We start from the raw sequence: 41,063 nt of genomic DNA, 5'->3' as shown, positions 1-41,063 counted from the left end.
CGGGACTCCGCCGCCCGTACCGCCACCGCGGCGATCGCCGCGCTGGTGCAGACGGCGCCGAACATGCCGAGCAAGATGCAGATCCTCAAGGCCGAGGTGAAGGACGGCTTGATGGCCGTGCCGGTGATGAACGAGCACTTCACCGGCGGTCTGATCAAGAGCGGTACCGACCTGCTCAAGCTCGGCCGCTCGCTCAATCCCTACGACCCGTACAACCTCACCCACCCCGCCCAGTACCTCGAAGGCCTGTCGACGACCACCGCCGGCCTGATCCAGGCCGGTGACCACCCCGTCGACCTGCTCAAGGGCCTGGTCGGCAGCGGCTGGGGCAACGACCCGTCCGAGGCGGGCGGCAAGCTCGTCGGCAACTTCCTGATCGGCGCCGGCACCGGAGGTGGTGGCACCGCCGCCACCGTCGCCGAACGCGAAGCCGTCGCCGTCGCCGAAAACGCCGCCAAGAAGGCCGCCCAGGAAGCCGCCGAGAAGACCGCCAAGGAGGCGGCGGAGAGATCGGCCAAGGAGGCCGCGGCGAAGGCGGCCAAGGAAGCGGCCGAGAAGGCTGCCAAGGAGGCCGCGCCGACCGAGCCAGCGGGACTCCCGGATGCCTGGAGCTTCAAGCCGTCCGAGAGCACGGTCGGCGCCGACGGCGCTGTCGTTCACCAACCCACCCCGCACCCGGTGGAGGCACCAGCACCACAGCCGCACTCTCCCGAGCCAGCCGCGCAGCCACCTCAACCTCCGGTCGTGAAAGCGCTGGAAGGCTTTCTTCCGAAGGGCTACGATCCTGCGGCCGCGGCCCTACGCGACAGCCAGTTGGTGGAGGTTCGGGCCGCCGAACGCGACCTTGCGGGGAGAGCCAGGGACTTCTTCGACGACATCGATGCCAAGGAGTTCGGGGCGAAGACCTGGAACGACGTCGCGGAGAGGCTCCCGGCCGAGCAGAAAGAGGCGGTGTCGAAGTACACGTGGGGCTCCGACGGGGATATCAACGGAGCCCTGCGCGGCACCGCTCCCGCGACGCCCGAGGCCAATCGGTTGATTCCTCAGCTCGACAAAGCCCTTGAAGCCCAGAAAGTCCCCGAAGACATCGTTGTCGGCCGCGGGACCGACCTGGGACATCTGGGCTTTGAAAACCCGATGGACATGGCAGGCCACCAGTTCGTCGAGGACGGCTACATGTCCACCGCGATCGGTGAGCTGCCCAGCAGTTACGGCGGCAAGCAAGGTGTCCTGCACCTTGTGGTACCGGAAGGCACGCCCGGCCTGTGGGTGGAGAAAATCGGCCAGGCGGGCAACTCCGAGCGCGAGGTGCTTCTCGGCAGGGGCCTGGTGTGGCAGGTGGACCGCGTCATCCAGGTCGGCACTCAATATCATGTCTTCGGCAGGGTCCTGGGATGACCAACGACGGAAACGAGCAGTCGGTGAGCGCACCACACATCAACCCACGTCTCAACACGGACCTGCAGTTCAAACTGGTCAGCTCACTGCCCCGGTACAACCGGACCACGGACAAGCCCGTCGAGTTCTTCGTCACCTTCTACGAGGATGAGTATCCGACGGGTCTGATCTGGTTCTGTGACGAGGACGACGCGGCTGGCTTCGAATGGTGGCAGCAGCTACCCAATGAGAACGCCGCCATCTTCTGGAACGACAAGCTACGACGTGCCAGGGCCCGTGGCCTCACGCCGTCCCAGGCCGTGCATGAGCTGATGTCCGAGCCCGGTACCCGGCTATCGGGCCGCATCCTGCCCGATTCACGGGCGACGGCACCCAGTCTCACCTGGCTCGCCGAACTCGCGACCCACGGCATGCCAGTCGGAGAGCCGGCCAAGCCGGGCGGCTGGCGTTCCGATCCGCCGCTGAGTGCCGAACGGTCCGAGGCTGCCCGCGCGGGCGGTGGATGGCTCTATCAGGTCGACGAGGGGTACGACCCGGCCGGTCGGGTCCCCGTGCATGCGGTCGCCGGTGCCTGGCAGACCGACACCCAGGGCCGTGTCCTGCGGTTCTGGCACAATCCCGCCTACGGGCAGCCGGTCGAACCGGCCGCGGAGCCCGCCGCCATGAGCGCGGTGTCGGCGCTCGAAGCAGGCCGCCGCGCGGCCGGCCGGGCGCTGCTCGACTGGCTGGCGGACGCCCGTGCGCCGCGGCTGTGCCGGGTCGCCGGCTCCTCCGGCAGCGGCCGCACCCACCTGCTCACCTGGCTCGCGGCCGTCTGCCCGTCCGCAAGCCCTCACCCGGACCGCCGGGTGCACGCCACCGTGCCCGCCGACGGCCTCACCCTGCGCAGCGCGACCTGGTTGCTGGCCGCACGGCTCGGCCTGGTCGCAGGGAGCCCGGAGGAGCTGCTGGAGGCGCTGCAGGACGGACATCCGCGCACCATCGTCGTCACCGACCTGGACCGGGCCGGCGGCGACTTGGTGCCGGACGCGCCCGAGCGGATCGCCACTGGCTTGCTCGCCCCGTTGGCGCGCATCCCGTGGATCCGGTTGGTGGTGGAATGCGCCTCCGGCAGTCCGGCCGCGGCTGCCCTGCACGCCGCTGACCCTCGGGCCGCCGTCCTCGACCTGGACGATCCCCGATGGACCGATCGCGTCCGATTCGCCGCTTGGTGCGCCGGCCTGGGCGGAACACCGGTAGATGCCGACCTGGTCTACCCGAACCCGGGTCTGGCCCACCTCGCGGTTCGCATCCCGGCCCCCAGTGCGTCGGACCAGACGATCACACTCGCCGAAGCGTGGTGGCTCGCGCTACCCGAGAACGAACGGTCGGCCGTCATCGCCCTGGCCGACGCAGGACGTCCTGTCACCCTCGCCACCTGGGCCGCCCTACCCGGGGCCGGCGGCATCGACACGGTTCACCGTGCGGTTGCGCGCCTTGTTCCGCCGGCTGACGGCGTCCACGCCCTGTGGCGGCTGGCACCTCAGCCGGTCGCGGATCTCGTCACCGCTGTTCGCCCGCCGGCCGACCACGCCGCACTGGCGCGGGCCGTCGCCGAGACCGTCCCGCTCCTGGGCAACGGCCGGCCCGACCTCGCCCAGGCGGACCCGGTGGTCGTGGGTATCCTCCTGCGGCACAGCGTACTGGCCGGATTCGCCGACCAGCTCCTGGGCAACCCCGTCGTTTTGGTCCATGCCGACCCGGCCGCCGTGACGGCCGCCTTCGAGCGCACCCGTGCGAGGGAGGGCTCCACCGCGAGCGACGGAAGCGCGCTGCTCGCTGAAGCGTGGGACCTTGCGGGTCCGGCCTGCACGACCGCTGTCACACCGGCCGATCGCGCGGCGGCACTCCACACCTATGCGGCAGGCCGCCACCAGCCGGCCGCCGACGCACTCGCGGCGATCTCGGGCCAGCGATGGCGGGCCCGCTGGTCGCACCGGCCCGGCACCGGCCGCGTCCGGCACCTCGTGCGCGGACGCGGTCCTTACCGCGGGCACGTCGCGTACAGTGAGCACCTCTCCTCCGGCACGACCGGTATTCTGCGCTTCCGGGATCCGCGCACCGGCGCGCCCAGCCCGCAGGTGGACCCGCTCCGCCTCCCCGATGGCCACCACGCCTCCCTCCTCATAGGCGACGACGGCGCCCTGGTTCTGCTCGGCCGGAACGGCTCGGTAACCACGGTGCCGCCGACCGGAGAAGCACCCGGCGACCGCCTGGGCACGATCCTCGACGGCATCACCCGTCGCACACGAGACGCTCTCACCGCGGCTGCCGTGGCCCAGGGCGCCAGCGGCCAGGTCGTTGCCCTCGGTGACGACAGCGGCGATGTCTCCTACATTCGCACCGAAGGCGGCCTCCGTTCCCATAAGAGCCTCCACCGCGGCCCGGTCACCGCGGTCGACCTCACCTCCGAGAACGGCGAGCTCCTCCAGATCAGCGGCGGCACCGACGGCACCGTCTGGCACTGGCCGCACTCCGGCCCCGACCCCTTCTGCGTGGACGCCCGCCCCCACCACGTGGCAGCGGTGTCCGCCGCCGGCACACCGAGGGGCCTGCTCACCGCCGCTGCGTGGTCCGACGGCCTGGTCCGGCTCCGCCTTCACGGTCCCGCCGGCGCCGACCCCGTCGACCTGCGCCTCGGCCGTCCCGTGTGCGACCTCACCGTCACGTCGGACGGCCAGGTGTGCATCGCACTCGCCGATAGCGTCCTCGCGGTGGAGCTCACCTGATCACCGCCATGGGTGAGTCCAGTACCGACAATCTGCTCGCCGCCCTGGAGACCGCCCGCTCGCACCCGTTGGGCCGACACCGGGCGCCGTCGGGATTCCAGCCACCAATCAACAGCCGGCAGGCCTTCGTGGTCCGTGGGTGGCACCGGCGATGGCCGCCATGAGCCGCACGGGCGGCGCGTCGTCCGCGTCACGGCCTTCAACGCCCGCTCCCCGTCCCGGTCTTCGCCGCGCTACGCGAGGGCCCGGGCCGGGTCCGGAGCGCGTTGCGAGTGGCGCACGTCCGGCAGGGCCGGGCGCTATGGGGCGGTCTCGTCCCGTCCGTCCGGGATGACGTGCACTGCGGCCTCTTCCGCGCCGGCGGCGCCGCCGTCGATGCCGACGTCGGATGCGACCAGGCCCTTGTGCGTGTGGGCCCGGGCGCCCTCGTCGGGGGCCACCAGCCGCCCGGCGCGGCGGGTGCCCGTGCTCTGCGGATCCACCGGCTCGCCCTCTCCCTCGGCCAGGTCGCCGATTCCGTCACCCTCCTCGGGCAGGACGTCGGGCTCCTCCTGGGCGAGCCGCTGGTCCAGCGTCTCGCCGTCCCGCTGCTCGGCGGCCGTCACCCCCACCTTGCCGACGCCCAGAGGCCTTTCCGGCGGCGAGTAGCCCTCGTCGAGCAGGGCGTCGTAGTCGCGCTCGTCCACCGCGTCCTCCAGGTCCAGGGGTGCCGCGTCCGCCTGCTCCTCCATGTTCCCGGTCGGCTGGTACACGTCGTCACCCATGGCTCGGTCACCCATGGCTTGGTCGCTCATGTCCCCACGCCTCTCCGTCGACCTCGCGCCGCTCCGTGCGGGTCCGCCGTCCTCAGCTCTCGGTCGGCTGTTCGTCCTCCCCCTCGGTGGCCTCCTGCGGGTCGAGGCGCCGGCTCCTGCCGGGCTCGGCGGTGGTTGCGCCGCCCTCCTCAGCGGCGTTCGGTTCACCGTCGCCCGCGGGCGGGTGGATCGGGTGCTTCTGGTCCGTGTCGTCGAGCGGAACGCCACCGGCTCCGCCCTGCGGGACGTCCTCCACGGCTCCTCCTCGTCCGCCTGGGTCCGGGCGATGCCCCGGACCGCGTCCCAGCGCGTACCCGCCCAGCCGCGGCGAAACCACTCGGACCTGGCCACACCGCTTTCACCGCCGCCATGAAGGCCTGGGCATAGCGGCCGAACCCGGATGAGCGGGTGGGCAGGTCCTGCACGAGACACGGACCGCTCCCGCAGGACGCTTTCCTGGAGCGCGTCGCGGGGGCGCCGGGTGGACTCCGGTGGCCGTACGGGGTAGGGCCAGGGACGCCGGTGGCCCGGCGACCACGAGAGGGCGCCGCCGTGACAGGAGCGCCGACGGCGCTGCCGAACGCGACGGCCCGGTCCTGGTCTCCCGCCGGTGACGAGGCCGACACCGGGGGCCCGCGACCCCACGCCGAGGGGGGCCCGCGGCGTACTCGGCGCGCGGCGCCCCCCGGGACGGTGTCATGGCTGGCGGATGTCCTGGATCGCCTCCTGCCCGGTGTTCTTCAGGTCGTGGGCGGTCTGCTGGCCCGCGTCCTGGGTGACCTCCTTGCCGGCTTGGACGGCGTCCTGGGCGGTGGACTTCACGGCCTCCAGGGCTTGCGCCGCGGGTTCCCGCAGCTCGTCCTGTAGGTCGTGGGCGGCGCTCATGGCGGCCTGCTTGGCGGGTTCGAGGACCTGGTCGGCGTGCTCGCGCAGGGTGGCGCCGGCCCGGGCTTCGGCCTTGCTGGAGGGCAGGAGCGCTGCGGCGAGCAGTCCTGCGCCGAAGGCCATGATGCCGGCGGCCAGGGGGCTGCCCTGGGTCTGCCGGCGGATCTGGGCAGGCGCCTGCTGGACGGTGTCGCCGATGCCGGTGGCGGTGTCCTTCGCGGTGGACCCGACGCGGGCGGCGGTGTCCATGGCGGCGTCGCGCAGTTGCGCGGCCTTGTCCGTGCCGCTGCCGGCGACGCCGCGGGTGGTGTCGGCGGTGTCGTGTGCGGTGCCCATCACTCGCTCCTTCATTCCGGTCAGCCTCCGCTGGGCGGCGTCGACCTTGCGGTGTGCCACCTTGCTGGGGGTGATCCTGTCGGCCAGCCGGTCGACGTTGTGCGCCAGGTGCGCGCGCCGGGTTTCGATCTGTTCTCTCAGCTGATCGGGTGTCGGGCCCATGCGGCGTCCTCCTTGAGGGTTTCCAGCGTCTGTTCGGGAGTGAGCCGGAGTTCCTTGAAACGCCTGCGGCCCGCGGTGTAGAGCACGGTCCCGACGGTGGCCCACACCGCGGTGACCAGGAGCGCGGCCCAGGCGAGGTTCATGACGTTGCCGAGCGCGAAGACCACTGTCAGGCTGCCCAGCAGGAGCACCAGGTGGCCGGCGTAGCCCGCGCCGCCGAGCATGCCGGACGCCTTGGCGGCCTTGGTGGCCTCCTGTTTGACTTCCGCTTTGGCGAGCTCGATCTCGTTGCGGACGAGTTGGCCGAGGTCGTCGGTGATGTCGCTGATCAGGTCCCCGAGTGACGGGGAGACGGCCGGTGTCCCGGGCGCGGGGGCCGCGGGGAAGGGTGGGTAGGACGGGGGCGGGCCCGCCGGCTCCGCGCCGGCCGGGGTGCCCGGTGTGGCGGGGGTGCCCGGTGTGGCCGGGGTGCCCGGTGTGGCGGGGGTGCGGTCGGAGTACGAGAGTGCCATGGCTCAGCTCTCCGTGATCGGCGGCCGCGGTCGCCGGCTGCCGGCGTCTTCGCCGTAGGCGGGGGTCAGGTGCGGGGGCTGGGACTCCCCGTAGGCCTGGTACGGTCCGGCAGCCGAACCCATCGGCGAGGAACCGGCACCACCGTGCGGCGGCGTCATCGGCGCCGGCGTCCGCTGTCCGTCGCCGGTGCCACGCGGTGGTGACGTGGGGGACCCGGCGCGGGACGCGGGGGAGCCGGCGGCGACGCCTCTGCCCGTGCGGCCGAGGGCGAAGCCGGCGAGTGCTGCTCCGGCCAGGAACAGCCCGGGGCGGCGGCGCGCGAGATCCTGCACGTCCTCCAGCAGGCCGTCGGGCCCGCGATCGTCCAGGTGATCGGCGACGCGGCGGCCGCCGTCCGCGATCTGTTCCACCGCGGCCGTCGCGGTGGAGCCCGGCGTGCCGTGTCCGGCCATGTCCTGGAGCTCCTGTGCCAGGCGCCGCACGTTCTGCGCCAGCCTGCGGGTCTGTGTGTTCGCCTGCTCCCGTGCCCGGTCGCGGGTTTCAGCGAGGAGGTCCCGAGCCTGCGCGGCGGCTTCGCCGACCACCTGCCCGGCCTGCTCCTTGACGGCCGCCGCCACCTCAGCCGCGTTGTCCGCCACGATTTCCGCGCCCTCGCCGGCCTTCGACTTCACGGTCTGGGTCGCCGTGCTCAGTACGCCCGTGTCGCTTTCCCGGCCCGGTACGGCCGGGCCTGTGTCGACGTTCAAGACTCCTCCTCGCGATGATGATCGGATCGTCGTTCACGGCTGCGCCTGCCCCGCCCGACCGTTCCGACACCGAACGCGGGTTCCTCGTGTCCTGCCGCGCCGGCCGCCGCACCGGCCGCACCGGCCGTACCGGCTTGCCGCGCTCGACAGGGCCGACGGACGGCCCGCCTGATGCGCCCGTTGCTGGCGCCGGCTCACACCCGTCACCCGGCGGGCCGTGTCACTCCCAGGCGCACGCGCCGCACGCCCTCCGAGAAGTGGACGAGCGGCGGGCTCGCCGGGTCGGGCAGGCCCGCGGCGGCGGTCATGTTCTGGACGACCGTCACGTCGGTGGTGCTCCGCAGCGGCCATGGCTCGTGCTCCACCGGTGTCTCCCACAGCAAGCCGAAGTGGCGGGTGTAGGCGCGCCAGCGGGAGGTCAGCCAGAGCTCCAGGTCGGCGGCCACCAGCGCCGGTCCGGGGCGCAGGGCGATCCGGTAGGCGGCCCTTCCGCCCGTTCGTCGGCCGAGGTAGACGATCCGCCCGTCGGCCGTGTCGGTCCTGCCGGTGCCGGTCTCGTCGGCCTTCAGCCGGGCGGGCCGGTAGGGCGCGCCCAGCAGGGCGTTGGCGGCGAGGGTGAGGAGGAGGTGGGTGGTGTCGAGGGAGAAGAACCAGAGTCCGTCGCGTCCGCGCGGGCCGCGGACGTACGTGCGCAGGTTCGTCTCGGGGAAGGTCTCCCCTGGGAGCGGTAGACGACCGCCCGCCCGGACCTTCGCCATGGTGAACGGCGTGAGACCGACCCAGGCCAGATCCGCGTACCGGTCGACCGCCAGGCCGAGGGGAAGCATCCGCTGGATGGCGTCGGGCGGGTAGGCCCAGTGGACGAACGCCATGTCCAGCCACTGCATGCTGAGGGCGGGGAAGGCGATCCGCTGGTCAGGAGAGCGCGTCGTCATGTCGTCGCGTCTGCCCGGGGCCGGGTGTCCTCACGCCGGCGGTGCGCGGCGCGTCACGAAGGGAGGCGGGTGCGCGGGACGTGAGGGATCCACCACGGGGTCAGGGAGCCGGGAGCCTTGACGATGGAGCCCGTCGGTCGGCGCGGTGACCCCGGAGGCGCAAGGTCGCCCCAGGTCCTCGGGCACGGAGAGCGGCAAGGGCAGCGGGTGGCGGCTGAGGGTCTCGTGGTTCGATGCGCTCACGGCACGGCGCGGGCGATGAGGAGGGCGACGTCGTCCTGGTTCTCGGGGCGGCGCAGGGCGGTGAGCAGGAGGTCGCAGGTGTCCTCCAGGGGCCGGCGTGGGCCGGCGAGGACGTCGGTGAGGGTTTGCAGCCGTTGGTCGATGTCCTGGTCGCGGACTTCGATGAGGCCGTCGGTGTAGAGGACGAGCTCGTCGCCGGTGCGCAGGGTGAGCTCGCGGGTGGGGAAGGGCAGGCCCCCGACGCCGAGGGGCGGGCCGGGATCGAGGCGGACGGGGCGGGGGGTGTGGCCGGGGCGGGCGAGAACGGGTGGTGGGTGCCCGGCGCAGGCGAGGCGGCAGCGGCCGGTGGCGGGGTCGTAGAGGGCGATCAGGCAGGTGGCCATGGCGTCGCCGAGATCGCGGGTGGTGGCGTCGAGGTGGGTGAGGAGGTCGGCCGGGTCCGAGGTGAGGCGGGCCAGGGCGCGGGTGGTGGTGCGCAGCTGTCCCATGGTGGCGGCCGCGTTGATGCCCGATCCCATGACGTCGCCGACGACCAGCAGGGTGCGCGAGCCGTCGACGGGGATGGAGTCGAACCAGTCCCCGCCGGTCTCGTCGGTGGCGCTGGCGGGCTGGTAGCGGTGGGCGATGGCCAGGCCCGGCGGGTGGGGTGCGTGCTGCGGCGGCAGGAGGTGACGCTGAAGGGCCAGGGTGGCCTGGCGCTGGTGCTGGTACCAGCGGGCGTTGTCGATGGCGACGGCGGCGCGAGCGGCGAGTTCGGTGGCGAGCAGCACGTCGTCCTGGTCGAACGGGGCGGGCGTCCTGGTGCGTTTGAGGTCGAGGGCGCCGAGGACCTGGCCACGGGCGATGAGGGGGACGGCCAGGTAGGAGTGGACGCCGGCTTCGGCGAGGAGGTGGGCGGCGGTCTCGTCGCGGGCGATCCGGGTCAGGTCCGCGGCGGTGACACGGGGGACGAGAACAGGGTGCCCGCCGACGGCGGCCTGGGTGACCAGCCGGTGGGGGTGGTAGCGGGTGACCTCGCCGATCGGATCGGCGGCCTCGGTCGCCGGAGTGGGGTGCGCGGCCTTGATCGCCATCGCGCGGAACCGGGCGGGCCCGTCGTCCGCGCGGGTCGTCGCGCCCGGCAGGGCGGCGTCCAGCAGGTCGACCGCGGCGATGTCAGCCACTTCCGGCACGGTCACCTCCGCGAGCTCGCGGGCGGTGGTGGGCAGGTCGAGGGTGGTGCCGACCCGGATCGAGGCGTCGGCGATCAGCGACAGGCGCCGCCTCGCCCGGGCGGCGGCGAGGGACTGCTCGTAGGACTCGGTGACGTCGATGACGGAGATGGCCAGCCCCGTCACCCGCTGCCGCTGGTCCTCCAGGCGGTAGAACGACGAGGTCCAGGCGTGGGTGCGGTTGTCGTGCGGCATGTGGCCGACGGTGAACTCCTCCAGCACCGGCCGGCCGGTGGCCAGCACCTGGCGCATCCGGTCCTCGATCGCCGCGACGTCGAGGTGCGGCAGGACCTCGTGCGGGGTGCGGCCCAGGTGCTCGTCGGCGGACACGCCGTTGATCTTCTCCAGGGCGGGGTTCACCAGGACGTAGCGCAGGTCCTCGTCCAGCACCGCCAGTCCGATGGGCGCCTGGTGGACGATGCGCGCCGCCAGGGCCAGGTCGCGTTCCAGGCGCCGCACGGTCTCGCGCGGGGCGGCGATGCCCAGGGCGTACCAGGTGCCGGAGGCGGCTTGGAGGCGGGTGTTGCGGAACTCGACCAGCATGGTGTGGCCGTCCTTGTGCCGGACGGGGAACGCGCCGGCCCAGGTGCCTTCGCCGGCCATCACCCGGGCGAACGCCTCCTGCGCCTGCGCGCGGCGTCCGTCCTCCACCGCCAGCAGCCGTGCGGCCTCGCGGCCGAGGGCCTCCTCGCAGGAGTAGCCGAAGAGGTCCTCGGCGGGCGGGCTCCACAGGGCGATGCGGCCCTGCTCGTCGAGGACGACGGCCGCCACCCCGAGGACGTCCAGCAGTGCGCCCGCCGCCATCGCGGCGTCCGCCGGGCCGAGCCGGTGTGCCATCGCCACCACCTCCATCGCCCGTCAGTCGGCTTCGGGGCGCCTTCCGGTCCTTCCATCGTCCGCCACCGGGCGCCGGCGGCCCAGGGGGCCGGCGCCCGGCACGGAGCCGACGGGCGGGACGCCGCCTCGCCCGTCGGAGCCCGGTGGTCAGGTGGCGCTTCGGCCGCTCCGGTCGTCGACGTCGACGATCTCGGCGTCGACCACCTCGTCGTGCTCTCCGACGGCGTCATGCACGTCACCCGGGGCGGACGGCACCTCCCGGACGGAGATCACCGGCCGGCGGGCCTGGGCTGGTCCGCGGAGGCCAGGGCTGGGTGGCGAGGCTGTGGCGCAGGGCTTCGAGGCGGGCGAGGTGGGTGTCGAGGGCGCCGAGTGCGGCGCTGCTCCGCCACCGGATCCGGTGCTCAAGGGCGGCGAGCCGGTCTTCGATGTGCTGCCAGCGGTGTTCGGCGGCGGTGAGGGGGTCAGGCGCGTCGTTGGTCGCTGTCATGGCGGAGGCGGTCGGTGCGGTCGCTGAGGTCGTCGAGGCGGGCGGCGAGGTCGGGATGGCCGGCACCCAGATGCGGCCGCATGCCGGTCAGGGGCGTTATGAGATCGGCCGGGTCGGTGGCGCCGAGGGCGGCGGTGAGCGCGGCGAGCGCGGGGCGGGCCCGGGGCGCGAGGCCGGGGGCGGCGGTGATCTGGGCGGCGAGGACGCGCAGGTCGGCGGCGTGGTCGCGGGCCCAGGCGGTGACGGCGCGCTCGGCGGCGCGCCGGTCGCGCACCGCCTTGACCCGCTCGGCACCGGTCTCGGGGTCGGCGGAGGTGCTGCCGGCCGGGCGCAGGCGCAGGTAGCGGTTCTCGGCGGCCTGGCGGCTGGCGACCCCCATGGGGCGGGCGAGGTCGGCCCAGGTGGCGCCGGCGGCGCGGGCGGTCTCCACCAGCGGGGCCTCCCAGTCGGCGAGCTGGGCGCGCAGTTCCCGCAGCAGTACCAGGGCGGCCAGGGCCTGCTCGGCGCCGTCTTCCCGGGGAGCCGGTGACGCGGCGGCGGGGGTGTGGGCGGTGCGGACGGCGTCGTCGATGGCGGTGAGCGCCGCGACGGCGGCGAGGAACGACACCGGTTCGGGGCCGTTGTCGGGCTTCGGGCGCTTGGGTGGCTTCGGGGTCATGCCGTCATTCTACGGACGACGTCCGGTATTTGTCATCGGATGGATGACGTGTTACAACGGTTCTCAGGTGAAGCGCACTGGCACCCATCGATCAGTGGAGGTGTTTCGCGATGCTGATGCGCACCGACCCGTTCCGCGAGCTGGACCGTCTGACCCAGGGGTTCCTCAACACGACCGGCACGTGGTCGCGGCCGACCCCGATGCCGCTGGACGCCTACCGCACCGACGACGAGTACGTGATCTCCTTCGACCTGCCCGGCGTGGACCCTGAGGCGATCGACATCGACGTCGAGCGGAACACGGTGACCGTCAAGGCCGAACGCCGCCCGCACCGTCAGGGCGAGGGCGTGAAGTGGGAGCTGTCCGAGCGTCCGCTCGGCGTCTTCTCCCGGCAGGTCATGCTCTCCGACACGCTCGACCCCGCGGGGATCACCGCCGACTACGACGCCGGTGTGCTGACCCTGAAGATCCCGGTCGCGGAGAAGGCCAAGCCCCGCAAGATCGCGATCAGCCACAAGGGCGACCGCAAGCAGATCCAGGCCTGACCCTTCCCCCTGACGTTCCGCGCCGCCCCTGATCTCTCCCCCCGCGGGGGCGGCCGGAACACCCCCCCGACCCGCCGACCTTCTCCGACGCCCCGGCCGTGATCGGAGGGCACCCCGCGGTGACTCCGCGCTGGTGGGCGTCCTGCACCCGCGGCCGTCGCGGGAGGCCACCGCCATGACCGGCAACGCCATCCGGTCCGGCAGGTCCGCACCCCCGGCCGCCACCCGGCGACGACGAGGCCGAGCGCACGTTCGATGCCGTCCTCGCCCTGCTCGGGTTCCCGGTCACCGGCGAGGAGCGCTCCGCCGGATGTCCTGCCGCCCGGGCTGAGGAACCCGGTCGCCGAGGAACCGGTCAGGGCAGCGGCACGGCGTGAAGGCAGGTGTGCCGGCCTGGCCCCGACGCCACGGCGAGCGGCCGGGCGACCTCGCCGCTGATCTCCACCCGGAAGGTGCCCTCCGCATCCGCGTAGACCGGTACGCCGTCGGCGCTGGTCTCTCCGGTGGCGTGGACGACGACGACCTCCGGTGGGGCGTGGCCGCCGGGGGCGCCGGGCAGGGTGACCGCGTACCGCCGTGGGGTGTCCATGGCCCGTCTCACCCGGTTCCGGCGGGGGTGTCGCCGAGGGCGGCGAGCACGCTGTCGCGGATGGTGAACAGCTCCTCGGGGCCGGTGCTCTCCAGCAGCCGGCGTGCCTGGGCGGTGGGGGAGGCCAGCAGCAGCTCGACGTCGGCGGCCTGGGCGGCGGCCCGGGCGCCGAGCAGGGCGTCCAGGGAGGTGGTGTCGCAGTAGGCCAGTCCGGCGAGGTCGACGACCAGACGGGCCGGGCGCAGGGCCACCATGCGGCTGAGGGCCGCATCCAGGCGGCGGCGCCGGTCGGGGGCCGCCTCGCCGTCGAGACGTACGACCACTGCCTGGCCGGGGGCGGTGAAGGCGGTGATCCGCAGCAGCGGCGCGAGCGCGCCGGGGGTGCGGGAACGGGAGCTGTTTCCGGTGGACACGAGCGGCCCCTCCTCGCCTGAGGGAAGCTGTCCGCCTCCGAGCCTGCCCGGTCCGGCCCGTCCCACGCCCCGCCTCCGCAGGGCGGCCCGGCGGGGGCCGATCGCTCAAACCGGTCCCCGCCGGACACCCGACCGTGTGACCGACCCACGGCCCGGGTAAACCTCTTCGGCGCGGGGTACCCGGCCCGACCGCACCATGCGCTCGCACCGGGCGGACGCATCCGGTCAACCGCGTCCACGGCGGCCCGGCCGGTGGACGTCGCCGTGCGCATCACCCGGCGGGCGCGGGCCGACGCGCTGTGGTCCCGCGGCGCGCGACACGCCCCGCGGGTCCGGGCTGCGGTCAGCCTCCGGGGGCGCCGGGTCGGTCGGTGTCGTCGGGCCAGGTACGGGTGTCGCGGGGCTCTACGTAGGGTTCGGCGGCGGGCGGCATGCCGGAGCGGACCGCCTGTTCGCGGGCGAGTTCGGCGTCGAGTTCCAGGCCGAGCAGGATGGCGAGGTTGGTGAGCCACAGCCACACCAGGAACACGATGACGCCGGCGAGGGTTCCGTAGGTCTTGTTGTAGGAGCCGAAGTTGGCGACGTACGCGGCGAACCCGGCGGACAGGGCGATCCACAGCAGCACCGCGAGGACGCTGCCCGGGGTGAGCCACCGCAGTCCGCGGCCGCGGACGTTCGGGGCGGCCCAGTACAGCAGGGCGATCATCAGGATGACCAGCGCGACGAGGACCGGCCACTTCGCGATGCCCCACACGGTGAGGGCGGTGTGGCCGATGCCGAGCACGTCGCCGGCCTTCTGCGCGACCTGTCCGGTGAAGACGACGATCACCGCGCAGGCCACCAGCAGCAGCATGGTCACCAGGGTCAGGGCGATCCGCAGCGGCGTCGTCTTCCACATCGGCCGGCCCTCGCGGATGTCGTAGACGGCGTTGCCGGCGCGGATGAACGCGCCGATGTAGCCGGAGGCCGACCAGAGCGCACCGGCCAGACCGAGGATGGCGATGATCCCGCCGGTGGCGCGGCTGGCCTGGAGCTGGGTGATCGCACTGTGCAGGATGTCCCGCACCGCTCCGGGCGCCAGCGCCTGCACGTTGTTCAGCACGGTGTCGGTGGCGTCGGTTCCGATCAGGCCGAGGAGGGAGACCAGGACCAGCAGCGCGGGGAAGATCGCGAGCACGCCGTAGTAGGTCAGCGCGGCGGCCCGGTCGGGCAGCTCGTCGGCGAGGAACTCGCGGCCGGTGCGTTTGAGGACCTCGATCCAGCCGCGTTTGGGGATGGCGGTCGGCCCTGCGGGACCGCTGACGGCGGCTCGGTCCGCTCGGTCCGCATGGTCCGCGCCGTCCTGCTCGGGCCGTGGTCGGGACTTGGGGTCGGATGTCATGCCCCGCGTGTGCCCGGGCTTCGCACGGCGATACCCATTCGTCGGCCCGGACCCGTCGACCTCCGCAGCCCGAGCCCCCGTGTAGCACGTGCGCGGCGCTCGGGCCCGTGGGGTCGGTCGGCCCCTCCGTCGCCTTCCCGCCGGCTCCGCTCCCGCCGCCTGGCGGGTGACATGACCGGAGCGGCGGCCGCCCGCGCCCGCGCGCTCGGTCGGAGCACGCCCACTGGAGGACAGGCGTGGCCTGCCCGAGGCTGGGAAAGACCGGCCGGGGGTGACGGGCCGGGTCGTCGAGGGCGCGCCCCAAGCGGGGCAACGGTCGACACGCCGGACGGGGGCGTCACGGCGCACACCGTGGTACGACAGCACGACCCGCGACCGCCGTGAGAGCACAAGCGGCGCGGCGCATCGAATGCGAGGTGAGAGGCGTTGCCCGACGTCCGGCACGCGGAGGAGTTCATCGGGGTGCGGCCACGCGACGCGGTGGCGGCCGGGGCGGCCGTACTGGCCGCGCAGTGCGAGCGGCGTGCGGACCGTGACACGCAAGGGGCGCTGGCCGCCTACGCGTGGGCGCTGGATCCGGTCGGGCCGGCACCGGTGACCGGCCGACGGCTGACCGGGCCCCTGGCGGAGATCGACCTGGCGGTCGAGGAGCGTCGCGCCATCCAACGGGCTCGCGACGAACGGCGGCCGGGGACCGAGCGCGCCTTCGCTCGCGGCGCCGCCGGCGCCCTCCAGTGGCTCCTGGGCTTCCAGCCGATCGGGGCCTGAGCCATGCCAGCCCCGACGACGAAGGCGCCCGCCGACGGTTACCTGGTGTCGGTGCGGACCGCCCACAGCGAGACACCACTGCGCATCCTCGTGACGCCCACCAGTGCGAAGGGCCCCGCCGGACACCCGGTCTTCCACGACACCGACGGCCGGCTGCTGGTGGAAATCGCCCCCGACGGGACCTGCCGTCATCTCCTCCGCCGCGGTCTCTACCCGGCCGCCCTCCACGCGCTCGCCCCGGATCATGAGATGTCCTGCCCCTAGCGGCACTGGCGACGGGGGCCGCCTGGCAGGGCGGAGGACCCCAACCCGTCCCCGCCCCGGCCGGACGCGACCGTGAGGGCGCTGTGATCCGTCCGGTGGACCTGTCGCCGGGCCTCGTGGATCACCTGCGGGCGGCGTGGTGGACTGGCCCGATGACGTGGGAAGGCCGAAGGATCCCGGGCTGGGCGGCCGGCGCGGCCGCCGCCGTCACCTTGGTGACCGGCTGCTCGTCGCTGACCAGCCGAGAGGACGCGGCGGCCGCCGCCGCGCAGCGTTTCGAGGCCGCCGTCCAGCAGCAGGACAACAGCGCCCTGTGCCGAGCGCTCGCCCCCGGCACCCGCCAGGAGCTGGAGGACAACGTCAAGAGCAGCTGCGAACAGGCGATCGGCGACAGCGACCTCCCCCCGGCCTCGGGCATCTCCCGCGTCGACGTCTACGGCCAGCAGGCCCGCGTGGTGTTGGACCAGGACACCCTCTTCCTGTCGGCGTTCCCGGAAGGCTGGAAGATCACCGCCGCGGGCTGCCGGCCCGAACCCCGTAAGCCCTACCGCTGCGAACTCAAGGGAAGCTGACGTGCGTACCCTCTTCACGCTGCTCATCACCGTCGTCGTCGGAGGGCTCGCCTACTTCAGCACCATCGGAGCGCTGCACCGATGAGCACGGCGGCCCGGTTCCTGCGTGACAACAGCCTGACCCTGGTCTTCGGCACCGCGTTCCTGCTGACCCTCGTCGGGCAGGCCGCCGCCGGGATCGCCGAGGCCAACAACCAGCTGGTCGCCGCCGACCTCCAGCCCGTCAGCGTCGCCGACTACCTGACCGGCTCCGACTTCGCTGTCGACGTCACCGAGAACTGGCAGTCCGAGTACCTGCAGTTCTTCCTGTACATCTTCGGCACCGTGTGGCTGCTGCAGCGCGGCTCCCCGGAATCCAAGAGCCTGGACCGCGCCGGCACCGAGTCCGACCGCGAGCAGAAGGTCGGCTCGCACGCCACCGCCGAATCCCCCGCCTGGGCCCGCGCGAGCGGGGTGCGCCGGGCCGTGTACTCGCGCTCCCTCGGCATCGTGATGGCGCTGTTCTTCGTCGGCTCGTGGTTCGCCCAGTCGATCAGCGGTGTCGCCGCGTTCAACGCCGAGCGGCTGCGCGATCGGCAGGCGCCGTTCACCTGGTCCGACTACGTGCTGTCCGCGGACTTCTGGAACCGCACCCTGCAGAACTGGCAGTCCGAACTCCTGGCCGTCGCCTCGATGGCGATCCTGGCCGTCTACCTGCGCCAGCGCGGATCCCCGGAGTCCAAGCCGGTCGGCGCCGCCCACACCTCCACCGGCGTCGAAGGCTGACCACCGGACGGCTCAACGGACGTGGAAGGCCGGTGAACCGCGGCGGGCGCGTGGCGCTCTTCACATGAATGACAACATTTCCATATTTTCCATTTTGGAACATCTCCATCCTGTGACTCGCCACGCAATTCGCCTACGGATGGCCGGAAATCAGTCCCAGCTCTGCTCTAATGGGGACCGCACCTGAACGTCCATTACGGAACACCAGGGAACGGCGGGAAGTATCGCGACCATGGGTACATTCTCCGATACCGCGTTGCTCGCACTCGGCGACCCCGACCGGCTCAGGGCCGCCTTGGCCCCGGCGGGCGACAGCAGCGGGGTTCTCACCCTGATCAACGCGACCCATGAACTCGCTTCCGCCCGCATCGACCGGGTCGCGGACGTCCGGGTCGGCGACATCGTGCTGCAACAGCCGTTCTACCCCGTTCGGCGTGTCACCGGCGACCTCAGCCGGACGACGCCGAGCTACCTCAGGGACGACCTGCGGCTGAGCGTGACGCACGAGCCGGTCTGGGCCGATCTGCTCGCCCGCGTCCAGGTCGACCTGGTCGCCGAGGTCGACCTGGGCGGTGTGGAATCGGTGGTGACGCGAATGGTCGGCGACATCGCCACGCTGGACGACTTCCGCGCACAGGTCCCCTTCCTCGACCTCGACGAATTCATGCACCGGCACCACCTGGTGACGGTCGAGGACCTCCGGGACGCAGGCGAGTACCTGGTCGCCGAAATCCGGCTGCGCGCACCTCCGCCATTCGATCCGGCGGATCCGGCCAATACCTACGGGATCGAGATCTCCGTCGCCGTTCTGGCGATGGACTCCCTCGACCTCACGGCGGGGCTCCGAGCGGCCAAACGGCTCCGGGCCGCGGCGGCCGATCTGCTGACGCCCACGCGGCCCTCCGTCCTGGGCGAGCCGAAGGCGCCCTACGGCGTGGCCGTCGTGTTCCCCGCGGCCACCCCGGCCTCGCCCGACGCCCAGGCCCGGGCCACGGCCACGACGAAGCTCTTCGCCCGCGAGGGCGTCCTGAGCCTGTTCCTCGGCAACACCTAGACCGGACCGGAGGAGGTACCGTGCCCGCCCACAGTGAGGCGTCCGAACCCAAGGACACCGCCGACCCGCCGCCGACACCCTCATCGGGGGAGGCCGAGGACCGGGAGGCGGAACCGGGAACCGACGCCGGCGGGCGGGCCACGACCGCCCTGCCGCCGCTGTCCCCGGACGAATTGAATGCCCTGCAAAGGAAGTTGCGGGCGAAGTACCACTGAGGATGGCCCGACAGAACGGAGACGGCGGATGACCGTCAGATACATCAGAGTCAGCCCCACGGTCGACCTGTTCGCGCCGGTCACGCGGGCATTCGGCACCATCGCGGTGATCGGCAAGGTCTCCGACGCGGGCTCTCCCCCCGACGACATCGCGCAAGTGGGGGTGCCGCTCCTGTTCACCGATCCTGCGGAGGCGCGCCGGCGGGCCCCCGGCGACCTCGGCGCCTCGATCGGCCTCGCGTTCCGGCAGTCCCCGGGCCCGTCCACGGTGTGGGGGGTGCGCGTCGACGCCACCACTCCCGACTACGACGCCGCCCTCGACGCCGTGGCCGCCCTGGACGTCCAGCTGGTACTGCTCGCCAATCTCCCCCTCGACTCGACGTCAGGCGCCACCGGCAGCGCTCCGGGGGCGGTCACGAAGCTGGTCCGGCACGTGGACGAGGTCTCGGGGACCGGCGGCGACGGCAAGGAGCGCATGGGCGTCGCCATGCTGACGAAGGGAACGGCTGATCCGTCGATCGTCAGCGGGTCGCTGGCCAGCGACCGGATGGTCTACATCGCGCACCAGAGCGACGAGGACGCCGCCGCCGCGGTGGCCGGAACCATCGCCGGGTACCAGCCGCACGTCTCGATGCTGCTGAAGCAGGTCCAGATCACCAGCCCGCCCTTCACCCCGAGCCAGATCCAGACCCTCAACGGAACGGAGGGCGAGACCTCGGGCCCTGCCGGGCAGGGCGTGAACTGGCTCGCCTCACCCTCACTGGTCGGCCAGGGGGTCTACCTCGGCGAGGGGTACACCGGCAACGGCGGCCTCGGCAAGAAGAAGTTCATCGACATCGTGCGGACCGTCGACGACGTCTCCTTCCGGCTGAAGGCGCAGCTCATCAAGACGATCGGCAACCTGCGGATCAGCCGGTCCGGGCTGCGGGCGCTGATCGGGCAGATGGAGTCGGTGCTCGACCCGCTGCAACGGGCCGAGGTGCTCGACTCCTACCGGATCGACATCCCTCTGCTGCGACTGCTCGACAAGGACCCGGCGACCCTGACGCCCTCGGAGGGCGCGCAGATCAACAATGCCCACGCGCAGCGGGTGGTCGACACCCTCGTCACGGTCGAGTACGCCGCGGCCCTGCACCGGCTCAACATCGCGCTGAAGTTCCAGTAACGCACAGGTCCGCAGGGTCCGCGGCGTCCAGGAGCCTGCAGCGTTCGAAGCGTTCGAAGCGTTCGAAGATTTCGCAGAGTCGCAGAGGAGGAGAGCACGCAATGGCCGATTGGAACACCCGGCTGGAGGTCAAGCTCGGCGATGCCACCATCACGCCGATCTCGACGTTCACACCGACCTTCAACGTGCCCCACACGGTGATCCACAGCATCGAGGCGGACAACGTCGGCTACGTCCGGCAGCCATTCACCTTCACGTTCACCATGGCGGTGCCCGCGGTGGCGTCGGCGGTCGCCGATCTCACCGAACTGGCCACCAACGGCAAGGAGTTCTCGATCGCCGTCGCCGAGAAGAAGGGCACCGACTGGGCGTTCAAGTCGCTGAAGTTCGCCCGCTGTGTCGTCACCTCGGCGAGTCCCAGCAACGTCGTCATCGACGGCGTCCCCCAGGCCAGCTTCAACTGCCTGGCGCTCACCGTCGGACTGGAGGCGTGAGCCGTGACCGACGACGACCCGACCGTGGCGCTTCCGTCGTACGACGGTGGCGGGCGGGTGGAACGCACCGGGATCGCGCTGGTGCACGAGGGCGAGTACATCGTCCCGGCGGCGGGCGGAGAGGCGCTCGTGGCACCCCACGACGACAGCGGAACGGTCATCAACTTCCACTTCCCGGTGGAGGTGCAGGTGGTCGGGGCGCTGAGCGACAGCCACGTCCAGCAGGTCGCGGCGCACGTCTTCGGCGAGTTCGAACGTGAGCTGACGAGCCGCCTGTGAGCGGGGCGAACATCCCGGTGCTGGTCGGCGCGGTGCCGCTGCTGTACGTGCAGTCGATGACGATCAACGAGGGCTACCGGATCGAGCGGATCGCCGGCGGCCGGTTCTCCCAGGCCACCCAGCCGACCACGAAGACCATCGCCATCGAGGCGATGCTGATCGGGCCGGAGCGTCTGCTGCTGAAGAAGGCGCTGGAGGTCATGGCGCTGACGTCGCGGCTGCTCGTCTCGACGGCGGCGCCGCTCCTGGCCGTCGCCGGCATTCCGGTGGTGTCGGGGTTCACGATCAGCCTCGACATGCAGATCACCGACCTGCGGTTCACCCAGAACGTGCAGAAGCGCGAGGCCCTGGACGTCAGCATCACCCTGCAGCAGGTGCCGAGGTCGGCGGTCACGTCGGCGATCGGCGAGGCCGCCGACCTCGCGCTGGCCGTCGCGACGGCAGCGCTCCCGAGCGGCCCGCCGCCGAATCCGATTCCCCGTACGCCGCGAGGCCCGATGTAGCCGGAGGGATTGTGGCCACACTGGACGCACCGAGCTATCTCCGTTTGCCGATCGAGCCCGCCGAGGGCTTCCCGCAGGCGTTCCGGCTCCAACTGGGCGCCAGGATCTACCAGTTCCACCTCTACGTGAACGTCGCCGAGGACGTGCTGCGCGCCGCACCCGCCGATCCGGTCCTGGACCTGCCGACGGCCGGCGCCTTCCTCGTGCTGCGGGTCGCCCGGGAGGAGCCGTCCGGGCTGGTCCCGCTGCTGCGCCGCAAGCTGGTCCCGGGGGTCGGCTACCGGGCCGGCGAGCTGTCGCTGACCTTTCCCACCATGCGGGTCGCGCGGCAGAACCTGAACGGGGTGGGGGAGTTCGGCTCCGAGGTGGTCGGCGGGGTGGCGCTGCGATGAGCCTCGTCATCTGGTACAAGGTCGAGATCGCCGAGCTCCGCCCGGCGGGCGGTCCGCTCGCCGCGGTCGCGTCACTGGTCGGCGCCGCACTTCCGGTCACCGTCTCCAACGACGTGCTGAGCGGTTCGCTCGTCCTGGACGCCGACATCACCGTCACCATGACCGAGGGCGCCGCCGCGGACACGTTCGAACTCACCCTGGTGAACCTGCCCGATCCGACGGTGGAGCTCATCCGGGCGAAGATGGCGACCACGCCGCTGAAGGTCCTCATCCACCTCGGGTACTTCGACGAGCCCGCCACCACCACCGGCCTCAACCCGGTCCTGCAGGGCCGGCTCACCTCCCTCTCCAGCAGCGTGGACCAGGACGGGGCGTCCCGTACCGTGCTCACCGGCCAGGAGGAGGGCGGGTACCTGCTGCGGAACACTCCCACCGCCAAGAGCGCGCTCGCGCCGACCGACGTCACCGAGTTCGCCCGGACGGTGGCCGCCCAGGCCGGCGTACAACTGGCCACCGGGTCCGCCCTGACCGGGACGCTGGAGAACTTCACCGCCGGGAACGGGTCCGCGCTGGACACCTTGCGCGACCTGGCCCGCCGGGCGGACGTGCCGTTCGTCGTCCGGGACATGAAGGTCTACCTCGGGCCGGCCGTCGGAGCCCCGGGCGACCGCGCGCCGGTCGACTTCGACCCGGACCGCAACCTGGTCTCGCTCGACCAGAGCCGGTCCGAGGACACCGTGACCCGGTTCACCCAGAGCGCGCAGGCGCCGGGCTCAGCCCCCGGACCGGCGCCGGCCACCGCCCCCACGGTGCCGATGCGGGCGGCGCTCGGTCTGACCGCCCTGGGGCACCCCGGGCTGCGGGTCGGCCAAGTCGCCGCCATCACCGGGGTCAACCGCATCCCCGACCAGACGATGCGGATCAGCGCCGTCGTCCACCGGTTCAGCTCCCGCTCCGGCTACACCGTCGACGTCAGGCTGGTGGTCGCCGAGGCGGGCAAGCGGGCGCAGGTCGGCGGCGGGGTCCAGGGCGTGGTCGACCGCTGGCGGGACGTCGTGGAACGCCAGCAGCAGGAACGGCCGGCCATCGACGTGGGCGAGGTCACCGCCTACGCTCCCGGCGCCGAGGGCAAGCACCTGGCGTCGCTCCACTACGGGCAGAGCCCGTCGGGCGCGGTGGTCGCGCCCAGTGTCGCGGCCCCGGTCGACACCGCGGTGGACCTCCACAACAAGCCGATCGCCTCCCCCTTCGCGTTCCACAACTGCGGCCTGATCACGCCGGTGTACCCGAAGATGCGGGCCGTCCTGGCGCACAACCGCGGCCTGGTGAACGACGCCGTGGTGACCGGCTTCCTCTGGCCGGAGAACCCCGCCCAAGCGCACCCCGGCAACCGGCCCGGCGACTACTGGCTCGCGCTTCCCACCCAGCTCGGCCCGGACGGGCTTCCCGTCGGCAAGGGCGCCAACGACCTCACCGACGCCACCGGCCACCGGGTGGTGCAGGCCGCCGGGCTCCACGTGCTGGTCGGCGCCGACAAGCTGCCGGACGTCGGCACCCGGCCGACGCCCCCCACCGGCAGCACGATCACGATCGAGCACCAGAGCGGCACGAAGATCGCCGTGGACCAGGACGGCAACGTGACCATCACCACCGCCGCGACAAAGAAGCTCACCCTCGGGAACGGCCAGGTCAGCCTCGTGCTCGACGGCTCCTCGGTGAAGGTGTCCTGATGCCGAGCGCCCTCACCACCGCGTCGGTGCTCCAGTGCATCCACGGCGGACGGCTCACCGTGCCGGCCGCCGGCACCGCGCTCACCGTCGACGGGCAGCCCGTCCTGGTCCAGAGCGACCTCGCGGCCGCGACGATCGCCGGCTGCGCCAACACCAACGCGTCCGCCGGCCAGACCCCGTGCCTCAAGGTGACCTCCGTCATCGCCGGGCTCAGCACCGTCCTCACCGTCCGGGGCCAGCCCGTGCTGTTGGACACCGCTCGAGGACTCACCAACGCGACGCCGCCCGCGCCCGTCATGTGGCAGGTCGTCTCGGCCGGCCAGACCAAGCTGACGGCCCGGTAGCCGGGGCCAACCCAGGAGGATTGACGTGAACGACGGACCGTTCGGCCGCAGCCTGCTGATGCAGGACGGCGATCTGGTGGTGCGCGACGGGCAGGTGGCCGAGGTCAGCGGCACGGCCAACCTGCTCCAGGCCCTCACCCTGCGGGTGTTCACCCCGTTCGGGTCGGACGAGTTCAACGTCGGCTACGGGCTCGACGTGACGCGGGCCTTCACCGAGGCGCACCCTCCCCAGCTGGTCCGCAAGCTGCTGGAGCTGAACCTGGTCCGCACGCTGGTGACGGACCCGCGGGTGAGCGACATCCGGCAGATCACCTTCGACGACGATCCGCAGACCCGTCACTCGCGCTCCTGGAGGGTCCGCGTCGACGTCGAGACCGTGGCGGACCAGCCGGCCACGCTGCTGGTCGAAGTGGGGGTGTGAGCGTCCGATGACCGAGTACGGAGTCACCGACGAGGGGTTCGTCCTCAAGCCCTTCGACATCCTGCTGCAGGAGGGCGTCGACCGGGTCAGGGCCGTCCTCGGCGTCGACCTGACCAGCACCAGCCCGGTCCGCAAGCTCCTGGAGGTGGCGGCGCACGAGGACGCCGAGGTCTGGAAGCTCATGGAGGACCTCTACTACGCCAACTTCGTTTCCACCGCGTACGGCGACGCCCTCGACCTGCTCGGCGAGGACGTCGGCCTGGCACGCCGGGACCTCTTCAGCGAGGGCACCGTCCGGTTCACCCTGGCCGGGGCGGCCCCGGGGCGGGACTACGTCGTGCCGGAGGGCACGGTCGTCACGACGGCGGCCGCCCCGCTGCGGGCTTTCGCCACCACGGCGGCGGCCCGGCTGAACGCCACCGCCCCGACCGCGGACGTCGCCATCGCCGCGGTCGACCGCGGCGAGGAGTACGACCGGGGCAGGGACACGATCACCGTCGTCGACCCGGTCTGGCAGCAGGTGTACCTCGGCGACTTCGCCCCGGCCACCCTGGCGGTGACCAACCCCGTCCCCACCACCGGCGGCGGACGGCGCGAACCCGACGAGGTGTACCGCGCCCGGCTCACCGGTCTCGCCCGCGACCTGTGGACCCTGGACAGCGTGCGCCAGGAGGTGCTGGACGTGAACGGCGTCGTGGACGTCGTGCTGTCCGACCCGCTCGGCGGCGTGGACGTGTCACAGAGCTACTTCGACGTGTTCGCGTTCGACCAACGACTGTTCAGCACCGAACGCCACGTCGGCGAGCCGTACTTCTTCGACGTGCTGGTCGCCCACGACTACCGGTGGCCGTGGCGGACGACCGGGCCGGTGCCCGGGGTGTACGAGCGCGTGTCGGCCGCAGTGGACCGGGTTCGTCCGGTGGGCGTGCACGCCAACATCGTCGAGGCCAACCACATCGACACCGGTGTCCGCGCGACGGTCATCGTCGAGGCCGGGTCCGACAGCGCGGCCCTGCAGTCCGCGATCCTGCGACGGCTGGCCGCCGACATCGGCGGGCTGCGGCTCGGCGGCGACGTCAGGTACTCGCACGTGATGGCCGCCTTCGTCGAGCAGCCCGGCGTCGTCGACGTGCAGCAGCTGCACCTGCGGCGGTGCCCGCCGGCGTTCGGACGGATCACCTTCGGCGCGGTACCGCACCAGAGCGCGGTCGTCGAGGCCGCAGTCGGCGAGAACCTGGTGATGGGGCCGACCGAACTGGCCGTCTTCCGGCCGGACAGCGTCCTGATCGACCTCACGGTGGTGGTCCGGTGAGCACGCTGGCCGCGGTCCGGATGGCACGCCACCTGACGGCGCCGTTCGGCCGGGGCGCGGACTCGCTCGCGCTGACGCTTCTTCCGGGCTCTGGACCGGCCACCGCAGCGATCGCCCCGTACGACTTCGGGGACCACCGGGCGACCTTCGGGCACCCGGCCGAACCGGCCTACGTGCTGGCGCTGTTGCGGGACTGCGAGCACGCCACCGTGATCGGCCTGGAGCTCGCCGGGCCCGGTAGCGCCGAGGGCCCGGCTTCCGTCACCGTTCCGGCCGGCACGCGGGCCGGGACGTCCTACGTCGTGCGGCTCCCGGCCGGGGCCACCGAGGCGACCCGGCTGACCCGCCTGGTGACGACGCCGGCGCCGGCCGTCGGGAGCGCCGCGGAGCGCTGGTCGCTCACCGCGTTGCTCGGCACGACCGGCAAGCTGCTGTGGGCCCTCGGCGCCGAGCGGGACCAGCTGCGCCACCAGCTCGGCCGGACTCTCGCGCAGCGCCACCTCTCCAGGGCCACCGGCGCCAGCCTGGACCTCATCGGGGCCGACCTCGGAGTGCCACGCTTCCCGCCGCTGCCGTACGGCTTCGACCAGCACGTCATCGCGCTGTACCACCTGGACGACGAGGCGGGCGCGACCCCGCAGGTGAAGGACCTCATCGGACGCTACCCGGGGCGCACCGGCCACGACGGCACGATCAGCGGTCCGGTCCTGCCAGGCAGCCCCGGCCGGTACGGGCGGGCCTTCCGCTTCACCGGCCCCGGGGCCGTGGTCACCGTGCCGAGCAGCCCCGACTTCGACATCGGGCCGACGGCGGACGCCACCGTCGAGTGCTTCGTCCGCCCGGACCCTGGCCCGTCGGACGGTCTGCTGCTGACCCGGCACCCCGACCCGGCGAGCGCCCTGGCCGGCTGGGTGCTCGGCACCGGCGACTTCGGCCGCGGGCTGCCCCGGAACCTTCGGTTCGCCGTGGGTGACGGCAGCACCACCGTGGAGTTGTTCGCCGATCTGTCCTTGCCCACCGACCGGTTCAGCCACGTCGCGGCGGTGCTCGACCGCGGCGCGGGCCAGGTCACCCTGTTCGTCGACGGGAAGCCCCGGGACCGGAAGCCCGTCGGCGGCTCCTTCGGCGCGGTCGGGAACACCGCCCCGCTGCTGATCGGCGCCGGAGGCAGCGGATTCCTCGGCACGATCGACGAGGTGCGGCTGTCCGCGGTGGCCCGCGCGGACTTCTTCCCCGCCCTCGGCGAGAGCGACGCGCACTACTTCCGGCGGCTGCGGATCTTCCGCCGGTGGACCCTCCCGACGCCCGCCGGCCTGACCGAGGCCCTCAACGCCACTGTCGGCCCGATCGGGTCGGTGAAGGACCCGCTGGTGGTCGACGACACCAACCGGCGGGTGGTGCGGGGCACCCACGTCGTCACCGTCGTGCCGGTGAGCCTGCTGCCCGGCGAGGCCATCGACCGGGACGGCCGGCGGCGGGTGGCGGAGGCCGACGCCGTCGGGACCGCGGCCGACGAGCAGCTCTTCGATCCCGCGTACCTGCTGCGGCACGCGCGGGCCGACGTCGACTACACGCCTCCGCCGCCGCGTGAGCTCCGGCCGTACGAGCCGCCGCCGGACCCGCACCGCATCCAGCTCGTCGTCGAGGAGCCGCTCGACCGGCTGGCCGGCTTGGTGGCGGCCGAGGCTCCGGCCGGGCGACTGCGGGTGGACTCGGCCTTCGACCCCCGGGCCGAGGACCTCCGCGCCACCGGGCGCGCCCTGACGCTCCGCCACAGCACCCTGCCCACGGGTCGACTGGCGGCGCTCGCCCACCGGGCGGGCTTCGACTTCGTCCGGTACCTCGGTGAGGCCGACCTGGTGTACGCCGCGTGCGAGGTGGGCGACCGCCTCGGCATCGACCTGACCCCGCCCGGCGCCGGGGCGGCCGAGCTGACGGTGGATTCGGCCGTGCAGCTGGCCGTCCGGCCGGCGCTTCCGGCGGACGCGTTCGTGCGATGGCTTACCGTCCCGTGCGGTCCGGGCCGGGCCACGGTCACCGAGGGACCGGCCGGGACGGCCACCCTGAAGGCCACCGCTCCGGGCGGCGTGGTGGTCAAGGTCGACGTCAGCCGGGGCGGCCACACGCTCAGCGCCACCCGGACCCTCCGGGCCGGCCCGGCCGAGCTCGCCGATGGTGCGCAGATCGCCGCGGACGGCACGCTCGGCGCGCCGCCGAGCGTCGTCGGCGGGCCCGATCCGGACTTCGATCCGGTGTTCCTGACCCGGCACGACGATCCCCGCGTGATCTACGGGACCGATCCGAACCACCACCTCGTGCAGTACGGGACGGCGCGGCGGCTCGACGCACTGCTGGCCGAGCTGGACCGGCAGCGGATCACCGGACAGCTGACGGTGGCCGGCGCCTTCGATCCCGGCGGCGACGCCCCCGCCGCCCAGGGGCGGGGGCTCACCGTCCGGCACGGCGGCCTTACCCCGGGCCGGCTGGCCGCGGCGGCCCACGCGGTCGGCTTCGGCCACGTCCGTCGGGCCGGGGCGGACGTGGTGCTGCGGCACGCGGCGGAGCCGCTGGTCGCCGTGGAAGGCCCGGACACCGTTGCCGAGGGTGGGTCGGTGGACCTGCGGGTCGTGCCGCCGCCCGGCGCGTTCGGTGCGGACGCCCGCCTCGACTGGGCGTCCGGGGCGCCGGCGGACGGCCTGGCCGACTGGAGCACCACCACCCAGCCGACGCCGCGGCTGACCGGGGTGCGGGCGGGCAAGGTCTGGGTCCAGGCCGCCTACCTGCTGGGCGCCGGGCGCGCGCCCTACACCTTCGAGGTGCGGCTGCGGCCGGAACTCCCGGCGGACACGGTCATCTCCAAGGACCAGTACGACCTGATCATGAACATCCTCAACACCCTGCACCCGATCGGGGTCGAGGTGAGCACGCGGGCGATCGGCGAGCACGTCATCGAGGTCCGCGGCGACGCCCTGGCGGCCAACCCCGACCACACCTTCCCGAAGTTCCGTGTCCGCAGCGGGTCGCCGCGGCGGGCCAAGGAGACGAGCCCATGAGCGGAGTCAGCTTCACCCCGACCTTCCACCACACGGACTGGGTCGACAACGTCGACCGGGTGCAGGCCGGCGGGCCGACCGGCTTCAACGTCCGGTTCCGGACCCTCGAGAAGGACCTCGGGGCGGTGTCCACGGCCGTCGGCCAGCTCGATACGGCCATCGCCGCCCTCTCGGTCCGTCCGCCGGCCAAGCCCACCTCGATCACGCTGAGCCCGGCACTCGTCCCCGTCACGCCGACGCCCGGCTGGAGCCACGACCAGACCGGGATCGCGGTCCGGCCGCAGGGGGCGGCGAGCGTCTTCGGGCTCATGAACGTCCCGCTGCCCGACCAGGTCCGGCTGCTGTCGCTGCGGGCGCTGGGCACCAACACCGGGGCGACGGCGATCGTCCGGGTCTCGCTGCTGCGGGCTCCGCTGGTCCCCGCGGCCAACACGCCGCCCGACCGGCTGGTCCGGGTCTCCCCGGACACCAATCCGTTCGACCGTACCGACACCGTCACGGACCAGAACCTGGCCCGGGTCAACATCAGCCAGTTCCGCTACTTCCTCCTGGCGACCGTGGACAGCGCCGTCGCCGCCGACGTGATCACCCTCGCCGGCTTCCAGATCTCCTACATCGCCGACTGAACGACCCGACCGCACGCCGAAGGAGAGCACCATGGCCGGCAACCTCTACATCCGGGTGGCCGCGGGCGACACGGGCTCCCGCCCGTTCAACGACTGCCACGACGCCTGGAAGAACGAGAGCATCTGGCTGGATCCGCCGCGCCCCGACGACACCACGGCCGAAGTGGGCCAGCCGAGCGTCATCAAGGTCCGGGTGCGCAACCTCGGGAGCACCGACCTCCCGTTCGTCCGGGTCCACGCGTACGTGTCGTCCCCGCAGATCGGGCTGACCAGCCCGGCCCAGTCGATCGCCGACTTCATCAGCGCCCCCCAGACCGTCCCCCCGGCCCAGACGGCGCCGAACGGCGTCGTGTTCGACTGCGGCCCGTGGACGCCCACCGCCGCCCAGCTCGCCGCCTCCTCCAACGGGGGGCACCTGTGCCTGTTCGCCAATGCCTTCCAGGACAGCAACCTCGCCGACCCGCCGTTCGACGGCAAGGACCTGACACCGGGTACGGACACCTTCCACGTCTGCGACGACGCCCATCAGGGCCAGCGCAACATCACCCTCTGGGCGGTGGCGAAGGGGATGCGGCAGCTGCCCGCGATGGGCTTCCGCGTCAGCCCGCTGCCGAAGGGGATCAAGGAGGCGGTCCTGGTGCTCGAAACGCTCAAGGAGGGCGAGTTGGCCGAACCCGGCCTGCACAACGTCCTGCTCTCCCGGCGCGACATCACCCGCGACGAGAAGGGCCGCCTGGTCATCGACACGGGCGAGGGCAAGCCGGTCCCGCTGCGGCTGTCCACCGAGCCGCTCAAGTACGACCTGACGACGGACGGCGGGTACCGCGGCCCGCGGCTGCCGCTCGACCGGGACAACCACCGCCACCACTCGCACGCGAAGCTGCACGTGGAACTCGACCCGAACGACCCGATCGGCACCGTGCACGCCTTCGACGTCGTCCAGCGCACCAAGCAGGGCCGTCACCTCGGTGGAGTCCGCGTGGTCAGCGTGGTGACCGCGACGGGCCGCTGACGGTGCGGGTCGACTGCCACATCCCGATCACGGTGCGCGTGGTCGGCACACCCACGGACGCGCAACTCGACGAACTGACCCGGACGCTGACCCGGGCGGTGCGGGCCCGGATGGCCGAGGCCGAGCGGGAGCTGGCCGCCCGCCTCGGCCGTCGCGCTCCGGGCCCACCGGCCGGGATCCGCGAACGGTACGATCCGGCCCGCCACGGCGACCGCGGCTACGCCGTGGCGTCCTACCAGGACGGCGGACGCCCGCACGGCGTGCCGGTGCGGGCGTCGGACCGGCCGTGGACCGTCCTCAGGACGGTGCACGTCCGCGCGCGCGTCGGCCGGTTCCTCGACTTCGTCGGGAGCGTCAACGAGGGCGGGCAGCTGCCCGAGCGGGTCCTGTACGCCGAACTCCGGGAGGAGACCCGCTGGGCGGGGATCTGGTGGGTGCGGACCGGAAGGGACCGCACCCTCGCCGAGCTGTCCGCCGAACTCTACGAGCGCGCCGCCCAATTGGCACGGATCGGCCCCGACCGGGTACTGGCGGCGGCGATCTGGGCCACCGACCGGTACCGGGCCGCGCTGCTCGCCCTCGACGAGGGCGGCACCCTCGCGGACCGGATCGGCTGGATCGGTCCGCACAACGCCCGCCGGATCGACGGCGAGGGCGCCACCGCCCTCCTCCGGCACGGCGGCTGGGCCCTGTTCGCGTTCATGGCGCTGCCCCGCGTCGAGCTCACCGACCTCGCCACGCCCGCCCCCGACGTGCTGCTGCGACTCCCGCTGTCCGAGGCGGCGTTCTGCATCGACACCGCCGACTTCGAGAACCGCCACGGTCTCACCGCGGCCCAGTACGTGGCCGAGTCCGGCAGCACGCCGGTGCCGGTGTGGCTCCAGCCGCTGACCGTACGCCGACGCACCCCACCGGCCGCGCTCGCCCTGCTCCTGGCCCGCCGGGCCGACCAGCGCCTCCCGGCCGGCGACGGCCAGGAGCCCGCCGACCGGCTCCTCCTGCTGACCGACGCGGCCCTGAGCCGCCTCCCTGCGGCGCTGCGGGAGCGGGCCACCGGCTGGTCCGACCCGGCGACCCGCCGCCTGGACGACCGCGCGGCCGTGTTCCACCTGGAGGCCGGCCAGCGGTGCCTGTACGCCAGGGCGGTGCTGACCGTCGACGAGGAGCGGCTCGGCGCCGCCCGCCACCGGCCGCGCGCCCGCCACCTGGCGGCCCGACTGCGCCGCCTGCTGCCCGGCGACCCGGCCGAGCGCTCCTGGCGCCAGGAGATGGACGACTTCCTGCGCCGCGAGTTCGAGAGCGACCCGCCGGTGGACCGGCCCGCCGGCGGCACCCTGTTCGAGCACGTGCTCACCGCACTGGGCGGGGACTTCGACCGGTTGTACGACGCGGTGGAGGCCTCCCGGCACTTCGGGCTGCGGCACCGCCTGCTCCGGCTCAGCCTGGCCACCTCGTGGGCCACCCACGCCAAGGTGCTGAAGCTGCACGAGTCGCTCACCACCGAACGGCTCACCGGCACCCCCAACGAGTACCGGACCGACCCCGCCCGGATCCTGCTGGACCGCGACCCCCGCAAGACGGTCGCGGTGAACGGCGTCCTCGGCGAGGTCGACTCCCTCTACACCACCCGCCGCGAGCTCAAACGGCTGCGCCCCGCCCGCGCCGCCGCGCTGCGCGAGGCGCTGGACGCGGAACGGGTCGAGCTGGTCGGCCGGATCGCCCGCGGTGAGGACCACGCGAGCTACGACCAGGAGCGGTTCGCCCGCGAGGTGCTGAGCCGCGCCGTCCAGCGGGTGCGGCTGACCGCCGACGACTTCCAGGACGTCACCGTCGAACGCAGCATCCGCCTGCTGGACGTCCGGCAGCAGGAGGAGGGCGGCCTGCCGGCGTTCCAGGTGCGGTTCGAGTTCGTCGAGCGGGTGGTCGGCGAGAAGACCTGGACCCGGGCCGGCGAGCCGGTGTGGGAACCGGCGGGCGGCTTCGACGAGCGCCTCGTCTACTGGCGGCTCGGCCGCGCCGGCGAGGTCTACCAGGCCGCCGGCACCGTCATCGCCGTCATCGGCGCAGCCGCCGTGGCCTGGGAGGCGGGCCTGGTCGCCGCCCTGGTGAGCCTCGGCGGCGGGACGGGGGCGGTCGTCACCGCGATCGCCTTCTCGGAGCTCGTCTACTTCTACCGGGTGATCTTCGGAGACGCCCGGCTGAGCCTGGGCGGCGTCCTCATGGCCGCCCTGGACGGCTACCTGCTCGCGACGGGGTTCCGGCTCGCGGGCTTCCCGGCCCGCTGGATCGCCGAGGCCGTGGGCACCGCGACCCTGCGGCAGGCCGTCGCCGGGTGGGCGTTGCAGGCCCTCGTCAAGGGCACCGTGGGCGGGGCGGCGTCGGCGGGGCTGACCACCTTCGCCCACGACGTGGTCAACATCGCGACCGGCGAGGGCTCCTGGTCCGGCATCGACACGTACGTGCACAACATGAAGTGGGGCGCACTGATCGGGATCCTCGCCGAGTTCGCGCTGGCACCGACGCTGCAGGCGGTCCTCACCGGTGCGCGGGGCGCGCTGACCACGGCCGCCGAGACCGCCGCGCGGCTGCGCGCCGCGGGCTGGGCCGCGCGGGAGTGGGTGCGGGTTTCGACCGAGGCGCTGGCCAACCTGCGGGCGACGCTCGCGACCTTCATGGGCGACGCCGCGGCCCGGGGCTTCGCCAACGCGATCGCCGGCCGGCTGGTCAACGTCGCCACCGAACTCGGCGGCCGCGAAATCGCCCGGCACGTCCTCGAACTCAGCGGCGCCCGGTTCACGGGCGCGGCGAGCGCCGGGCTGGCGCGGCTGCTCCCGGCGCTGGAGGCCGTCGCCCCCGCACGGGCGTACGCCGTCGCCCGGTCGCTCGCGGCGAGCCCGGAGGGGACCGTCCGGCTGTTGGAGGTGCTGGCCACGCTCGACCAGGCGGCGGCCCGCCGGCTGGCCGCCGGGACGTTCGCCACCACCGGGGAGCTCGCCGCCTTCCTGGGGCGGCTGTCCCGGTACTCCCTCGCCGAGCAGCGGGCCGTGCTGCGGCTGCTCGCCGAGCTGGACATCGTGGCCGCCGAACCCGTCGCGGCCGACGCCCCCGCCCAGGTGCTGCGCCGGCAGTTCGCCGCGTCGCTGCGGATCGGTGCGGCCGGGCAGGAGCTGCGGGCCGCCGAGCTGGAGCGGCAGCTGGCCGGCAAGCTGGCGGACGTCCGGACCGCCGAGGCGGCCGGCAACGCCAGGCGCGCGGCCGTGCTCCGCGGCGAGGCCGACGCGCTGCGGGCCGAGATCGGGACCGCCCGGTCCGGGGCCGCCGAGGCGCGGGCGGAGGCCGCCCGGGAGACGGCCCGCCTACCGCAGCTGCCGACACCGGCCGACGTCGAAAGGGCCCTGGAGCAGCTGGAGGCCGGCGCGGGCGCGCGGGGTGCCGGCGCGCAGACCTGGATCCGCCTGCCCGCCGGAGCGCGCTTCCGGGACCACCCCGAGCTGCTGGAGCGGGTGGTGCGCCCGGTCTTCCGCAGCCGGACCGGCAACCGCGTGGTGTTCCGGGTGGAGGGCGGCACCCCGCCATCGGCGAGCTGGGAGCGCACCGTGATCGAAGGAGGCAACGCCCGGGTGGTCGGCGGCGGCGCGCTCAACCTCAACTTCGGGGTGTTCGAGCGGGCCGTGGAGTTCCTGCTCCGGGCGCGGCCCGGGGCACGGCTGAAGGTGTTCGAGGTGGAGGAGGGCTGGTTCCGCGCCCTGCGCAGCCACGCCGTACCCGAGCGGGGCGTGCCGGCCACGCTGACGGCCCGTCCGCCCGGGGCGCCGGTGACCGAGGGCACTCCGCTGCCCCGCCCACCTGGTCTGAGGGAGGTCACCGGCCGGCCGCGCACCGTGGACGTCCGGTTCGGGCAGGACCAGCTCCAGCTCCCGGAGGGGCTGATCCCGGAACTGAACGAGTTCATCGTGCCGGGCAGCGGCAGGGTCGTGGAGTTCAGGCCGTGAGCCGCCGCTACCACCTGCCCGGTGCCGCAGCCGGGGACGGCCCCCCGGGCGAGCGGGAGCGCCTGGCCTCGGCCGTTCGCGAGGCCGTGCGGCGCGCCGTGGAGGCCGCCGGGCCGGGCGAGGTGGTCCCGCCCCGGCCGCGCGAGCGGGCCCGGGAGCGGTTCGACCGCGGCAGGCGGGAGACCGCCGACACGTACACCGTGCCCGGCTACGACGACCGGGGCCGACCGGTGGCGATCCCGCTGGCCGGCCCCGGTGCCCCCGATCGCACCGAGGCGCCGGCCGTGCCGCCCGCGCCCGCCGGGGTGCCGGCACCCGGGGCGGCCCCGGCGTCCGGCCAGGGCGTCCACCTCGACACCGATCGGACCGCCGGCGCCGTACCGGGGCCGGGCCTCGCGGCGATCAGCGGGCTGATCCGGTCCCGGTGGCCGCTCGCCGGCTGGGCGGATCCGGCAGGGGTCCGCTACGGCGCGTACCTGACGGCGGCCGGTACGGCCACCCCGCGCCTGTACTACCTGGCCCCGAGCAGCGAGGGGCCGACGCTGCGCACACTGCGGATCACCAGCCGGGCGCCGGACGGTCCGCACGTCGCGGACCTGCCCAGCGGCGAGTACACCGTCATCGCCCGACCGCACAGCCCGGCGCAGCTCTACCGGGGCACCCGCCGGCTCGACGACCTCGGCAACCCGCAGGACCTCGACCTCACCGTGAACTTCACCGTCCCGGCCATGGACGTGGCGGAGGTGACCGTGCACGCGGCCAGGCGCCACCACCTGTGGCCGCGGCTGCGCATCCTGCGGCCGGACCAGGGCAGCGCCACCGTCGGCGCGGACACCACGTACCTCGCCGAGGTCGAGATCTGGCGGGTGGACGAGGCCGACCGCTGGACGCCGGTGTTCCAACTGGCGCTGGTCTACGCCTTCGTCCGGTTCCACTGGCGGGTTCACCGGATCGAGCACGACCGGCACGGCGAGCGGCGCCGGGTGCCGGTGGACCACCCCCAACCGTTCCGCTCCACCTTCACCCACCGCTTCGACCGCGCCGGCGAGTACGAGGTGGAGTGCGAGGTCCGGCTGAGCTACGAGGACGCCTCCCCGCAGCCGGTGACCGAGCGCCGGACCGACCGGGTCCAACGGCTGGAGGAGAAGATGGCGCTGGAGCTGGCCGCTCTGGAACGGGCCGCCGCCGCCCCCGGTGCCGAACCGGTCTGGTTCACCAGCGCGCAGGCCCTCCTGGACGCGGCCCGCGATCGGCTGCGCCAGGCCGAACGCGCCCCCGTCCGCAACGAGGCGCTGATCCGCGAACTGCGGGACGCGGTGGCGGGCCTGGAGAAGCGGTTGGCCGGCGCGACCGGTGCCGGGCCGTTCCCGGTCCGGGCGCTCTTCACCGACCGCCGCACCGCCCAGACCCGGCCGGTCTCGCTGTTCGTCGGGCCGGCCGCCGAGCAGGAAGGCCCGGGGCACACCTGGCTGCTGATCGACCTGACCTACCCCGCGTTCTACCGGACCTACCGGGGCACCGGCCCCAGCCCCGAGGCGGCGCTGCGGGCCGCGTTCGAGGACGCCCGGACATCCTTCCGCGGCAACTACCCGCCCGGCCGCATCCTGGCCCGGATCGAGTGGCCAGGCATGGACCGGCTGCGCCTGAAGCCCTTCGACTTCGCCACCGACACCGAGAGCTGGCAGCGCACGGCCTGGGAGTGGCTGTCGGCGGTCGCCGCCGGGCTGGCCGTGGCCGGGGCCGCGGCCGCACTGGCGTTCCCGCCGACCTCGGTCGTCGTCGGCGCGATCGTGCTCGCCGGGGCCGTCGCCGGGGGAGTGCTCAGCGCCGTCAGCCTCGCCGAACGGGTGCACCACGACGCCTTCGAATGGGACCGGGAGACCGCCGTCGACCTGGTCTCCCTGGCCACCGCGTTCGCCTCCGTGGGAGGCGCCGTCGCCCGCGGGGCCGCGATGGGCATGACCCGGTCCATCGCCTCCGGGGCGCCGCTGACCGTCGAGACGGCCGGGCGGCTGCACGGGCTGCTGAGGTTCCAGCACGCCGTCCTCTACGCCGACCTGGGGACGCACCTGTCCGACTCCCTCCTGCTCTCCTACGACACGTACGTCCGGCTGCGGGACGTGGACGCGGCGATGGCCGAGGGGACCCTGGCGCAGCTGCAGCAGCAGTTCGGACCGGAGGAGGGCCGGCGGCGGTTCGAGACCGAGCGTTTCACCCGGATCCTCGGCGTGCTGGCCCGGGCGGCCGTCAACGGGCTGCTGACCGTCGTCTCGATGCGCGGTACCACCAAGGCGATCGCCGCCGGGGCGGCGCGGACCGCCGCGGGGCGGATCCCCGGCCTGGACCGCCGGCCCTCGGTGCGGCTGGCCGTGGCGCCGGGCCCGGCACTGCCGGCGTTCCCGGACACCGAGTTCGCCGCGGACCGGACGGGCTTCCGCCGCGGGCAGATCGACGGCGTGGTGGCGCGGCTCGGGCTCGCCGGCAACCCGGCCGCCGCGGAAGACCTCTCGCCGCAGGCCGCGTGGCGGATCAACACCGCCTACGACGCCCTCACCGAGGAGCAGCGGGCGCTGGTCCTCGCCGCGCTGCGCCCGGGCGGAGCCGACCTCAAGCCGTTGCGGACCTTCCTCGGCGACGGCGGAAGCCTCCAGGAGCTGGCCGCGTTCCTGGAGACGCAGCCCGCCCGGCTGCGCAAGCACATCACCACGTTCAACACCCTGCAGGCACGCGCCGCGGACTTCCGCCGGCTCGGAGCGGCCGTCCCGGAGCTCACGGCGTTCCGCTGGGACCCGCAGAACCTGCACGAGCACTTCTACCGCCACGTCCTGGGCCGGGCGAACTACCCCGACGAGGCGTGGAAGTGGGCGCAGCGGCTCGGTATCGCGGAGACGTACGGCCTGGACCGGGCGCGGTACCTGACGATGCTCGGGTCGACCGCGCCCGCCGACGCCGCGCTGCGCGCGGAGATCACCGCGAAGTTCCGCTCGGTGTACGGCGACTACGTTCACGCCGTGCTGGTCCGGTCGGCGGTCTTCGGCCGGTCGGGGCCGGGTGCCGAGCTCATCGGATCGGACGGGGAGCTGCTCTGGGCCGCGAGCCCGGACGGCCTGATCTCCACCGGCTACTTCCCCGACAACCCGGCCCGGTGGCCCGAGCCGGTCGGCACGCTGCAGGGCAAGTTGGAGGCGGCGCTGGCCGAGGGGCAGTCGGTGGTGCTCCTCTTCCGCGGAGCGCCCTGAGCGGTGCCCGCACGGGGTGCGGGTGCCGATTGCGGGTGCCGCGTGCAGCGGCCATGCTGGGGATGAGGGGGCGGTGTCGTCCACGCGTCGGCGCTGCGGGGAAAGGGCGCTCGTATGCCCGTCAATCCTGCTGGAAGCTCGCGAATCCGCTGCGGGGGAAGCGCACGAATCGGAGACGGCCATGGGCACATGGGGCACCGGATCGGCGACGTCGTCAGCCAGGCCGGCCACCGACACGGTCGGTGTCACGGGCCAACCGCGTGGGGTGGCCGTGTCCCGGGACGGCCGCCGCGTCTACGTGGCGGGTGCCAGTGCGGACCTCGTCTCGGTGATCGAGGTCTCCGACGGCCAGGGGGCGGGCGCCGCGATCGCGGTGGGCACCGGCCCGCGCGGGGTGGCCCTGGCCCCGGACGGCAGCCGCGCGTACGTCGCGAACGCGGGCGCTGACACGGTCTCGGTGATCGACACCGCCGCCGGCCTGGTGACGGCCACCATCCCGGTCGGCGGTAGCCCGCGCGGAGTGGCCCTCACCAGCGACGGCCGCCGCGCGTACGTTCCGAATTCCGGCGCGAACACCGTCTCGGTGATCGACACCGCCGCCGGCCTGGTGACGGCCACCATCGCCGTCGGCACCAACCCCACGGGGATCGCGGTGGCACCGGACGGGCTGCGCGTCTACGTCGCCGACGTGGGTTCGCACAGCGTGTCGGTGATCGACACCGTCACCGCCCGGGTGACCGCGACCGTCCCGCTGGACGCGGGCCCGCGAGGCCTGGCGGTGAGCCCGGACGGCCGGCGGGTCTTCGTCACCACCCCGGAGGCGGACTCCGTTTCGCTGATCGACACCGGGACCGACCAGGTCGTCGGGACCGTCCCCGTCGGCACCAACCCGGCGGGCGTCGCACCGGCCCCGGACGGCCGCCATGCCTACGTGGCCAACGCGGGCTCGAACACCGTGTCCGTCATCGACACCGGGACCAGCCAGGTCGTCGGGACCGTCCCCGTCGGCAGCAACCCGGCGAACGTCGCACCGGCCCCGGACGGCCGCCGCGTCTACGTCACCAACGCGGGTTCCGACACCGTGTCCGTCATCGACACCGGCACCAACAGGGTGACCGCCACCATCGCCGTCGGCGTCGGCCCGCTCGGAGCGGCGGTGGCCCCGGACAGCCGCCGCGTGTACGTCACCAACGTCGGCGCGAACACGGTGTCGGTGATCGCCGCCACCGCCACCTACCGGGTCGTGGAGACCGTCGCCGCCGGCGCCAACTGCTGGGCGCTGGCGACCGCTCCGGACGGCAGCCGGATCTACGTCGCCAACGCGGGCAATGTCGCGCCCACCCCCAACAGCTCGGTGTCGGCGATCGACACGGCCACCGACCACGTCGCCCTCACCGTCCCGGTCGACACCCCGGTCACCGTCGCGGTGGCTCCGGACGGGCGGCACGCCTACGCCGCCGGTACACGCAGCGTGACCGTGATCGACACCACGACGGGTCAGGTCACCGCCACCGTCCCGGTCGGCGTCACCCCCACCGGCCTGGCGATCACCCCGGACGGTCGCCGCCTCTTCGTCACGGTCATCGTCGCCGGCTCGGTCTCCGTCATCGACACCACCACCAACCAGGTGGTCCGTACCGTCACCGTCGGCAAGAACCCCACGGCCGTGGCGGCCGCCCCGGACGGCGGGCGCGTCTACGTCACCAACGGGGGCTCGGACAACGTGTCCGTCATCGACGCCAACGGCGGCCAGGTGCTCTCCACGATCCGGGTCGACAACAACCCCATCGGCGTGGCGGTGGCCCCGGACGGCCGGCGCGCCTACGTCACCAACCTCCACTCCCAGTCGGTGTCGGTGATCGACACCGGCACCGGCACGGTCACCGCGACGGTCACCGTCGGCACCAGCCCCTGGGGAGTGGCAGTCAGCCCGGACAGCCGCCACGTCTACGTGACCAACATGGCCGCGCGGACCGTCTCGGTGATCGACGCCGAGACGCTCTGACGACCCGGCTCGATGGGCCTGCCCCTCAGCGTGCGAGCGGGGGTGCGGCTGGCGCGGAACTCACCGGGGAGCGCGCCGGCCACGCGGTGGCACGGTACGTCAGGCCAGAAGACGCTCGATGACCTCGCGGGCACGGGCGTTCGAGGCCGCACCGTTGGGCGGGGACCGGGCAGGGCATCGATCCACCCGCCCGGGTCCACCCGGCGCAGACGGCGCGATGCCCTGCACGCACCTCGTGGCAGATCTCCCCGGCCACCCGGGCCCGTTCCCTCCGCAGCGAGAGCTGCCGGTCGCTGCCGACGCTCGCCAGCTCACCCACGGCCAGCGTCCGGACGCGGCAGTCGGTCCGGATGAGCGACAGCTCCACGGCCACCACCGCCCAGCAGCCGATGCACACCGTCGGCGGGCGCTACCCCGTCACCAGCTCGCCGCCGCACTGCGGCCAGCGTCGTCTGCCCCTGTCCCACGAACCCTGTCGAGGCGGGGAGGCACCCTCCTCCGACGCCGCCATAGGGGTGTGCTTCCCCGTCGGACTCCCAGACCGGTGAACATCGAGCTCGCCGCTCCTCGTATACCGGATGTAGCGGTGAGATTGATCATGGTCTTATGGTTGGCGGCATGGCGCTGCAGCTCTTTGAAGTGAATTTGAAAGCCCGGGACGACTCGGCGTTGGGCCGGTTCTGGGCGGAGGCGCTCGGCTGGAGCGTCTCCAGCGGGGAACCCGGTGCGACCAGCGTGAAGCCTGTGGGTCCCGTCTGGCCGGACCCTGCCGCCGTACGCGTCGACATCATCGCCGTCCCGAACCCCGAAGCAGTGGAGTACCGCGCACACATCGAGCTCGCGACCACCTCCGCGGCCCATCGCGCGGAGTTGGTCGCGCGCCTGAAGGAACTCGGCGCGACGCCCGCCGAGGGGGGACAGAACGACTTGCTGCGGACAGTTCTGGCCGACCCGGAAGGCAACGTGTTCTGCGTCCTGGAGCCTCGGGAGAACTACCGGGACACCGGGCCGATCGCCGCGGTGGTCGTCGACTGCGCGGACCCGCGCGCCATGGCCCGGTTCTGGGGCGAGGCGATGGGCTGGATCCTGCACGAGGTGACCGACGACCATGCGCTGCTGCGCTCCACGAAGGGTGTCGGCCCGTATCTGGAGTTCCTCCGCACGCCCCACCTGGTGGACATGCGGCACCGTGCCCATCTCGACCTGGCGCCCTACCCCTTTGGGCGGGACGGTCAATCGGCGGAGGTGGCCCGGCTCGAGGCAATCGGCGCGACGCTCGCCGGCGCAGACCGGGGCGACTTCCCGTGGAAGGTGCTGACCGACCCGGAAGGCAACGAGTTCTGCGTCCTCGGCCCGGCCTGACGCGAAGCCTCGATGCACGCGCGACCAAGGGGGAACGGAGAGCGGGCCTGGGGATTTTCGCGAATCCTCATCAGTGGTCAGCGGATGCTGTTGAGAAGGATGGTGAGGAGCTCTTCCGGGGCGTCGCGCATGACGTTGTGACCGGAGCGCACGGCGTGGACCCGCCACGAGGAGTCGGTCAGCAAGCGCCGGTAGAGGGGCTCGAACGGGGAGGGCGTGACCCAGCCGGTGGCGTAGATGTAGTCCTTGCGGAGGACGGCGGATAGGTCGTTGCGCAGTCGGACGGCCTTTGAGTAGGGAGGCCAGGGAGTCGTCGCGGGGTGCCGAGCGGCCAATCCTTGTAAACCAACTCACCGATGAGCAGTGGATGTTGATCGAGCCGTTTCTGCCGGTCGGCGGGTTCGGCCCGTACCCCGAGCGGCTGCGGGAGCAGTTCGAGGGGGTGATCTGGAGAAGGGCGCCAGGGGCGGCCGGCCGGTCGGCCATGACTTCGAGCTCTAGTGCTGTGACCGCATAGGTTCGCCGGGTTGGCGCCGGAGGGCCGTATGCCGGTTGGATGTCGTGAGACGTTCAGCTCGGAAGGGGGCCCAGT

The 41,063-nt window shown here is 73.3% G+C and carries 36 protein-coding genes; 24 read left to right on the top strand and 12 right to left on the bottom strand.

The window, feature by feature from the left end:
- Together ACFVHB_RS34325 and ACFVHB_RS34320 are read left to right on the top strand one after the other, a co-directional pair.
- Positions 1-1,398 (top strand): ADP-ribosyltransferase (locus ACFVHB_RS34325; protein WP_380330037.1); only part of this gene is annotated, 1,398 nt, incomplete at its 5' end.
- A complete protein-coding gene (locus tag ACFVHB_RS34320; RefSeq protein WP_380330035.1) occupies positions 1,395-4,166 on the top strand; it encodes a hypothetical protein in 2,772 nt (923 codons plus the stop codon). The genes ACFVHB_RS34325 and ACFVHB_RS34320, both read left to right, overlap by 4 nt.
- A gap of 299 nt (positions 4,167-4,465) precedes the next feature.
- Here the strand turns inward: ACFVHB_RS34320 and ACFVHB_RS34315 are convergent, their stop codons facing one another.
- From ACFVHB_RS34315 to ACFVHB_RS34275, 9 genes are all read right to left on the bottom strand, one after another.
- The gene (locus ACFVHB_RS34315) at positions 4,466-4,945 is read right to left on the bottom strand and encodes a DUF5709 domain-containing protein (protein WP_380330039.1); all 480 of its coding nucleotides are present in this window, start codon (positions 4,943-4,945) and stop codon (positions 4,466-4,468) included.
- Between the two features lie 67 nt (positions 4,946-5,012).
- Positions 5,013-5,216 (bottom strand): hypothetical protein, encoded by a 204-nt coding sequence (locus tag ACFVHB_RS34310; protein WP_380330033.1) that lies wholly within the window; start codon positions 5,214-5,216, stop codon positions 5,013-5,015.
- A 440-nt stretch (positions 5,217-5,656) separates the two neighbouring features.
- The gene (locus ACFVHB_RS34305) at positions 5,657-6,343 is read right to left on the bottom strand and encodes a DUF3618 domain-containing protein (protein WP_380330031.1); all 687 of its coding nucleotides are present in this window, start codon (positions 6,341-6,343) and stop codon (positions 5,657-5,659) included.
- Positions 6,319-6,855 carry a phage holin family protein gene (locus ACFVHB_RS34300; protein WP_380330029.1) on the bottom strand — a complete coding sequence of 179 codons (537 nt, stop codon included), beginning with the start codon at positions 6,853-6,855 and terminating at the stop codon, positions 6,319-6,321. The genes ACFVHB_RS34305 and ACFVHB_RS34300 overlap by 25 nt, the downstream gene beginning before the upstream one ends.
- 3 nt (positions 6,856-6,858) lie before the next feature.
- Positions 6,859-7,602, bottom strand: a complete 744-nt coding sequence (locus ACFVHB_RS34295) for a hypothetical protein (RefSeq protein WP_380330028.1) — start codon at positions 7,600-7,602, stop codon at positions 6,859-6,861.
- 203 nt (positions 7,603-7,805) lie between these two features.
- Positions 7,806-8,537 (bottom strand): YqjF family protein, encoded by a 732-nt coding sequence (locus ACFVHB_RS34290; protein WP_380330026.1) that lies wholly within the window; start codon positions 8,535-8,537, stop codon positions 7,806-7,808.
- A gap of 239 nt (positions 8,538-8,776) precedes the next feature.
- Complete coding sequence (locus ACFVHB_RS34285) at positions 8,777-10,828, bottom strand: SpoIIE family protein phosphatase (protein WP_380330024.1); 2,052 nt, start codon at positions 10,826-10,828, stop codon at positions 8,777-8,779.
- Positions 10,829-11,063: 235 nt separating this feature from the next.
- Entirely contained in the window at positions 11,064-11,318 is a 255-nt protein-coding gene (locus ACFVHB_RS34280; RefSeq protein ID WP_380330023.1) for a hypothetical protein, read from the bottom strand.
- The gene (locus ACFVHB_RS34275) at positions 11,293-11,976 is read right to left on the bottom strand and encodes a type III effector protein (RefSeq protein WP_380330021.1); all 684 of its coding nucleotides are present in this window, start codon (positions 11,974-11,976) and stop codon (positions 11,293-11,295) included. The genes ACFVHB_RS34280 and ACFVHB_RS34275 overlap by 26 nt, the downstream gene beginning before the upstream one ends.
- A gap of 110 nt (positions 11,977-12,086) precedes the next feature.
- Between ACFVHB_RS34275 and ACFVHB_RS34270 the strand changes: the two genes are divergently transcribed.
- Entirely contained in the window at positions 12,087-12,521 is a 435-nt protein-coding gene (locus ACFVHB_RS34270) for an Hsp20/alpha crystallin family protein (protein WP_380330019.1), read from the top strand.
- Positions 12,522-12,876: 355 nt separating this feature from the next.
- Here ACFVHB_RS34270 and ACFVHB_RS34265 read toward each other — a convergent pair whose 3' ends face one another.
- The 3 genes from ACFVHB_RS34265 to ACFVHB_RS34255 all read right to left on the bottom strand — a co-directional run bounded on the left by ACFVHB_RS34265 (position 12,877) and on the right by ACFVHB_RS34255 (position 14,904).
- Positions 12,877-13,110, bottom strand: coding sequence for a DUF6296 family protein (locus ACFVHB_RS34265; RefSeq protein WP_380330017.1), 234 nt, complete (start codon positions 13,108-13,110; stop codon positions 12,877-12,879).
- Between the two features lie 8 nt (positions 13,111-13,118).
- Complete coding sequence (locus ACFVHB_RS34260) at positions 13,119-13,523, bottom strand: STAS domain-containing protein (RefSeq protein ID WP_380330015.1); 405 nt, start codon at positions 13,521-13,523, stop codon at positions 13,119-13,121.
- 343 nt (positions 13,524-13,866) lie between these two features.
- Positions 13,867-14,904: a YihY/virulence factor BrkB family protein gene (locus ACFVHB_RS34255; RefSeq protein WP_380330013.1), complete on the bottom strand. Its 1,038-nt coding sequence runs from the start codon at positions 14,902-14,904 to the stop codon at positions 13,867-13,869.
- 426 nt (positions 14,905-15,330) lie between these two features.
- Here ACFVHB_RS34255 and ACFVHB_RS34250 point away from each other — a divergent pair, with 426 nt between their 5' ends.
- From ACFVHB_RS34250 to ACFVHB_RS34150, 21 genes are all read left to right on the top strand, one after another.
- The gene (locus ACFVHB_RS34250) at positions 15,331-15,672 is read left to right on the top strand and encodes a hypothetical protein (protein WP_380330011.1); all 342 of its coding nucleotides are present in this window, start codon (positions 15,331-15,333) and stop codon (positions 15,670-15,672) included.
- 3 nt (positions 15,673-15,675) lie between these two features.
- Positions 15,676-15,936 carry a DUF6296 family protein gene (locus tag ACFVHB_RS34245; protein ID WP_380330009.1) on the top strand — a complete coding sequence of 87 codons (261 nt, stop codon included), beginning with the start codon at positions 15,676-15,678 and terminating at the stop codon, positions 15,934-15,936.
- A 152-nt stretch (positions 15,937-16,088) separates the two neighbouring features.
- A complete protein-coding gene (locus tag ACFVHB_RS34240) occupies positions 16,089-16,508 on the top strand; it encodes a hypothetical protein (protein WP_380330007.1) in 420 nt (139 codons plus the stop codon).
- An 81-nt stretch (positions 16,509-16,589) separates the two neighbouring features.
- A complete protein-coding gene (locus ACFVHB_RS34235; RefSeq protein WP_380330005.1) occupies positions 16,590-17,273 on the top strand; it encodes a DUF6766 family protein in 684 nt (227 codons plus the stop codon).
- A gap of 232 nt (positions 17,274-17,505) precedes the next feature.
- A complete protein-coding gene (locus ACFVHB_RS34230) occupies positions 17,506-18,327 on the top strand; it encodes a hypothetical protein (protein ID WP_380330003.1) in 822 nt (273 codons plus the stop codon).
- 243 nt (positions 18,328-18,570) lie between these two features.
- Positions 18,571-19,707 (top strand): hypothetical protein, encoded by a 1,137-nt coding sequence (locus ACFVHB_RS34225; protein WP_380330001.1) that lies wholly within the window; start codon positions 18,571-18,573, stop codon positions 19,705-19,707.
- A 101-nt stretch (positions 19,708-19,808) separates the two neighbouring features.
- Positions 19,809-20,201 carry a hypothetical protein gene (locus ACFVHB_RS34220; protein ID WP_360198853.1) on the top strand — a complete coding sequence of 131 codons (393 nt, stop codon included), beginning with the start codon at positions 19,809-19,811 and terminating at the stop codon, positions 20,199-20,201.
- Positions 20,202-20,204: 3 nt separating this feature from the next.
- A complete protein-coding gene (locus tag ACFVHB_RS34215; RefSeq protein WP_380329999.1) occupies positions 20,205-20,480 on the top strand; it encodes a hypothetical protein in 276 nt (91 codons plus the stop codon).
- A complete protein-coding gene (locus ACFVHB_RS34210; RefSeq protein ID WP_380329997.1) occupies positions 20,477-20,983 on the top strand; it encodes a hypothetical protein in 507 nt (168 codons plus the stop codon). The genes ACFVHB_RS34215 and ACFVHB_RS34210 overlap by 4 nt, the downstream gene beginning before the upstream one ends.
- 11 nt (positions 20,984-20,994) lie before the next feature.
- Complete coding sequence (locus ACFVHB_RS34205; RefSeq protein ID WP_380329995.1) at positions 20,995-21,375, top strand: hypothetical protein; 381 nt, start codon at positions 20,995-20,997, stop codon at positions 21,373-21,375.
- The gene (locus ACFVHB_RS34200) at positions 21,372-23,105 is read left to right on the top strand and encodes a hypothetical protein (RefSeq protein WP_380329993.1); all 1,734 of its coding nucleotides are present in this window, start codon (positions 21,372-21,374) and stop codon (positions 23,103-23,105) included. The genes ACFVHB_RS34205 and ACFVHB_RS34200 overlap by 4 nt, the downstream gene beginning before the upstream one ends.
- Positions 23,105-23,449: a hypothetical protein gene (locus ACFVHB_RS34195; RefSeq protein ID WP_380329991.1), complete on the top strand. Its 345-nt coding sequence runs from the start codon at positions 23,105-23,107 to the stop codon at positions 23,447-23,449. The genes ACFVHB_RS34200 and ACFVHB_RS34195 overlap by 1 nt, the downstream gene beginning before the upstream one ends.
- 25 nt (positions 23,450-23,474) lie before the next feature.
- A complete protein-coding gene (locus ACFVHB_RS34190; RefSeq protein ID WP_380329989.1) occupies positions 23,475-23,870 on the top strand; it encodes a hypothetical protein in 396 nt (131 codons plus the stop codon).
- Between the two features lie 7 nt (positions 23,871-23,877).
- Positions 23,878-25,182 (top strand): baseplate J/gp47 family protein, encoded by a 1,305-nt coding sequence (locus ACFVHB_RS34185; RefSeq protein WP_380329987.1) that lies wholly within the window; start codon positions 23,878-23,880, stop codon positions 25,180-25,182.
- A complete protein-coding gene (locus ACFVHB_RS34180; protein WP_380329985.1) occupies positions 25,179-28,235 on the top strand; it encodes a LamG-like jellyroll fold domain-containing protein in 3,057 nt (1,018 codons plus the stop codon). The genes ACFVHB_RS34185 and ACFVHB_RS34180 overlap by 4 nt, the downstream gene beginning before the upstream one ends.
- On the top strand, positions 28,232-28,861 hold the full coding sequence (locus tag ACFVHB_RS34175) for a hypothetical protein (protein ID WP_380329983.1): 630 nt from the start codon (positions 28,232-28,234) through the stop codon (positions 28,859-28,861). The genes ACFVHB_RS34180 and ACFVHB_RS34175 overlap by 4 nt, the downstream gene beginning before the upstream one ends.
- A gap of 31 nt (positions 28,862-28,892) precedes the next feature.
- The gene (locus ACFVHB_RS34170) at positions 28,893-29,873 is read left to right on the top strand and encodes a hypothetical protein (protein WP_380329981.1); all 981 of its coding nucleotides are present in this window, start codon (positions 28,893-28,895) and stop codon (positions 29,871-29,873) included.
- Between the two features lie 38 nt (positions 29,874-29,911).
- Positions 29,912-33,865 (top strand): hypothetical protein, encoded by a 3,954-nt coding sequence (locus tag ACFVHB_RS34165; RefSeq protein WP_380329979.1) that lies wholly within the window; start codon positions 29,912-29,914, stop codon positions 33,863-33,865.
- Positions 33,862-37,104: a hypothetical protein gene (locus ACFVHB_RS34160; protein WP_380329977.1), complete on the top strand. Its 3,243-nt coding sequence runs from the start codon at positions 33,862-33,864 to the stop codon at positions 37,102-37,104. The genes ACFVHB_RS34165 and ACFVHB_RS34160 overlap by 4 nt, the downstream gene beginning before the upstream one ends.
- A gap of 271 nt (positions 37,105-37,375) precedes the next feature.
- Complete coding sequence (locus tag ACFVHB_RS34155) at positions 37,376-39,109, top strand: beta-propeller fold lactonase family protein (RefSeq protein WP_380329975.1); 1,734 nt, start codon at positions 37,376-37,378, stop codon at positions 39,107-39,109.
- Between the two features lie 618 nt (positions 39,110-39,727).
- Positions 39,728-40,471, top strand: a complete 744-nt coding sequence (locus ACFVHB_RS34150) for a VOC family protein (protein WP_380329973.1) — start codon at positions 39,728-39,730, stop codon at positions 40,469-40,471.
- Positions 40,472-41,063: the final 592 nt, after the last annotated feature.

Source organism: Kitasatospora sp. NPDC127111 (assembly GCF_042677465.1).
In the GTDB taxonomy this organism is placed as follows: domain Bacteria; phylum Actinomycetota; class Actinomycetes; order Streptomycetales; family Streptomycetaceae; genus Kitasatospora.
The sequence above is the reverse complement of the archived record's forward strand: the minus strand, read 5'-3'. Positions and strand labels throughout refer to the sequence as shown.

Excerpts from the sequence above, each read along its gene's own strand:
- ACFVHB_RS34280 (WP_380330023.1), bottom strand. The coding sequence starts at position 11,318 with ATGACAGCGACCAACGACGCGCCTGACCCCCTCACCGCCGCCGAACAC.
- ACFVHB_RS34150 (WP_380329973.1), top strand. The coding sequence starts at position 39,728 with ATGGCGCTGCAGCTCTTTGAAGTGAATTTGAAAGCCCGGGACGACTCG.
- ACFVHB_RS34305 (WP_380330031.1), bottom strand. The coding sequence starts at position 6,343 with ATGGGCCCGACACCCGATCAGCTGAGAGAACAGATCGAAACCCGGCGC.
- ACFVHB_RS34285 (WP_380330024.1), bottom strand. The coding sequence starts at position 10,828 with ATGGCACACCGGCTCGGCCCGGCGGACGCCGCGATGGCGGCGGGCGCA.
- ACFVHB_RS34230 (WP_380330003.1), top strand. The coding sequence starts at position 17,506 with ATGGGTACATTCTCCGATACCGCGTTGCTCGCACTCGGCGACCCCGAC.
- ACFVHB_RS34290 (WP_380330026.1), bottom strand. The coding sequence starts at position 8,537 with ATGACGACGCGCTCTCCTGACCAGCGGATCGCCTTCCCCGCCCTCAGC.
- ACFVHB_RS34200 (WP_380329993.1), top strand. The coding sequence starts at position 21,372 with ATGAGCCTCGTCATCTGGTACAAGGTCGAGATCGCCGAGCTCCGCCCG.
- ACFVHB_RS34315 (WP_380330039.1), bottom strand. The coding sequence starts at position 4,945 with ATGGGTGACCGAGCCATGGGTGACGACGTGTACCAGCCGACCGGGAAC.
- ACFVHB_RS34240 (WP_380330007.1), top strand. The coding sequence starts at position 16,089 with ATGACGTGGGAAGGCCGAAGGATCCCGGGCTGGGCGGCCGGCGCGGCC.
- ACFVHB_RS34195 (WP_380329991.1), top strand. The coding sequence starts at position 23,105 with ATGCCGAGCGCCCTCACCACCGCGTCGGTGCTCCAGTGCATCCACGGC.
- ACFVHB_RS34235 (WP_380330005.1), top strand. The coding sequence starts at position 16,590 with ATGAGCACGGCGGCCCGGTTCCTGCGTGACAACAGCCTGACCCTGGTC.
- ACFVHB_RS34185 (WP_380329987.1), top strand. The coding sequence starts at position 23,878 with ATGACCGAGTACGGAGTCACCGACGAGGGGTTCGTCCTCAAGCCCTTC.
- ACFVHB_RS34255 (WP_380330013.1), bottom strand. The coding sequence starts at position 14,904 with ATGACATCCGACCCCAAGTCCCGACCACGGCCCGAGCAGGACGGCGCG.
- ACFVHB_RS34265 (WP_380330017.1), bottom strand. The coding sequence starts at position 13,110 with ATGGACACCCCACGGCGGTACGCGGTCACCCTGCCCGGCGCCCCCGGC.
- ACFVHB_RS34170 (WP_380329981.1), top strand. The coding sequence starts at position 28,893 with ATGGCCGGCAACCTCTACATCCGGGTGGCCGCGGGCGACACGGGCTCC.
- ACFVHB_RS34175 (WP_380329983.1), top strand. The coding sequence starts at position 28,232 with ATGAGCGGAGTCAGCTTCACCCCGACCTTCCACCACACGGACTGGGTC.
- ACFVHB_RS34245 (WP_380330009.1), top strand. The coding sequence starts at position 15,676 with ATGCCAGCCCCGACGACGAAGGCGCCCGCCGACGGTTACCTGGTGTCG.
- ACFVHB_RS34300 (WP_380330029.1), bottom strand. The coding sequence starts at position 6,855 with ATGGCACTCTCGTACTCCGACCGCACCCCCGCCACACCGGGCACCCCG.
- ACFVHB_RS34275 (WP_380330021.1), bottom strand. The coding sequence starts at position 11,976 with ATGACCCCGAAGCCACCCAAGCGCCCGAAGCCCGACAACGGCCCCGAA.
- ACFVHB_RS34225 (WP_380330001.1), top strand. The coding sequence starts at position 18,571 with ATGACCGTCAGATACATCAGAGTCAGCCCCACGGTCGACCTGTTCGCG.
- ACFVHB_RS34220 (WP_360198853.1), top strand. The coding sequence starts at position 19,809 with ATGGCCGATTGGAACACCCGGCTGGAGGTCAAGCTCGGCGATGCCACC.
- ACFVHB_RS34320 (WP_380330035.1), top strand. The coding sequence starts at position 1,395 with ATGACCAACGACGGAAACGAGCAGTCGGTGAGCGCACCACACATCAAC.
- ACFVHB_RS34270 (WP_380330019.1), top strand. The coding sequence starts at position 12,087 with ATGCTGATGCGCACCGACCCGTTCCGCGAGCTGGACCGTCTGACCCAG.